The sequence below is a fragment of the Streptomyces sp. NPDC096311 genome, assembly GCF_044763085.1.
GTDB lineage: Bacteria > Actinomycetota > Actinomycetes > Streptomycetales > Streptomycetaceae > Streptomyces.
Window position 1 is genome coordinate 658,653 of record NZ_JBIWFN010000002.1, and the last position, 46,490, is coordinate 705,142.

Consider the following 46,490-nt stretch of genomic DNA (forward strand, 5'->3'; position numbering starts at 1 on the left):
GCATGCGCACCGGCACGACGAGCACGAGGACGACGATCCGCACGGGCAGGCGGATCGCGACCGTGAGGCACCCCTCGGCCGGCACTGCGGGTCGCTCAGCAGGCGACTTTTCCAGATCCATACCGACGTAGACGCGTCGGGGCGCCATCTGGATGCACGCCCGGAGGTCGGTTGCGCTCCGCTCGGAAATTCCGTCGGCCGTGTCGCTCCGCCCGGTCCACCGTGCGGCGGCCGACCGGTGGACGCACACCTGCACGCGTAGGGCCGGCCGATCTCCGCCCGCTGGGCCTCCGCCCGCCGCTGGTACTCCCCCTGGTGGCCCGCCAGTTGCTGCCGTCGACGGGCCTCCGCCGCCTGCGCGGCTCCCAGCCAGGCTCGAAGCGGGCCCGCGTGTCCGCCCGCGCCTGGGCGCACCGGTCGGCGCCGAGCCCCCGACCGCCCTGAGCCTGGCAGTGGTTCGGGTCAGGCATGGGCGCCGAACGCGCCGGCGGCCCCTGGGCGAAGGGCTCGACCCGCTGGGAACGGGTGAGCGTGGCGGCCCGGAAGGCGGGCGCCCGGCATCCGGCGCCGGCAAGCCCCGCAAGGAGGGCGACCCGGGCCTCCGGCTTCTCGGTCCGCCGCCGCGTTTCCGCCTCCCGCGGCTGCCGACAGGCCGCCCGCTGCTCCCGTCGGCCGCGTGCCAAATCCCCCTGGAACGCGCGCTGTTGTCGCCCCTGATCCCGTCGCCGTCTGGACTGCGCCGCCAACCGGTGCTACTGCTGACGGCACCATGTGTCCCCTTGTCCGCTTATGAAGGGACCCCTAGCGAGGGAACTCCTCAAGCTCCATGCACACTTTGCCTGTCGCAGTCCCGTCTCCAAGAGGATGATCCACGCATGATTACGCTCACCAAAGAAGACGGCCCGGCGGATCTGGACGGAGTCACGCATCTGTCCATCGGAGTGTCCTGGGATCCCACCGCAGGCAGCAGCGGTGGAGTGATGGGCGTGCTCCGCCGCAAGACCGGCACCGATCTGGATCTGATCGCCATCGCGATGCAGGGCATGGATCCGGTACGCCTGGCAGGCCTCGACTCGCTCGACCCCATGGGCAACGGTTCCCTGGTCCACAGCGGTGACAACCAGACCGGGCGCGGGGAGGGCGACGACGAGACGTTGACGGTCGAGTTCGCCCGGATACCGTCCAACATCACGTCGATCGTGTTCATCGCCGCCGCCTTCAAGAAGGGCAGCTCCTTCCAGAAGGCCCGCAACATCAGCTTCAAGGTGTACGACGCGACCGGCGGCACCACTCAGCAGGTCGCCGACATCTGGCCGAGCATGCTCACCCAGGACAACGGGTGCGCCGTGGCCAAGGCCGTTCGTGTCGACAACGGCTGGAAGCTCGAGGTCATCAATGTGACGGGGAAGATCAAGCAGGGTGACGAGCACGCCCTGATGCGCTTCGCCGTCAGCAAGTAGTCCGCCATCAGCGGGTAGAACGAGGCCCGCTCCACCGCGCTGGGTCTGGGCCGAGGCCCGGGCCCGGCCCGGACGCCGAAGGCGTTGAGGAACTGGGCGAAGAGCCGGGCGCCGGTCTGGCGAACACCGCCGTCAGCAGGACCAGGCCGACCGCGGCACCGTCCGGTTGCACGGCGACGAACGGGGCGACGGAGGCGGGAGCGATCCCCGCGAACGTGTCGCTGAAGGGCCGGCCGACCGTCACCGCCGGGTTCACGAACGACGTGGAGAACGTGAACCAGTACGCGGCCCCGATGCGGGACGCCACCGCGAACGGCGCCGGAGGGGTGCGACCCGCCTGGTTCAGGCCGAGGACCAGCAGGACCAGCCCGGCCGTGGCCACGGCCTCGCCCAGCCACAGGTGACCGGGGAAACGCTCGTGCGTGGACCACTTCACCAACGGTTCGGCGAACGCCGACGATGTGACGGAGACCGGCGTCGGCTTCACGATGCCGGAACTGACGCGTGACTGCTACGACTTCGAGGTGCGCCACGGCCCCGTCGTCCACTGGCGCCCGACGATGGTGTCGACCCGCCTCCCCTGGCGGTACGCCGGTGTGGTCCGGTTGCGGGCAGATGGCCATGCACAGCCGCCCCGGCCGAAAGAAGCATCGCGGCGCCGCGCTGCCCGTGTTCCCGAAGTCACCTGTCGCACGCCGACGCCAGGGCGCTCACCGATCGGCGTACAGCGCCTCCAGCGCCCCCGAGAGCGCGGCACGTACGTGCCGGGTGGCCTCGTCGACCAGCACTTCGGGTTCGTCGGCGAGCAGCGCTGCCATGGTCTTCTCGGCCACGTCACTCGCAAGGATCTTCGGGGCGTCGATATCCGCCGCCAGGTCGGTGTCCACATAGCCGGCATGCACGCCGACCACCAGCGTGCCCTGCTCCCGCAGCGCCAGTCGGAAAGCGTTCGTCAACGACCATTGAGCGGACTTGGAGGCCGCGTAGCTCGGAAACCGTCTGTTGGCCACCCATGACGCGACGGACAGCATGGTGACCAGCGCTCCCCCACCGTTGGCGGCCAGAACGGGCGCGAACGCGCGCGAGACAGCCCAGGTACCGAAGTAGTTGACCTCCATCTCGCGCCTGGCACCCTCGAATGACCCCTCAAGGAGGGACGGACCACCGGAGACCCCGGCGTTGTTGATGACGATGCCGACGTCGGCGGCGGCATGTGCGGCCGCAGCGACCTGCTCCTCGTCCGTGACGTCCAGTCGCAGCGGGGTGAGCCCCGGGTCCCGGACGGTCTCCGGCTCCCGGACACCCGCGTACACCTTGGCGGCGCCGTGTGCGAGCAATGCCTGGGCGAAGGCCAGTCCGATGCCGCGGTTGGCTCCCGTGACAAGGGCTGCCGAACCCTTGATGTCCATGATCATCCTCCCTGCGAGCGGATGCGGAGGACTGCCTTCCTCCGACGCTAGACCCCGGACAGCGGCTGATCCACTCGTCACCCGACTGCGAGGGACCACGGACACCCGCCTCCTGTCGACCGCGCCAGCCACGACGTACCCCCTGGCGGGGGCTACCGGCCGTCCGCCGACGGCAGGTCCTGCTCGGTCCAGATCGTCTTGCCGGTGGGTGTGTAGCGCGTGCCCCAGTGATGGGTCATCTGGGCGATGATGAACAGACCCCGGCCTCCCTCGTCGTCGTTCGCGGCGTGCCGCAGATTGGGCGTGGTGTGGCCGGTGTCGGAGACTTCGCAGATCAGGGTCCGGTCGCGGATCAGGCGTACCTGGATCGGGCCGCCGACGTAGCGGATGGCGTTGGTGACCAGTTCGCTGACGATGAGCTCGCTGGCGAACGTCAGATCGTCCAGCCCCCAGTCGCGGAGCTGCTTGCTGACGGCGGTGCGGATGGTGGCCACCGCCGCCGGGTCCGGGGGCAGCTCCCACTGGGTGAACTGGTTCCGGTCGAGCAGGCGTGTGCGGGCGATGAGCAGCGTCGCGTCCTCGTCCACCGGCCCCGGCAGCAGGGTGGTCACCGCGCGGTCGCACAGCTCCTCCAGGGACGCTCGGCCGCCGGCGAGGACCTGGGACAACTGCGCGAGCCCGTCGTCACGGTCGTCGGCCGCCTGGAGGAGGCCACCCGTGAAGAGGGCGACGAGACTGCCCGGCGGGAGCTCCAGATCCGCGCTCTGGTAGGGCAGGCCACCGACCCCCAGCGGCGGTCCGGGGGGCAGTTCCGGATGGTCGACGACACCCGTGTGCGGTTCGACGACCATCAGCACCGACTCCCCGGCCCGCGCCAGACTGCACTTCCCCGAGACGGGGTCGTACACCGCGTACAGGCAGGTCACCCCCAGTGCCTCGTCGGCCCGCGGCGTCCGGTGGCCGGGGCCCTGACCGGCTCCCCGCTCGTGCGCGGTCTGCTCGACCAGGTCGTCCAGGCGGGACAGAAGCTCGTCCGGGCTCAGGTCCAGCCGGGCCAGGACGCGCACACCCGTGCGCAGGCGGCCCATGGTGGCCGCGGCGCGCAGGCCGTGACCGAGCACGTCCCCGACGACCAGGCCCACCCGGGTGCCCGACAGGGGGATGACGTCGTACCAGTCGCCCCCCACCCCGGACCCGCTGTCGGCGGGCTGGTAGCGGCTCGCCGCGTCAACGGCGGCGTGCGGCGGCAGGCGGCCCGGAAGGAGGCTCCGCTGGAGTTTGAGGGCCACGGCGTGGCCACGGGTGACCAACGGCATCAGCAGGAAACCGAGGAGCAGGGCGCCCAGACCCAGGACGGTGACCCCGCCCGTCCTGCCGATCAGTGGCAGGTCGACGCTGGTCGTGCCGTATCTGGGGTCCGCGTAGACGACGAAGGTGGCGTAGAGGAACAGCAGGAGCATGATCAGCCCGCCGAGCCCCGGCAGCACGCCCTTGAAGATCAGGTCCCTGGTGCTGCGGGTGAGGACCTTGCGGTGGTACCAGACGCAGGCGAAGCCGGTCAGTCCGTACTGGAACGCGATCGCGAGACCGACCGAGTCGATCGAGTCGGCCAGGATGTTCTGGCTGAACGACGTCAGCAGGACCAGCAGGGCGATCGACACCGCGCCCATGCCGACGGTTCCCCAGGTCGGGGTGAGAAACCTGCGGTGGACCCGGGCGAACCGGGCGGGGACGGCCTTGTGGACCGCCATGGAGAAGACGGTCCGGGCCAGGGGCAGGATGGTGGTCTCCGCGGAGGCCAACGCCGAGGTCAGCACCATCAGGATCAGCAGCCTCGACAGGAGCAGCCCCGTGTCGTCGCTCCCGAACACGGCCTCACCCAGTCCGAAGAACACGTCGCCCGAGTTCTGCGTGTTGCCGAGCCCGATGCCCGAGGCGCCGACTCCCGCGAACGCCTGCGCCGAAGTGGACACCAGCCCGTACATGATCACGAGCAGCACGGTGGACATGACCGCGGCGCGCCCGGGGACGCACTTGCTGTCGACGGTCTCCTCGTTGACCGAGAACGCGGTGTCCCAGCCCCAGTAGATGAAGACCCCCGCGAGGATGCCCGAGGTCAGCCCTGTTGCCGAGGGCACCTCGAAGGGATTGAACCAGGACGCGGACACGTGGATCGCCGTCGGGGGTGGGGCGGTGTAGACCTTGACCAGTGCGGCGACGGCGAACAGGAGCAGCATCACCACTTCCAGGCACAGCAGCCAGCGCTGGACAGCCGCCGAGAACTCGATGCCGACGTAGCAGATCGCGGTCAGCACGGCGATCCACGCGATGCCCGCCAGGGTGGTCCACAGCCGGTTCTCCGCCAGTCCGTCCAGGCCCACCAACCGGAAGCCGTAGCCGGCGGCGATCTCGGCGAGGCTCGCCATGACGATGACGTTGGCGACGATGAGGCCCCAGCCGCCCATCCAGCCCGTGCGCGGTCCGAAGGCGCGGGTGGCCCAGGTGAAGGTGGTGCCGCAGTCGGCGTTGCTCGCGTTGAGCTCCCGGAAGGCGTACGCGACCAGCAGCATCGGGATGAACGCCAGCATGGTGACGATCGGGGCCTGCAGTCCCACCCCGGCCACGATGATGCCCAGCGTGGCGGCCAGGCTGTACGCCGGGCCGGTGGAGGCCAGGCCCATGGTCACCGAGGAGAACAAGCCCAGGGCGTCGCTCTTGAGCCCTTTCCGACCGGCCCCCGTCCCGGGAGCGGGGCGGTCGGCGGACTCGACGTCGCCAAAGTGCCTCACACTTGATTCCAACGCCGGGCGACGCCCCTCCGCAACAGCGCAGGATCAGCGGTGCAGATCCGAGGCGCCTCCGGGCTCCCCGAGGGCCTCGATCACCCGATCGAGGCCCTCGCCCACCTCAGTGCGCGTGACCGCTTCCAGCGGCGGCCCGTGGGGTGTTCTTGACCGTCAGCGGCAGGAGCCGCTCTTGCGGCGGTGGTGAGGCAGCGGGCCCTTGTCGCACCCCGGGTCGCAGCCTTTGCCGTGCGGACGACCTTTCCGATCGCCTGGGCTACGACCTTCTGATCCGTAGCTCTGGCCGGAACGGTCGGCGACGGCCATACCGGCCGCTACGAGGCCCCACAGGGGCGTTACCGGAGGTCGCGTCCGCGGGAGTGGTGTGTCGACGGCCACTCGGCGATCTCGTTTTGAGGCTGTGCGGTGAGTTCGGTGAGCAGGGCGGTCCCGTCGGTTTCTGGCTCGACCGGGTGGAGGCGGGCCTTGGTCAGCAGGTCGAGTCCCATGTAGCGGCGGGCCTCGGTCCACTCGTCGTTCTGCTCGGCAGCACCGCGCCGACCAGACGGATCAACGCGGTGCGGTCGGGGAAGATCCCGACCACGTCGGTGCGACGGCAGCTTGTCCCGCAAGGAGCTCCGTTGCTCGTGCGGAAACGCTGACTACCCGGCCTTGGGGAAATTTCGGAACCTGCCGAGGACCTTCGATGGACGCCATTGATGTCGATCGGCCACCGGGCTCACGGCTGTCTGGGTGAGTCTTTCCTGTGGAGTGTTGTTCGCGGCCTCGCAAGGCGGTACGAGTCGTTCGGGGCGCCGCGGTCTGTGTGCGTGATGCCTGCGCTCCGTCCGGAGGGCGTCCAGAACGAGGGGAGTGAGCGGGCATGGTCCTGGCAGCACGGCTGGTGTTGGCTGCGGTCTTCGGGGTCGCGGGGATCGCCAAACTCATGGACCGCGAGGGACTGCCTCGCGCCATCGCAAGTTTTGGCCTGCCAGCTCGAACGGGGAAGCCGCTTGGATACCTTCTCGTCTCCTACGAGTTCGTCACAGCCCTGGCCCTTATCGTCAGCCCATGGGCCAGAATCGGTGCGCTTGGAGCGCTCGGGCTGTTGCTGACGTTCTGCCTGGCCATCGTGGTGAGCATCGCACGCGGCCGGACCCCGGATTGCCACTGCTTCGGAGGGCTACGCGCCACGCCGGTCGGGTGGGCCACGCTCGCACGCAACGGTCTCCTCGCAGCTACGGCGGGATTCGTCGCAACCGACGGGCGTGCCCCCTGGTTCTTCACGGGCCTAGGGATCATCGCAGCGACGTGTTGGGTGGTGCTGGGACTCAAGCGATCCGGGAAAGTGCGACCGGGCATGGTCACACCGGGCTTTTCACTGCCTGACGCAACGGGACAAGTATGGACTCTCGACAAACTGTTTGCCGCTGCGCATCAGCCACTCCTGCTTGTCTTCACTGATCACGCGTGCAGCGCGTGCGACGCACTGCTGCCACAGGTGGCCCGGTGGCAGCAGGCTCATGCAGAACGGCTGACCATCGCAATCGTGAACGGCGGTCCCTCCGCAGACAGCGTTGCCTTCGCACGTGAGCACGGGCTGCGGAACCTGCTGGTGGACGAAGACCGAATGCTGCTCACCACTTACGGTCTGAGCGCCACACCCAGCGCAATGCTGATCGACACCGACCGGATCCTCGCCGCCGCGCCAGCAGCTGGGTCAGCAGAGATCGCCGACCTGGTGACCAGGGCGCTCCCACCGCGTGCTAGATCAACGATCGCACGACGCGCGCTGTTGTTCGCCTCGGCCGCGATGGCACCCGCCGTCATCTCCACCCGCGCGATGGCCCGCGGCGTCACCGGGGCGAACTGGTGCCCAAAGCAAGTGAAGTTCGCTGGGGGATGGCTCTGCAAACAGCGCTACGCGCTGTGTACTAAAGCCGCCTGCAAACCCTCACCGAGCGACCCGAACGTCCTCATCTGCCGCTGCGTAGTGGAATACGGCTACTCCTACGGCTATAAGTCGTGTGCAGAACGAGCACCGGTCGACAACAGATTGGTATCGACGTTCTCGACACAGAACACGAACCACCATACCCGCACCATGACCTGCACACCTCGAGCACAATGGGCAAACTGTCTGGACGTGGTCTGCGAAATCGACCCGCGCAACCCGAGACACGCTGTGTGCCGCTGCAAGTCCGTGGAGAGCGGCGACTTTTTCACCTTCGGGGGAAACTGCGACACCAGCACCTGCACCTCCGTCATTTGGTCAGCGGCAACACCACCCGGAGTCCCCTTCCAAGCCGCGATGGAGAGCATCGGCCTATCAGTCACACTCCCCAAAGCATGCCCGACAGGCACGGACGACGATGACCTTCCGCCTAGCGGGCTGGAGCTGCTTTGAGGCGAGTGATCATGGCCCCGTAAGCTCATGGCGAGTCGGGCAGTGTGTGGACCTGCCCGTTAAAGCACGACGTCGGGGCCATGATCTTCGAGGCTCGCCCCAATGTGGCCGGCCGAAGTCGTGGAGCCGACCGCCCCAACCCAGGGCGCGCGTCGGCGCAGCGCGGGCGGAGCAGGCCGAAGGCAAGACGCCCGGCGCGGAGCCGGGAGCACGCCCGGCGGAGCGGAGCACCGCCGGGCCTTGACGACGTAGGGCAACTCGTAACTCAGCCACGTAAGGCACCCCACAACTCCAAGCCCATGGACTCCCGCGCCGACGAAAGCCAGCGAGCCCCCTTCCCTGTCAGGAAAGGGGGCTCGCGGCCACACAGTCGCGCACAAGGCGATCCGGACCTCAGGCCCCCTCCGCCTCGGAAACGATGTGCGGCGAAGTCTCAGGGCCCGGCAGCGGCGTCCGAAAGAGCGCCGCCGACGCCGACGGACGAGGTACCGAAACACCGGCCGCAGCCAGCGCGGCCGCCACCTCGTCCTCGCTCACCCACGCCAGCGCCTCAATCGCCCGATCGAGTGCCTCGCTCACCTCAGTGCGCGTGACCGCTCGGCGCCGGCGCCGCGTTCTTGACCGTCAGAGGCAGCAGCTTCTTGCCGGTCGGGCCGATTTGAATGGCCGTATCCATCTGCGGGCAGACGCCGCAGTCGAAGCACGGGGTCCAGCGGCAGTCCTCGACCTCCGTCTCGTCGAGGGCGTCCTGCCAGTCCTCCCAGAGCCAGTCCTTGTCGAGGCCGGAGTCGAGGTGGTCCCAGGGGAGGACCTCCTCGTAGGTGCGCTCGCGGGTGGTGTACCAGTCGACATCCACGCCGAAGGCGGGGAGGGTCTTCTCTGCGCAGGCCATCCAGCGGTCGTACGAGAAGTGCTCGCGCCAGCCGTCGAAGCGGCCGCCGTCCTCGTAGACCGCGCGGATCACGGCGCCGATGCGGCGGTCACCACGGGAGAGCAGGCCCTCGACGATGCCGGGCTTGCCGTCGTGGTAGCGGAAGCCGATGGAGCGGCCGTACTTCTTGTCGCCGCGGATCCTGTCGCGGAGCTTCTCCAGACGGGCGTCCGTCTCCTCGGCGGAGAGCTGGGGCGCCCACTGGAACGGAGTGTGCGGCTTGGGGACGAAGCCGCCGATCGACACCGTGCAGCGGATGTCGTTCTGGCCGGAGACCTTGCGGCCCTCGGCGATCACGTTCATCGCCATGTCGGCGATCTGCAGGACGTCCTCGTCGGTCTCCGTCGGCAGGCCGCACATGAAGTACAGCTTCACCTGGCGCCAGCCGTTGCCGTACGCCGTGGAGACGGTCCGGATGAGGTCCTCCTCCGAGACCATCTTGTTGATGACCTTGCGCATGCGCTCGGAGCCGCCCTCCGGCGCGAAGGTCAGACCGGAGCGACGGCCGTTCCTCGTCAGCTCGTTCGCCAGGTCGACGTTGAAGGCGTCCACGCGGGTGGAGGGGAGGGACAGGCCGATCTTGTCCTCCTCGTAGCGGTCCGCCAGGCCCTTGGCGATGTCACCGATCTCCGAGTGGTCGGCGGAGGAGAGGGACAGCAGGCCGACCTCCTCGAAGCCCGTCGCCTTCAGGCCCTTCTCGACCATCTCGCCGATGCCCGTGATCGAGCGCTCGCGCACCGGGCGGGTGATCATGCCCGCCTGGCAGAAGCGGCAGCCGCGTGTACAGCCGCGGAAGATCTCCACCGACATCCGCTCGTGGACCGTCTCGGCGAGGGGGACCAGCGGCTGCTTGGGGTACGGCCACTCGTCGAGGTCCATGACCGTGTGCTTGGACACACGCCACGGGACACCCGACTTATTGGGCACGACACGGGCGATACGGCCGTCGGAGAGGTACTCGACGTCGTAGAACGCCGGGATGTAGACGTTGCCCGTCTTCGCCAGACGGAAGAGGACCTCCTCGCGGCCGCCCGGGCGGCCCTCCGCCTTCCAGGCCCGGATGATCTCGGTCATGTCGAGCACGGCCTGCTCGCCGTCACCGATGATCGCCGCGTCGATGAAGTCCGCGATCGGCTCGGGGTTGAACGCCGCGTGGCCGCCGGCCAGGACGATCGGGTCGTCGAGCGTACGGTCCTTGGACTCCAGCGGGATCCCGGCCAGGTCCAGGGCCGTCAGCATGTTCGTGTAGCCCAGCTCCGTGGAGAAGGACAGGCCGAAGACGTCGAAGGCCTTCACCGGGCGGTGGCTGTCCACCGTGAACTGGGGGACCCGGTGCTCGCGCATCAGCTCTTCCAGGTCCGGCCAGACACTGTACGTGCGCTCGGCGAGGACGCCCTCGCGCTCGTTCAGTACCTCGTAGAGGATCATGACGCCCTGGTTGGGCAGTCCGACCTCGTACGCGTCCGGGTACATCAACGCCCAGCGGACGTCACAGGCGTCCCAGGCCTTGACCGTGGAGTTGAGCTCTCCGCCGACGTACTGGATCGGCTTCTGCACATGCGGGAGCAGAGCTTCGAGCTGTGGAAACACCGACACAGCGGCTTCGGCAGGCATCTCGCGAACCTTCGTGAGCTGGGAGGTACTGACAGGGGTGACCATCCAGACTAACGCGGCCGGGGCCGGCCCCCGTACGCCTCAGACGTCACCCTTGTCCTCCATCGCCTCCCACTCCCCCGGCAGCGCCGCCTCCACCGCCGCCGCCCGCTGCTCCGCGCGGCCGTACAGCACCCCGTACGTGAACGCGTTCTCGCCCGCCCCGTGCGCCTCGGTCGCCAGCTCCCGCAGGGCCTCGCGGACCATCACGCTGTCCTGGTGGTCGCCCAGCAGCGTCTGCAGGGACTTCATCGACCTGACCAGGTCGGCGGCGGGGCCGCCGAGGGCGGGGGTGGCCGCCTCGGCCGCGTAGCGCGTGCGCTTGGCCTTCTTACGGGCGTTGTGCATCGCGAGGTCACGCTCGGTGCCGGGCGGCAGCTCCAGGGCCTCACCGACCAGGCCGGCGACCTTCTTGAAGTCCTTCCGTACGGCCTTGGCGATCACCTTCTCGGGCTTCTTCGAGGCCGCCTCCAGCAGGGGCGGCCCTGCCACCAGGGTGTCCAGCGTCGTCAGCAGGTCCAGGTAGCGCTTGCCGTCCAGTACGGCGATCAGGCGTTGCCGGGAGCCGGAGCGGCGGGCCCCCGACCAGGTGTGCAGACGGGCCTGTACGGGGCCCGTGACCAGGTCGGACGGGAGGTCGTCGAGCGCCGCCGTCAGGTGCTCGGCGAGGACCTCCTGGTCGCGGTCGACGCCCAGCTCGGCGGCGAGCCACTTCAGCTCGTCGCCGATCGGATCGGTGGCGGTGCGGTCGAGAACCTTGCCGTACGAGCGGAAGGTGCTGCGGAGGCGGCGGGTGGCGACGCGCATACGGTGCACGGAGTCGGGCACGTCGCGACGGACGGCGGGGTCCAGCTCGACGATCGCGTCGCGCTGGGCGCGGACGTAGGCGAGGACGTGGTCGCCGGCGGTGTGCGGGGCCGGATCGCGGGGTTCGGGCTTCGCGGCCGCCGTCGTCGCCTTGGACGCGTCAGCGGCCTTCTCGATCGCCCCCGCCTTGTCGGCCTTCCGCTCCTTTCCTGTCTTCTCCGCCGTGCCTGTCTTCCCAGCCGTGCCTGTCTTCTCCGGCTTCGGTGACTTCGGTGACTTCGGTGACTTCGGTGACTTCGCGGACTTCCGGGGGGCCGTGTCGTCGAGTGCCCTGGCCAGTTTGGACGCGGACGCGGAGCGTGTGAGGCCCGCCTTGCGGAGCTTCTTCTCGACCTTGTCGAGGAAGGCCGGATCGCCGTCGTCGGCGAGTTCCACCTCGATCTCGGTCCATTCCGCGCTGCCCGCACCGCCGCTGAGGCGCTGCGCGCGGACGCGGTCGACGCTGACCTCCGCGAGGAGGGTGCCGGAGGCGTCGACGAGGTGGCGGACGTCGCGGGCCGACAGAAGACGTACGACGGGGACCAGTTCGGCCTCGCGGATGCGGGAGCGGACGAGGGCGGTCAGGTCTTCGGGGACGGTGTCGGAGAGGGGGGCGCGGATTTCGTCGCGGACGCCCTCGGAGACGGGGAGTTTGAGGTGCCAGCCCGCGTCGTCGCCGCCGGTGCGGCGACGGAGGGTGAGGGAGGCGGTGGCGAGCCGCTGGTCGGCCGTGTCGTAGTAGGTGGCGTCCAGTTCGGCTACGCCCTTGTCGATGACGCCCGAGACTCCGGGGACGTCGGTCAGGTCCGGGAGTGGCGCGTCGCCGCCGGCCGGGGGACCCTCGTACTTTCGCTCGATTTCGCGCTTGGTGTCCGCCATGAACTGAATCTAGTGGCTGTCGGGCAGGGATGGCAGTACCAGCCCCTTCCCGAACCTCCGGGAACGACCGGATCTCGCCCCCGCCGCCCCTACCCGTCCCCTCCCCAGGGGCTCCGCCCCCGGACCCCCACATCGCCCGAAAGGCTCGTCCTCAAACGCCGGACAGGCTGAAGGTGCGGGCCTGGGGCGGGGTAGGTGGGGTGGGTGGGTAGGGCAACGGCCCCCGCGCTCACCCTCAAACGCCGAAGGGGCTGAGGAACACCGGCCAGGGGTGGTGGGTGGACAAGGGGGTGGGGGGACGAGGGGGTGGGTGGGGCAACGGCCCCCGGCCGCGTCCTCGAACGCCGGACGGGCTGGATGGCGCGGGCCGGGGTGGGCGGCGTCCGGGCCTCGGTCTCGAGCGCCGGACGCCCCAGGACTTATAGGGGCGCGGGGAACCGCGCGACCAGCCCCCACCGACCGGCAGCCGAGGCACTACATGTGGGCGAGGTTAAGGGGCGCAGCCCCGCCCCAGGGGCGCGGGGAACCGCGCGAGCAACCCCCACCCACCCGCAGCCGAAGAACCCGCCGACAACGCACCCCCCTCCCGCCCAACCGCCGGAGGCCTACGCCGACATGGGGCGCTGGACTCTGATCGACTGCAACAACCCCACCGCCACCCACACCGCGAACATCGACGAACCGCCGTAGGAGACGAAGGGCAGGGGAAGGCCCGCGACCGGCATGATGCCCAGCGTCATGCCGATGTTCTCGAAGGCCTGGAAGGCGAACCAGGCGATGATGCCGGCGGCGACGATCGTGCCGTACAGCTCGGTGGTCTCGCGGGCGATGCGGCAGGCCCGCCACAGGACGACGCCCAGCAGGAGCAGGATCAGGCCGGCGCCCACGAAGCCCAGTTCCTCGCCCGCGACCGTGAAGACGAAGTCTGTCTGCTGTTCCGGGACGAACTGGCCCGTGGTCTGGGAGCCGTGGCCCAGGCCCGTGCCGAAGAGGCCGCCGGAGCCGATGGCGATACGGGCCTGGTTGGTGTTGTAGCCGACGCCAGCCGGGTCGAGGTCGGGGTTGGCGAAGGCGGCGAAGCGGTTGATCTGGTACTCGTCGAGGATCTTGAGCTGCCAGATCGCCACCGCGCCCAGCGTACCGGCACCGAGCAGACCGAACACCCAGCGGTTGGAGGCGCCGGAGGCGAGCAGCACACCGAGCACGATGATGACCGCGACCATGATCGTGCCCAGGTCGGGCATGAGCAGCACGACCATCATCGGGACGGCCGCGAGGCCCAGCGCCTGCACCACCGTGCGGTGGTCGGGGTACTGCTTGTCGCCCGCGTCCACCCGGGTGGCCAGCAGCATCGCCATGCCCAGAATGATCGTGATCTTGATGAACTCGGCGGGCTGGAGGGACAGACCACCCACGACGAGCCAGTTGCGCTGGCCGTTGATCGTCGCACCGATCGGGGTCAGCACCAGCAGGATCATGAAGACCGAGACGCCGTACAGGATCGGGACCGCCGTGCGCAGGGTGCGGTGGCCCAGCCAGATCGTGCCGACCATCAGGCCGAAGCCGATGCCGGTGTTCATGAGGTGGCGGATGAGGAAGTAGTACGGGTCGCCCTGGTTGATCTCGGTGCGGTTGCGGGTCGCCGAGTAGACGAGGGCCGAGCCGATCAGGGAGAGCGCGAGGGCCGAGAGCAGTATCGGCCAGTCGAGGCGGCGGGCCAGGGAGTCACGGGCGAAGAGCCGTGACATCCCGCCGCGGGCGGGGCCGTAGCCGGAGACGGAGAAGTTGTTCGCTCCGGTCATGTCAGGATCCTCGTCCCCCGCCGCTTCTTCGGGCGGTCCGTACGCCTTCGGGTGTTCCGGTTACTGGCTGTCGGGGACGGCGTGGTGCCCGCGGGCAGCTGCTGGTCGGTGGCCCCTGGCGAGGGCGACTCGCTGGCCTGGAGGTCCTTGACCGGGTCCTTGGAGATGTCCGGGGTGTCGATCGAACCGTCGGTCTGGATCTTCGGGAGGCCCTTTTGGGGGGTGGGGAGGAGCGCCTTCGAGTTGTCGATGGAACCGTCGGCCTGGACGCCGTACAGCGCGTTGTAGATGTTGCGCACGGCCTCACCGGAGGCGCCGGAACCCGTACCGGCCTGAGCGATCGTCATGACGACCGTGTAGTCCTTGCTGTACGTGGAGAACCACGACGTGGTCTGCTTGCCGTAGACCTCGGCGGTACCGGTCTTGGCGTGCAGCGGGATCTTGTCCTGCGGCCAGCCGCCGAACTTCCAGGCGGCGGTACCACGGGTGACGACGCCCTCGAGGGCGTCGTCCATGCCCTTGATCGTGGCCTTGTTGATCGGCAGCTTGCCGCTGACCTTGGGCTTGATCTCCTGGACGCTCTTGCCGTCGGCGCTGACGATCGCCTTGCCGATGGTCGGCGTGTGGATGGTGCCGCCGTTGGCGATCGCCCCGTAGATCATGGCCTCCTGGATCGGCGTGACGAGGGTGTCGCCCTGGCCGATGGAGTAGTTGATCGAGTCACCCTCGCGCATCTTGTTGCCCTCGAGGCAGTTCTCGTACGCGATCCTCTGGACGTAGTCGCCGTCCTTCTTGCCGCTCTTGCACCAGGCGTCCTTGTTGGCCTTCCAGTAGTCCAGCTTCCACTGGCGGTCGGGGACGCGGCCGGTGACCTCGTTGGGCAGGTCGACGCCGGTCTGCTTGCCGAGGCCGAACTGGTGGGCGGCCTTGTAGAAGTAGTCCTTCGGCTCCCCCTTCTTGGGGTTGATGCCGCCGTCCTTCTTCCACTCGTTGTCCGCGAGGCCGTAGAAGACGGTGTCGCAGGAGACCTCGAGGGCCCGGCCGAGCGAGATGGGGCCGAAGTTCTCGCCCTCGAAGTTCTTGAAGACCTGGCCGCCCACCGAGTAGGAGCTGGTGCAGGGGTAGCCGCCGTCCCACTCGTAGCCGGCCTCGACCGCGGCGGCCGTGGAGACCACCTTGAAGGTCGAACCGGGCGCGGACTGACCCTGTATGGCCCTGTTGAGCAGCGGGTAGTCGGAGTTCTTCCCGGTGAGTGCCTTGTAGTCCTTGGCGGAGATACCGCCGACCCAGGCGTTCGGGTCGTACGTCGGGGCGGACGCCATGGCGACGATCCGGCCGGTCTTGGCCTCCATCACGACGACGGCGCCCGAGTCGGCCTTGTAGTTCTCACCGGTGATCTTGTCGAACTGCTGGCGGGCGGTCTTCATCGCCGTGTCCAACTCGTACTCGGCGACCCGCTGGACGCGGGAGTCGATGCTGGTGACGAGGCTCGAGCCGGACTGGGCCGCGTCGCTCTTGGCCTTGCCGATCACGCGGCCGAGGTTGTCGACCTCGTAACGGGTGACGCCGGCCTTGCCCCGCAACTCCTTGTCGTACTGGCGCTCGAGGCCGGAGCGGCCGACCTGGTCGGAGCGGAGGTAGGGCGAGCTGCTGTCCTTGGCCTGGGTGATCTCGGCGTCCGTGACGGGCGAGAGATAGCCGAGGACCTGAGCGGTGTTGGCCTTGCCGGGGGCGGCGTAGCGGCGTACGGCCTCGGGCTCGGCGCTGATGCCGGGGAAGTCCTCGGAGCGCTCACGGATCTGCAGGGCCTGCTTGGCGGTGGCCTCGTCGGTGATGGGGATGGGCTGGTACGGGGAGCCGTTCCAGCAGGGCTGCGGCGTCTTCGCGTCACACAGCCGGACCTTCTGGATGACGTCCTCGGGCTTCATGTCCAGCACGTCGGCCAGCTTCGTCAGCACCGCCTTGCCGTCGTCCTTCATCTTCAGCAGGTCGGTGCGCGAGGCGGAGACCACGAGCCGGGTCTCGTTGTCGGCGATCGGCACCCCACGCGCGTCGAGGATCGAGCCGCGTACGGCGGGCTGGACGACCTGCTGGACGTGGTTGCCGGAGGCTTCCTTGGCGTACTCCTGGCCGTTGCGGATCTGGAGGTACCAGAGGCGGCCGCCGAGGGTGCCGAGGAGGGAGAGGACGAGGATCTGGATGACGACGAGTCGGATCTGTACCCGTGGGGTCCTGCCGGTCTCGGGAATGTTGGTCACTGGTGCTGCCTCCCCCTCTCAGAGTGGGTACGGGACACGGGCGCGCGAGCCGTGTGCGTACGGGGCGCCACATGCGTACGAGTCATACGAGTACACGGCGAACCTGGGGGCCTTGACCCCGGGGTGGGTCAACTGAGGTGTGCTCACAGACGCTTGACCCCCTTGATGCGCCCGGCGCGGGCGACGCGCGCGCGGGCGGCCTTGACCCGGTGGCCGCGCTGGCTGCCGATGCGCAGGCCGGTGCCGGAGGCCAGCCAGCCCGAGGAGACGTCGGCGGCCTTGGCGCTGTTGGAATCGGCGAGCGGATTGTTCTCGGAGCGCCGGGCCAGAGCCATCAGCCCCGGGACCACGAACGGCGCGAGCAGCAGGTCGTACAGGGCGGCCGTGAACAGCAGGCTGCCCAGGCCCACATGGCGGGCGGCGGTGTCACCGACGAGGGCGCCGACACCGGCGTACAGCAGGGTGGAGCCGACCGCGGCGGCGACGACCACGGCCATCGGGCCGGTCGCCGACTTGAGCTGGCCGTTCTCCGGCTTCGCCAGCCCCGCGAGATAGCCGATGACGCACAGCACGAGGGCGTAGCGCCCGGCGGCGTGGTCGGCGGGCGGGGCGAGGTCGGCGAGCAGGCCGGCGGCGAAGCCGATGAGGGCGCCGCCGACATGGCCGTAGACCATGGCGAGGGCCAGCACGGTGAGCAGGACGAGGTCCGGGACGGCACCCGGGAGATGGAGACGGGCGAGGACGCTCACCTGGATCACCAGGGCGACCACCACCAGAGTGGCGGAGAGCAGCATCCGATTGAAACGCATGGGGGTTCAGCTCCTACGGCGTCTGGCCGGTGACGGGCTCGGACGCCGAGGGGGTGACCGTCACGGTCACGGTCGGCGTGGGCGTCGGTTTGGGCTTGGCCGGCAGCACCGTGTCACGTGGGTCCTTGCGGGGGGCCTCTACGACGACACCGACGATGTCGAGCTTCGAGAACGCGACGTACGGCGTGACGTAGATCGTGCGGGTCAGGTCGCCGCCCGACGGGTCGACGCGGGAGACCACGCCGACCGGGACGCCGGGCACGAAGGGCTTGTCGGCCTGCGAGCCGAAGGTGACCAGCCGGTCCCCCTTCTTGATCTTCGCCTTGCCGTTGAGCATCTCCACCCGCAGCGGGCGGTCGCCCTGACCGGAGGCGAAGCCGAGCTCGTCGCTGGCCTCCATCCGCGTACCGACGGTGAAATCGGGGTCGTTGGCGAGCAGCACCGTGGCGGTGTCCGGACCGACGGTGGTCACGCGGCCGACGAGCCCGTCGCCGTTCAGGACCGTCATGTCGCGCTGGATGCCGTCGTTGCTGCCGACGTCGATGGTCACGGTCCAGGAGAAGCCCTGGGCGGCTCCTATGGCGATGACCTCGGCGCCCTTGATGCCGTACTGCCCGGCGCCGGCCGTCTTCAGCATCTTGTCGAGCTGGTTCAGACGGCTGCGATTGCGGTCGTCACTGCCGAGCTTGGCCTTCAGCGCCGTGTTGTCGTGCTCGAGTTGGGCGATGCGATCGTGCCGGCTGTCCGAGTCACGGACCGCGGCGATCGCGTTGCCGACGGGGTCGACCGCGGAGGACACCCCGTTCTCGATCGGGCCGAAGACCGTCGCGGCGGCCTGGCGGGCACCCTGGACCGGTGAGTCCTGTCCACCACGGATGTCCACCGTGATCAAAGCGAACGCGATGGCGATCAGCAGCACCAGGAGCAGCCGGCTCTCTCGTGTGTCCCTCACGTGCGGCGGCCGTGCCTTCCTCGTCGGTGTCAACAGGAACGCACCCCGAGCGAGTGCTGACGCCCAAGGGTGTTATGGGGGAGCTTATGCCTCGATATCAACGATCCGCCGTACGAGAAGCGATCATCCCGTACGGCGGAATCGAAGAGTTACCTCATCTGCGCGGCTGGGCGTCGAGAACCTGCTGGAGCGCCTCGAATTCCTCGACGCACTTGCCGGAGCCGAGCGCCACGCTGTCCAGCGGATCCTCGGCGATGTGGATCGGCATACCGGTCTCGCGGCGCAGACGCTCGTCGAGCCCGCGCAGCAGCGCCCCGCCGCCCGTCAGAACGATTCCGCGGTCCATCACGTCACCCGACAGCTCCGGCGGGCACTTGTCGAGCGTCGTCTTCACGGCGTCGACGATGGCGTTGACCGGTTCCTCGATCGCCTTGCGGACCTCGGCCGCGGAGATGACCACGGTCTTGGGCAGCCCGGAGACGAGGTCCCGGCCGCGGATTTCGGTGTGTTCGTCGTTGTCCAGGTCGTACGCCGAACCGATCGTGATCTTGATCTGTTCGGCGGTGCGCTCACCGAGGAGGAGGCTGTACTCCTTCTTGATGTGCTGGATGATCGCGTTGTCCAACTCGTCGCCCGCGACGCGGATCGACTGGGCGGTGACGATGCCGCCGAGCGAGATGACCGCGACCTCCGTGGTGCCGCCGCCGATGTCCACCACCATGTTGCCCGTGGCCTCGTGGACCGGCAGGCCGGAGCCGATGGCCGCGGCCATGGGCTCCTCGATGATGTGCACCTGGCGGGCGCCGGCCTGGGACGACGCCTCGATGACGGCACGGCGCTCGACACCCGTGATGCCCGAGGGCACGCAGACGACGACACGGGGACGGGCGAGATAGCGCCGCTTGTGGATCTTCAGGATGAAGTAGCGGAGCATGCGCTCGGTGATCTCGAAGTCGGCGATGACACCGTCCTTCAGCGGGCGCACGGCAACGATGTTGCCGGGGGTCCGCCCGATCATCTTCTTCGCCTCCGCGCCGACCGCGAGGATGCCACCGGTGTTGGTGTTGATCGCGACGACGGACGGCTCGTTGAGTACGATCCCGCGACCCCTGACGTACACCAGCGTGTTGGCGGTCCCGAGGTCGACAGCCATGTCACGGCCGATGAACGACATTGAGTTCCCCATCAGGATTCGTCTGGCCTTCCCAAGCGGAGCTTTGACGGCTTTTTAGGAACGGCGAGGTGGGTGCAGTGACGTGAAGGTCTCCATCGTAGACGCGCCTGCACGAACACTGCGCGAGGGTCTTCGCCATTGTCAGCATGCGTGGCGCCGCCTCGCTTGTGGAGACGACCCAACGGGGGCACGCGTTCCCCCGATCGGCACGCATATGCCGCGGGACGGCCGGAATTTCCACGGCCGTCCCTGGTCGGACATCAGGCTGGGGACGCAAGTCCTTTACAAGCCTTTACAAGCCGTTACAAGAACATCTTGGAATCGTGATGTCTGTGCGGGTCTGCCGCCACCTGGACGCGACTTCGGCCTGACTTGGACCTGGCTTGAAGGCGACTTGGAAGCGACTCGGCGGCGACTGGGGCGCAGCTCGGACGCGGCTACGAGGAAGGGTCAGACGCGGCCGGGGAAGAAGATCTTCAGCTCGCGCTCGGCGGACTCCTCGGAGTCGGAGGCGTGGATCAGGTTCTCGCGGACGATCACACCGTAGTCGCCGCGGATGGAACCGGGGGCGGCGGCGATGGGGTCGGTGGGGCCGGCGAGCGCGCGCACGCCCTCGATGACCCGCTCGCCCTCGACGACCAGCGCCACGACCGGGCCGGACGCCATGAACTCCACCAGCGGCTCGTAGAACGGCTTGCCCTTGTGCTCGCCGTAGTGCTGTTCCAGCGTGTCCTGGTCCAGCGTGCGCAGCTCCAGCGCGGTGATCTGCCAGCCGGCCTTGCGCTCGATACGGCTGATGATCTCGCCGGTCAGGCCGCGACGGACGGCGTCGGGCTTGAGGAGGACGAGGGTGCGCTGGCTCACGGTGGTGGCTCCTTCGGGTCACAAGTGTGCGGGTGACCGAGGCTACAGGGCGTGTCTGGTTGGGTGTTACGCAGAGTCAGGTGGGCGGGGGCGTTCGGGGCTGTTCGGGGCCGTTCGACCAGGGGCGGGGCCCCGGCCACGGGTGGGACGGGGGAGCCCCGGCCACGGGTGGGACGGGGAGCCCCGGCCACGGGTGGACGGGCAGGGCGGCGGGGGCGAAACGCCTATGCCGGGTTCCCGCCCGCCTCCGCCTGCGCAGCGAACCTCGCCTTGGCCTCGTCGATCTTCCGCCCGTAGTGCACCGAGGCCCACCACAGCGCGGCGAAGATCGCCCCCAGGAAGAACATCGACCCCACGAAGAACCCGCTGGCGATCAGCGCGATCTGCAGGGCCCAGCCGAGCTGGACACCCCCGGGCCGGGTGATCATCCCGCAGAGCAGCACACTCACCGCCATGAAGATCCCGCTGACCGTCCACACCGTGGTCATGGACAGATCGGGATTCTTCATGGCGACGAGCCCGGCGAAGCCGATGACGAAGAACTCGCCGATCAGAGTGGAAGCACAGAGCGTACGCACAGCGGTCAGCCCCTCCTCAGGAGCAGTCGGGCCTCGCCGACGGTGATGACGGAGCCGGTCACGAGCACGCCGCCGCCCGCGTACTCGCCCTCCTCCTCGGCCAGCGTGATCGCCGCCTCGATCGCGTCGTCGAGCCGCGGCTCCACCTGCACCCGCTCGTCGCCGAAGATCTCGACGGCGATCCCGGCGAGCTCGTCGGCGTCCATCGCGCGATGGCTGGAGTTCTGGGTGATCACGACCTCGGCGAAGATCGGCTCGAAGGCCTCGAGCAGCCCCTGTACGTTCTTGTCGCCGCTCGCGCCGACGACCCCGATCAGCCGGCTGAAGTCGAAGGCCTCGCCCACGGCCTCGGCGGTGGCACGGGCGCCCGCCGGGTTGTGCGCGGCGTCCAGGACGACGGTCGGCGAGCGCCGTACGACCTCGAGGCGGCCCGGCGAGGTGACGGAGGCGAAGGCCTTCCGCACGGTGTCGATGTCGAGCCGCTGGGCGTGCGCCGCGCCGACGCCGAAGAACGCCTCGACCGTGGCGAGCGCCACGGCGGCGTTGTGCGCCTGGTAGGGGCCGTGCAGCGGCAGGAAGATCTCCTCGTACTCCCCGCCGAGCCCGCGCAGCGTGATGAGCTGCCCGCCGACGGCGACCTGCCGGGCGACGACCCCGAACTCCAGGCCCTCCCGGGCCACGGTCGCGTCGACTTCCACGGCCTTCTTCAGCAGCACCTGAGCGGCGTCCACCGGCTGCTGCGCCAGGACCACCGTCGCGTCCTGCTTGATGATGCCGGCCTTCTCGGTGGCGATCTCGCCGGGCGTCTCGCCGAGCCGGTCGGTGTGGTCGAGGTCGATGGGGGTGACGACGGCGACGCCCCCGTCGATCACGTTGGTGGCGTCCCAGCTGCCGCCCATGCCGACCTCGACGACGGCGACGTCGACGGGGCTGTCCGCGAAGGCGGCGTACGCCATGCCGGTGAGCACCTCGAAGAACGACAGCCGGTACTCCTGCTGGCCGTCGACCATCTCGATGTACGGCCTGATGTCGTTGTACGTCTCGATGAACCGCTCGGCGGAGATCGGGGCGCCGTCGAGGCTGATCCGCTCGGTGATCGACTGGACGTGAGGGCTGGTGTACCGGCCGGTGCGCAGGTCGAAGGCACCGAGGAGGGCCTCGATCATGCGGGCGGTGGAGGTCTTGCCGTTCGTGCCCGTGATGTGGATCGAGGGGTACGCGCGCTGGGGCTCACCCAGGACGTCCATCAGCGCGGCGATCCGGCTGACGGACGGCTCCAGCTTGGTCTCGCCCCAGCGGCTGGCGAGCTCGGCCTCCACCTCGCGCAGCGCCTTGTCGACCTCGGGGTCGGCCGGGCGCGCGGGCACGTCGGCCTGCCGGCCCGCCTCGGCGCCCTGGGCGCGCAGGGTGCGGCTGCCGGCCTCGATCACGGCGAGGTCGGGGTCGCGGTCGGTCTCGGCCGCGATGATCTCGTCGAAGAGACCGTGCGGGTCGCTGGGGTCCGGCTCGTCCGGCTCGCTGCTGTCGTGCGGGGGGAGCTCACTCACGCTGCCAGTCTACGGAGCCGAGCCCACCCCGGGTCTCTCGCCCCCGCCGCCCCTACCCGTCCCGTCCCGGGGGCTGCGCCCCCGGGACCCCCGGGGTGGGTGCTTCGACTGCGGGCGAGTGAGGGCCGGTCGCGCAGTTCCCCGCGCCCCTGGGCACGGGGCTGCGCCCCGGCGCCCAGGCATTTGGGGCCGCGGGAATCTGCGCGCCAAGCCCCCACCCACCCACGGCCAAACGAATCCGGGCAGACGGGAAACGCGGGGCGAAGCCCCCGCCCCAGGGGCGCGGGGAACTGCGCGCCAAGCCCCCACCGGCCCGCGGCCAAACGAATCCGGGTGGCCGGGAGATGTGGGGCGCAGCCTCGCCCTGGGGGCGCGGGGAACTGCGCGACCAGCCCACACCCACCCGCGGCCGAACAACTCCGCGCAACCAGGGGATCGGGGGATCGGGGCTCAGCCGAGGGACGTCGAAGGCCCCCGGGACCAGTGAGGTCCCGGGGGCCTTCGTTCACCTACGGCAGAGCCGTTACGCCTCCGGGAGGCGTTCCAGTTGGGCCTGGATGCGGGCGATGTCCTCGTCCGCCTTGGCGAGCCGCGTACGGATCTTGTCCACGACCTGGTCCGGCGCCTTGGCGAGGAACGCCTCGTTGCCGAGCTTGGCGTTCGCCTGGGCCTTCTCCTTCTCCGCGGCGGCGAGGTCCTTGGCGAGCCGCTTGCGCTCGGCCACGACATCGATCGTGCCGGAGAGGTCGAGCGCCACCGTGGCCCCGGCGACGGGAAGCGTCGCCGTGGCCGCGAAGGCCTCGCCCTCCGGCTGCAGCCGCAGCAGCTGGCGGATGGCCGCCTCGTGCGGGGCGAGGGCGGTGCCGTCCAGCGTGAGGCGGGCCGGAACGCGCTGGCCGGGCTGGAGACCCTGGTCGGCACGGAAGCGGCGGACCTCGGTGATGACCTGCTGAAGCGTCTCGATCTCGCGCTCGGCACCCGCGTCGCGGAAACCGGAGTCGGTCGGCCACTCGGCGATGACGACCGACTCGCCGCCGGTCAGCGTCGTCCACAGCGTCTCGGTGACGAAGGGGACGATCGGGTGCAGGAGGCGCAGGGTGACATCGAGGACCTCGCCCAGGACCCGCCCGGAGACCTTCGCCGGCTCGCCGCCCGCCATGAACGTCGTCTTGGACAGCTCGACGTACCAGTCGAAGACCTCGTCCCACGCGAAGTGGTAGAGGGCGTCGGACAGCTTGGCGAACTGGAAGTCGTCGTAGAACGCGTCGACTTCGGCCACCGTCTTGTTCAGCCGGGAGAGGATCCAGCGGTCCGTCGCCGTCATCTCGGACGGGTCCGGCAGCGGGCCCTCCACCGTCGCGCCGTTCATCAGCGCGAAACGGGTGGCGTTCCAGATCTTGTTGGCGAAGTTCCGGGACGCCTGGACCCAGTCCTCACCGATCGGCACGTCCGTACCGGGGTTGGCACCTCGGGCGAGGGTGAAGCGGACGGCGTCGGAGCCGTACGCGTTCATCCAGTCGAGCGGGTCGACGGCCGTGCCCGAGGACTTCGACATCTTCTTGCCGAACTGGTCACGGACGAGTCCGGTGAGGGCGATGGTCTTGAAGGGCACCTCGCCGTCCATCGCGTACAGGCCGAACATCATCATCCGGGCGACCCAGAAGAAGATGATGTCGTGACCGGTGAGCAGAACGTCGGTGGAGTAGAACTTCTCGAGATCCGGGGTCCGTTCGGGCCAGCCGAGGGTCGAGAAGGGCCACAGGCCCGAGGAGAACCACGTGTCCAGGACGTCGGGGTCCTGCTTCCAGCCGTCGGCTTCGGTGCCCGGGGGCTCCTCGTCGGGGCCGACGCAGACGACTTCGCCCTCGGGGCCGTACCAGACGGGGATGCGGTGGCCCCACCACAGCTGGCGCGAGATGCACCAGTCGTGCATGTTGTCGACCCAGTCGAAGTAGCGCTTCGACATGTCGGCCGGGTGGATGCTGACCCGGCCGTCCCGGACGGCGTCGCCGGCGGCCTCGGCCAGCGGGCCGACCTTGACCCACCACTGCATGGACAGACGCGGCTCCAGCGTCGTCTTGCAGCGCGAGCAGTGGCCCACCGAGTGGACGTACGGGCGCTTCTCGGCGACGATGCGGCCCTCCGCGCGCAGCGCGGCGACGATCGCGGAGCGAGCCTCGAAGCGGTCGAGGCCCTCGAACGGGCCATGCACGGTGATGACGCCGCGCTCGTCCATGACGGTCAGCGATTCCAGGTCGTGGCGCTGGCCGATGGCGAAGTCGTTCGGGTCGTGGGCCGGGGTCACCTTGACGGCGCCGGTGCCGAACTCCGGGTCGACGTGGGTGTCCGCGACGACGGGGATGGTGCGGTTGGTCAGCGGCAGCTTGATGCGCCGGCCGACGAGGTGCCGGTAGCGCTCGTCGTCGGGGTGAACGGCGACGGCGGTGTCACCGAGCATGGTCTCGGCACGGGTGGTGGCGACGACGATCGTGTCGTCTCCCTCCCCGTACTTCATGGAGACCAGCTCGCCGTCGTCGTCCTGGTACTCGACCTCGATGTCCGAGATCGCCGTGAGGCAGCGCGGGCACCAGTTGATGATGCGCTCGGCGCGGTAGATCAGCTCGTCGTCGTACAGCTTCTTGAAGATGGTCTGGACGGCCTGTGAGAGCCCTTCGTCCATGGTGAACCGCTCACGGGACCAGTCCACGCCGTCGCCGAGCCGGCGCATCTGGCCGAGGATCTTGCCGCCGTACTCTTCCTTCCACTGCCACACGCGCTCGACGAACGCCTCACGGCCCAGGTCGTGGCGGGACTTGCCCTCCTTGCCGAGCTCCCGCTCGACGACGTTCTGGGTCGCGATACCGGCGTGGTCCATGCCCGGCAGCCACAGCGACTCGTAGCCCTGCATGCGCTTGCGGCGCGTCAGGGCGTCCATGAGCGTGTGCTGGAAGGCGTGGCCCAGATGCAGCGACCCGGTGACGTTCGGCGGCGGGATGACGATGGTGTACGCGGGCTTGTCGCTCTTCGCGTCGGCCGCGAAGTAACCCCGTTCCACCCAGCGCTCGTACAGCGCCCCCTCTACCTCGGCCGGCGCGTACTGGGTCGGCAGTTCGGGAGTGGGCTCTGATTGCGGCTGCTGAGAGTTCTCGGTCACGGGGTCAGTTTAGAGGTGCCGCGCCCGTGTCCCGAAACGCGATTCTTTCTTGACATCCTCCCCGCAGTGACCTGCTGGGACTCCTTGTAGCCCTCGATATCCACTGGAAGGCGGGCCGTCCCGGATGAGGGGTTCAGGGGTTCACGCGTGCGCCCGGCACGGGTGCGGGGCATCGCAGGCCGGGCATGGCCTGCGGGTGCGTGCTGTTCACCGCAATGTCCTGCGGCACTGGTGGTGCCCGCCGGACCACGAAGGGCACGACGGAGAATGACGACCGAGGCATTGTGATCCGCGTCGTCGGTGTGCCCGCACCCGGCACAGATGAACCTGTCGCGGCTGACGCGCGACGCAGGGTCCCAAAGGTGGCAGACACCGCATGTCTGCGAGGTCCTCGCAGGGTGCACCAGAGAGAGGTCGGATCCGTAGGCCGGGCATTTGTAGACGAGCTGGCGGCGCCGCTCCCCCGGCAGATTGTCGAGGATGGCCCGGTTCAGAGCGGCTTTCTGAGAAACGTGCACGCCGGGTGCAGCGCGCGTACCGCTCGCGCTCCGCGTCATCTGCTTCACACGAAGATCTTCGATGGCGACCAGGCCGTGGTTCTTGGCCAAGTCTGTAGTGAGCTTATGTGTGAAGTCCAGGCGTCGACGAGCCTGTCGGGCCTTGAGTTCCGCGATGGCGCGGAGCGTCCTTCGTAAGCGGTTGCTGTATCTGCCTCCTCGATGCTTCTTGGCTTGCACGATCTGCCGCTCCTTGCGGCGTTGGAGTCCGGTCAGCCTCTGCTTCTCGCCCTCGGTCAGCGTCTGGGGCATGAGCCGTGGCTCCGTCTCGTCCGACAGGTACGCCGTTTGCTTCACCCCGAAGTCCACTCCAACCGGCGGATGCCCATTCGGTGGCGTTGCCGTCCTCCCGAGGTGCACGCCGAAGCTGACGTACCAGCGGCCCGAGCTGTCTGTACGGATCGATGCGTTTTTGATCCGACCACCGAGCGGGCGCGTCAACCTGAACTTGACGTCCCCGAGCTTGGGGACGCGAACGCAGGCCCACTTGCGGTTCAGCAATCGTCACGCGCACGGCCTGCCCGGGGAGCGGGATCGCCAAGCGCGCCGTGCGCTTCTTGAATCGGGGGAATCCTGCCGGATGCCCCGCATCCCAGAAATTGTCGTAAGCCCGGTCGAGATGCTTGAGGACCTGCTGCGGCGCCTGGGAAGGCAGGTCTCCGATCCACGGCAGGTCGTGCCGCGCCCTGGTGAGGTAGCGGCACTGCTCGTCGGCCCGGAGGCGGATGCGCCGTTGCCTGTATACGTAGATCCGTTGTTCCAGGGCCACGTTCCAGACCGTGCGACAGGTATGCCCCCACTCGCTGAGCCGCTGAGCCTGTTGAGGTGTTGGGTAGAGGCGGTATTTGCGCCCGGCGTCAGCAGGATCCTTGACCGACCTGCCCGCCGCCTCGGCCTTGCTCTTCACCGTCACGCACTCCCCCATCACGGCTCGACTCGCCTCGCCTCGGCTGGAGGGACGGAGGGGCGGTCAGCGCATTCACCGTATGACAGACAAGGTGAACTTGTCTGTCATACGGTGAACCTCGTGATGGATCGTCGACTGACGCCAGTACAGGCCGCCGAGCATCTCGGCATATCGCCAGAGGCGATTTACGTCCTCAACTCCCGGAAGGGGAATGGCTTTCCGCAACCCGTGTACACAGGCCGGACTCCCACGTGGACACCGGCGGAGCTGGGCGCTTGGCGAGCGGCTCACCCCTCGAAGCGACCCGCACGGAAGCGTGAAGATCCCGGACAAGGCACGATCCGGGAGTCGCACGAGCTCCGCGTGCACCTGGCGTTGACCACGATGCGACGCCGGCCCGTTCTCACCAGCGAGCTGCTATCGCTCACCGAACACACGATGCGTGAGGCGGCGCGGCAACTCGACGCGGAGGTCGAGGAGTTTCACGGCCAGGCCGACCATATCCACGTAACCGTCAGCTATCCGGCCTGCGTTTCCGTGGCAAACCTGGCCAAGCAACTCAAAGGAGCTACAGCTAGGGCCGTACGACGTTCACGCGGCACAACAGAAGCTGTGTGGTCGAAGACGTACTACGCCGCTTCCGCCGACGCGCACTCGTCCGCCAAGTTCGACCAGTACGTCGAACATCTGGCACAGCCTGTCAACAACTAGGCATCAATAGACCCCACGTGCCCCGCACTCTTCGGCCTTCCCTCAAGATGTCAGGAACACATAAGCATCTGGAGGGGAACCCAGAGATGAGCTACAACCAGCCGGGCCCGTACGGCGGGCAGCCGCAGCAGCCGGGCCCGTACGGCGGGCAGCCGCAGCAGCCCGGCCCGTACGGCGGGTCGCCCCAGCAGCCCGGCCCGTACGGTCAGCCGGGGCAGCAGGGCCCGTACGGCCAGCCGCCGCAGGCCCCCCAGCCCGGTTACGGCTACCCGCAGCAGGCTCCTCCGCAGCCCGGTTACGGCTACCCCCAGCAGGCTCCCCAGGGTGTCCCGCCGCAGACTCCCCCGTACGGTCAGCAGCCCGCGTACGGCCAGCAGCCCCCTTACGGGCAGCAGCCTCCCTACGGCCAGCAGCCCTACAACGTCCCGCAGCCGCCCGCGCCCGGCGGTGGCAAGAAGAAGACAGCGCTCATCATCGGCTCGGTCGCGGTCGTCGCCGCGATCGCCGTGGGGGCGTATCTCGTCATCGGTGGTGGCAGCGGCAGCGGTTCGGTCGCGGACGACGGTCCGCACAAGCTGACGACGCCCGCCACGGTCATCAACGACACCTACAAGAAGTCCGACAGCTCCAGCGACTCCCCCACGATGTCCGACAGCGACATCAAGGACTTCGAGAAGTGGGGCGTGAAGAACGCCAAGGGCGTCGGCGCGGGCTACGCGAACGGCACGGGCCTGACCGCGAAGAACCTGTCCTTCAGCGGCGTGTACGGCACGATCGACGACCCGGAGGCCGTCGTCGACGCCATGTTCGCCAAGCTGAAGACGGAGTCCGAGAAGGACCAGAGCAAGGACAAGACCAAGGGCAAACTGCTCGGCAGCCCACAGGAGTTCAAGCCCTCCGGCTTCAGCAACGGCATCCTGAAGTGCCAGGCGGCCGAGATCACGAACACCGACTCGTCGACCTCGACGGCCGGCGCTCCCAAGACCGTGAAGGTGCCCCTGTGCGTCTGGGGCGACCACAGCACGGTCGCCTCCGTCACCTCGGTCGACATCGCCGCCTTCCTCACCGGCAAGAGCGGCTCGCTGGACGACGCGGCCGCCACCGCCGCCAAGCTCCGCAACGACGTCCGCGTCAAGATCTGACCGCACGCGTCCACCGCGAGCACAGCAACAACAAAGGGGCCCCGGTCGGTTGACCGGGGCCCCTTCGCCGTACGTCCGTGCGGTGGCGGTTACGCCGTCTTCTGCTCGCCCGGGCCGCGCCCGCGGGCGTCGCGCGGGATCAGCGTCGGGTTGACGTTGGACAGGACGACGTCCGCCGTGATGACGACCCTCGCCACGTCCTTCCGCGAGGGAACCTCGTACATCACCGCCTGGAGGACCTCCTCCATGATGGCGCGCAGGCCCCGCGCGCCCGTCTGGCGGAGGATCGCCTGGTCGGCGATGGCTTCCAGGGCCTCGCGCTCGAAGTCCAGCTCCACGCCGTCGAGTTCGAACAGGCGCTGGTACTGCTTCACGAGCGCGTTGCGCGGCTCCACGAGGATCTGGAGGAGCGCCGGCCGGTCGAGGTTGTGGACCGAGGTGATGACGGGCAGCCGGCCGATGAACTCGGGGATCATGCCGAACTTCACCAGGTCCTCGGGCATGACGGCCTCGAACTGGTCCTTGGACTCGAGCTCGCGCTTGGAGCGGATCGTCGCGCCGAAGCCGATGCCCTTGGCACCCGCCCTCGACTCGATGAGCTTCTCCAGGCCCGCGAAGGCGCCGCCCACGATGAACAGGACGTTCGTCGTGTCGATCTGGATGAACTCCTGGTGGGGGTGCTTGCGTCCGCCCTGGGGCGGAACGGAGGCCGTCGTGCCCTCCAGGATCTTGAGCAGCGCCTGCTGGACGCCCTCGCCGGACACGTCTCGCGTGATCGACGGGTTTTCGCTCTTACGGGCCACCTTGTCGATCTCGTCGATGTAGATGATGCCCGTCTCGGCCTTCTTGACGTCGTAGTCGGCCGCCTGGATGAGCTTCAGCAGGATGTTCTCGACGTCCTCGCCGACGTACCCCGCCTCCGTCAGCGCCGTCGCGTCGGCGATGGCGAACGGGACGTTGAGCATGCGCGCGAGCGTCTGGGCGAGCAGAGTCTTGCCGGAGCCCGTGGGGCCCAGCAGGAGGATGTTGGACTTCGCCAACTCAATGGCGTCGTCCCGGTTCTGACCGCCGCCGTTCTCACCGGCCTGGACCCGCTTGTAGTGGTTGTACACCGCGACCGAGAGGGCTTTCTTGGCCGACTCCTGGCCGACCACGTACCCCTCGAGGAACTCGTAGATCTCGCGGGGCTTCGGGAGCTCCTCCCAGCGGACCTCGCTCGTTTCCGCGAGTTCTTCTTCGATGATCTCGTTGCAGAGATCGATGCACTCGTCGCAGATGTACACACCGGGGCCTGCGATGAGCTTCTTGACCTGCTTCTGGCTCTTGCCACAGAACGAGCACTTGAGCAGATCGCCGCCGTCACCGATGCGTGCCACGGTGTGCTTCCCCTTCGCCTGGGAGACGCCTAGGTCCAGCGGCTCCTGGTGCTGCCTTATGTCCGACGGTACCTTGCCGAGCCCCCCGTTCGGGCCCCCCTTGGCGCGGTTCACTTTGTCGTGAACCGCGCCAACGGGCGACAGACGAGCGGCAGACGATACAGCGATACGTCAGACGATCGCGGAACTGTTCATCTTGCGGGTGGAGATGATCTGGTCGATCAGGCCGTACGCGAGCGCGTCCTCAGCGGTGAGGATCTTGTCGCGCTCGATGTCCTCGCGGATCTTCTCGATCGGCGTGGTCGAGTGCTTGGCCAGCATGTCTTCCAGCTGCGCGCGCATCCGGAGGATCTCGTTCGCCGCGATTTCGAGGTCCGAGACCTGGCCGCGGCCGGTCTCGCTGTACGGCTGGTGGATCAGCACGCGGGCGTTCGGGAGCGCCATGCGCTTGCCCGGCGTGCCGGCGGCCAGCAGGATCGCGGCGGCCGAGGCCGCCTGCCCCATGCAGACCGTCTGGATGTCGGGCTTCACGAACTGCATCGTGTCGTAAATGGCCGTGAGGGCCGTAAACGAGCCACCGGGGCTGTTGATGTAGACCGAGATGTCACGGTCGGGGTCCATCGACTCCAGGCACAGCAGCTGCGCCATGACGTCGTTGGCTGAGGCGTCGTCGATCTGCACGCCGAGGAAGATCACACGCTCCTCGAACAGCTTCGCGTACGGGTCGTACTCACGCACGCCCTGCGAGGTGCGCTCGACGAAGCGCGGGATGACGTAGCGGGACTCCGCACGAGGACCGGTGTACTCGGCCTGCGTGCGGGCGTAGAGGCCGCTGCCGGGGAAGTCGTTCACTGTGTCTCCTGAAGAGCCTGTAAGAGCCTGGGGCGGTCGGCTGGGGGCGCTGGAGGGCCGTCTGCGCCGCTCCGGGGCACAGGGGGTGCCCGGAGAGCGGCAGAGGGCCACACGCCGCCCTGGGGGGCGCTGAGGGGCTTACGCCGCCCCGGTGCCGCCACCGCCCGGCATACCGGCAGCGGTGGGCATGATGTCGTCGATGAGGCCGTACTCCTTGGCCTCGATCGGGTCGAACCAACGGTCGCGGTCCGAGTCACGAGTGATCTGCTCGACCGTCTGACCGGTGTGGAAGGAGGTCAGCTCGGCCATCCGCTTCTTGGTGTGCAGCAGCCGCTCGGCGTGGATCTTGATGTCCGACGCGGAGCCCGCGAGGCCGGCCGAGGGCTGGTGGATCAGGATCTCGGCGTTCGGCAGGGCGAAGCGCTTGCCGGGGGTGCCCGCGCTGAGCAGGAACTGACCCATCGAGGCCGCCATGCCCATGGCGATCGTCACCACGTCGTTCTTGATGTACTGCATGGTGTCGTAGATCGCCATACCGGCCGTGATCGATCCGCCGGGGCTGTTGATGTAGAGGTAGATGTCCTTGTCCGGGTCGGAGGCAAGGAGCAGCAGCTGCGCCGTGATCTTGTTGGCGATGTCATCGTCGACCGCCTGGCCGAGGAAGATGATCCGCTCGCCGAGCAGTCGGTTGTAGACCTGGTCGCCGAGGCCACCACCGAAGGGTTCGCCGGCAGCTGTGGGCATCAGATTCGTCACGTATCCACCTGCTCGTCTTACGACGGCGCCGGGCCGTCTCACGTCTTCTGCTGGGGGCGTGGGACCCCGGTGCGACAACCGCCCGGGGCGGCTTCGGGGACTCCCCTGCCCTCGTATTCATGGACCCTAACGCGCGGGTCCCTCCGGGGAATCCCGCAGAAGGAACTGTTCGCTGTGAGCGCATGCGCTCCGCTGGGTTGGACAGGGGGTTTGGCGGGGCCGCGCCCTTGCAGGGGCGCGGGGAACTGCGCGAGCGACCCACCACAAGCCGCACCCGCCGATGGACCGTCCGTGGCAGACGCGCCTGCGGCTCTGTGGGGGCTGAGCGCGCAGTTCCCCGCGCCCCTGAAGGCCGACGGCCCCCGAGGACACAAGTGTCCTCGGGGGCCGTCGTACAGCTGCTGAAGCGCCGCTGGCTTACGCCTCGGGCTTCTCCTCGGAGGCCTCGGTGGAGGCCTCGTCACCGTCGGTGACCTCGGCGACGACCTCGGTGGCCGACTCGGTCTCGTCCTCCTCGTCGTCGAGGTCGACGACCTCGCCGTTGGTGTCCTTGACCGTGGCGGCCTCGACGACGACCGCGAGGGCCTTGCCGCGGGCGACCTCGCCGACCAGCATCGGGACCTGGCCGCCTTCGACGACCGCCTGGGCGAACTGGTCGGGGGACATGCCGGAGGAGGCCGCACGCCGCATGAGGTGCTCGGTGAGCTCCTCCTGGTTGACGTTCAGCTTCTCCTTGTTGACGAGCTCGTCAAGGACGAACTGGGTCTTGATGCCCTTGATCGCCGCTTCCTTGGTCTCGGCGTCGAACTCCTCCTCGGTCTTGCCCTGGATCTCCAGGTACTTCTCGAGGTCGAGGCCCATCTGGCCGAGCTGGTGGTGCTCGAGGTTGTGCTTACGGGTGTTGATCTCGTCCTCGAGCAGCTTCTCGGGGACCGGGACCTCGACCAGCTCGAGCAGCTTCTCCAGGACACGCTCCTGGGCCTGCGTGGCCTGGTCGTACTGCTTCATGTTCTCGAGGCGCTTGCGGCTGTCCGCCTTGAGCTCGTCGAGGGTGTCGAACTCGGAGGCGAGCTGGGCGAAGTCGTCGTCGAGCTCGGGCAGTTCGCGCGCGGCGACCTGGGTGACCTTGACGGTGACCTCGGCCTCCTTGCCGGTCGCCGAGCCGCCCTTGAGCTCGGAGGCGAAGGTGGCCTCGCCACCGGCCTCCAGGCCCTTCACGGCCTCGTCGATGCCGTCCAGCAGCTCGCCGGAGCCGATGGTGTAGGACACGTCGGAGGCGACGCCGTCCTCCAGCACCTCTCCGTCGACCTTGGCCTCCAGGTCGATCGTGACGACGTCGCCGTCCTGGGCGGCGCGCTCGACCGGCGAGGTGGACGCGAAGCGCTCACGGAGCTCCTCGACGGCCTTCTCGATGTCCTCGTCGGCGACCTCGACTGCGTCGACCTCGACCTCGATGCCGGAGTAGTCCGGGATCTCGATGGTCGGGCGGATGTCGACCTCGGCGGTGAAGTTCAGCGTTTCGCCGTCCTTCAGCTCCGTGATGTCGACCTCGGGCTGGCCGAGGACGTTCAGCTCAGCCTCGTTGACCGCTTCGGTGTAGAACTTCGGGAGCGCGTCGTTGACGGCCTCTTCGAGCACGGCGCCGCGACCGAACCGCTGGTCGATGACGCGCGCCGGGATCTTGCCCTTCCGGAAGCCCTTCACCGTGACCTGCTGGTTGATCTTCTTGTACGCCGCGTCGAGGCTGTCCTTGAGCTCCTCGAAGGGCACCTCAACAGTGAGCCGAACCCGAGTCGGGTTCAGGTTCTCCACGGCGCTCTTCACGGTTCGGTCTCCTTGTGGCTGACTTCTTGGGGGTACTGCTGCGGGGTTCTGCTGTGTGTTTCTGCCGAGATCAGGCAGAGCCTCAGCGGATTCGCGGCCCTTGAGAGACGTAACAGTGCAGACACACGGGCGCGCAACCTGCATAGTAACCGCAGGCGGTACACGCCCCAAAAGGCGATCTTGCGATCCCGGCCATCGACTGTCGGGCATCTGTTCTCTCGCCTGATCCGTCGCCTGACGTGTCGCCGGAACCGGCTGGTGGTCGGGGTGGCGGGATTTGAACCCACGGCCTTCCGCTCCCAAAGCGGACGCGCTACCAAGCTGCGCCACACCCCGTCGGTGCGACACGTAGGGTACATGCACGGAGACAGCGCGGCTGCCGCATTTCACGAGCGCCCGTGGGGTCGCGGAACGGGGTGTGCGGGGACGGGGTGCGACCCGCTACGATGCCTCCTGTGCCGGGGTCACTGACCTGCGGTGCTCTCTGTGCGGGCGTAGCTCAATGGTAGAGCCCTAGTCTTCCAAACTAGCTACGCGGGTTCGATTCCCGTCGCCCGCTCCATACGGCTCAGGGCCGGGCCGGAGGATCACTCCTCCGGCCCGGCCCTGATCGTTTTCCGGGCGGGTCGGATCGCCGGTCGGTTTGCCCACCGGTCGGATCACCGATCGTTTCGCCGGTCGTTTTGCCGACCGATCGGATCGCCGGGGGATTTCCCGGTCGGTCGGATCGCTGATCGAGCCGGCATGGAGAGCGCGGTCGGCCCGGGGCGCGGCCGTCGCGTCCGCGTCCACGAATGGGGGCGGTGAAGGCGTCGGCCCGTCCCGCCCGGAGATCAGAACCAGGGATCAGAAACTGATCGAGTTGATCGTCTGCGCTATCGAGTCCAGGAACCGCTGGATGGACGGAGCCATTCCGGTCGATGCGAGGAAGAAGCCGAAGAGCACCGCGACGATGGCGGGCCCCGCCTTGATCGACCCCCCTCGGATCAGCACCACGAGGATGATCGCCAACAGCAGTACCACTGACAGCGAAATGGCCACAACTGATCACACCCTACGGTCGGTCCGCTCTCCCGGCCCGGGGGTGCAGCCCCGCACACCCCCGCCAGAACCATCGTGCCACCAACGCGGCCCCCGTATGCCGCAGGTGACACATCGTCGGTCGGGGCCGTCCGGGAACCGCACTCCCCCACCCTCCCGTGACGGACCAACTGTGCGACCCCGTACGGTAATTCGACCGTGCGCCCGCAGGGGAAATTCCGAGGGATCGTTGCCGTGTCCACACATCCCGTTCGCAGGAATTTCCAATTGTTGCCACAGGCGCGGCGAAGAAACCCCAGAGGGCGCCCGGAAGATGACCTCGAAGACACCGAAGACTGGACATTTCACCAGAGTCGCCCGCGAGTGTTATGCCCCAATTAGTCGTGACGAATACGGACAGAACGACGCCACAACTGTCGCACGCGGTAAGGGGAAATCCTCAAATCCGGGGTACTCGAAACGTTACTCACGGACGAACTCACACGTGATAAGCAGGAATAACGCCAGGAGTTTTACGAAGACACACAGACAACGCTAGGGTGCCTCAGATGTTCCACGCCGCCTCGTCCCCCGCAAGAGCAGCAAGGTCCTGGATCGTCTCCTCCGCTCCCTCCGCTCCCCGCGGTTTCTGGTGGGAGGCTTCGTGACGAACTCGCTCCACCCGAACGGTCCCCGCCGAACGCCGCTCCCCCCGGCAGAGCGGCCGGTGGAGGGGGTGCCGACCGCGCGCTCGGCCCCGAGCCTGCCGTCCGACCGGACTTCGAAGCCGGCCGGCGCCACGGCCGCCACCGCCCCCACGGCCGCCACCGCCACCCAGCCCGGCACACCGCGTGACGCCTTCTTCGACAACGCCAAGTACCTGGCGATCGTGCTCGTGGCCATGGGCCATGCCTGGGAGCCCCTGAAGGGTCAAAGCCGCGTCCTCGAAGCCGCGTACATGGTCGTGTACGCCTTCCACATGCCGGCCTTCATCATCATCTCCGGCTACTTCTCCCGCAGTTTCGACATGCGCGCCGACCGGCTGAAGCGCCTGGTCACCGGCGTCGCCGTGCCGTACGTCGTCTTCGAAGTGGCGTACGTCCTCTTCAAGCGCTGGGCCGACGACGATCCCTCGCTGCCGGTCAGCCTGCTCGACCCCTGGTTCCTCACCTGGTTCCTGTGCGCGCTGTTCATCTGGCGGCTGACGACGCCGCTGTGGAAGCTGGTCCGCTGGCCGTTTCCGCTCGCGCTCCTCGTGGCCATGCTGGCGACCACCTCACCGTCCATCGGTGACGACCTGGATCTGCAGCGGACCCTCCAGTTCCTGCCGTTCTTCGTGCTGGGCCTGTGCATGAAGCCCGAGCACTTCCAGCTGGTGCGCCGCCGCGAGGTGCGCATCCTGTCGGTGCCGGTGTTCGCCACCGCGCTGGTCGTGAGCTGGTGGGCGGTGCCGCGGATGAACCCCGGCTGGTTCTACCACCGCGACAGCGCCCAGGAGCTGGGTGTCCCCTGGTGGGTCGGCCCCGTGATGGTGCTCGCTCTCCTCGGCTGCTCGCTGGTGCTCACCGCGTGCTTCTTCGCCTGGGTGCCGCGCCGCAGGACGTGGTTCACCGCGCTCGGCGCGGGCACGCTGTACGGCTATCTGCTGCACGGTTTCCTGGTCAAGGGCGGCGACTACTGGGGCTGGTTCGACCACAAGTGGCTGCATCGGCCGCTCGGCGAGATCTTCGTGACCCTCGTCGCGGGCGTGGCCGTCACCCTGCTGTGCACGGCGCCGGTCCGGCGGGTCTTCCGCTTCGCGATGGAGCCCAGCATGGAGTGGGCGTTCAAGCGGGACGCCACGGAGCTGGCCCGAGAACGAGCCAGGACCCCGGCGTAGCCACCGTCGACCCGGTACGGCCGCTGTCAGCCCGGCGGCAGTCCCAGCAGCGCCCGCATCGCGGCGTACTTCTTGGTCAGCCGCGCGCGGGTGTGCTCGTCGAGGACCGCGAGCCGGGCCGGATCGGCGTTGTGCGCCAGGTCCGAGGCCTTGACCACGAGAGCTCCCGGAGTCGTACGAATGCGTTTCGCGTACGACTCCGGGAGCTCTCCCTCGCGTTTGGTCAGCGCGAGCACGATGTCCTTCGTCCGCCCGGTCAGCGCGGCCTCGCGCAGCCAGTCCTCGGAGAGCACGTCGTCCTCGACGGCGTCGTGCAGCCAGGCCGCCGCGATCTGCTCGTCGTCGCCCCCGCGCTCACGGACCCCGTCCGCGACGGCCTGCAGGTGCTCGGTGTACGGCCGCCCCGCCTTGTCGGTCTGGGCGGCATGCGCCGTACGGGCGAGGGCCTCTATTTCGGCCAGGGTCAGGAGAGTCTGCGTCACCCCTCCAGTGTCTCCCGCCGCAGCGCCGCGCGGGCGGGGACGGTGACCGCCGTCAGACCGAGCATGACAACCGCCCCGGCGAAGGACCCGTACAAAAGGGGCGGGATGTACGGTCCCTGCCCGGTCAGCCCCTTCATCATCGGCACCAGCGTGGCGAGCGCGATGGCCGTGCCGAGGACGATGCCGGCCAGGGCGACCAGCAGGGCCTCCCAGCGGATCATGCGCAGCACCTGGCGGCGGGTGGAGCCGATCAGCCGGAGCGTGCCGAGTTCGTCGCGCCGGTCGAGAACCGTCATCACGAGGGTGTTGGCGGCGGCGACGGCCGCGAATCCGCCGAGCACCGCCGCCATCACGGTGTTCGCCCACGCGTTGAGCGCACGGTCCCGGGACTCGGCGATGGTGTGCTCGGCGCGGTCGAGGACCGTGCCGAGCCCGGAGAGACCGGCCGCCGTGCCGCCCTTCGTCCAGATCTCGCTGTCGAAGGAGTCGGTCACGTGACGCGCCAGGTCGGCCCGCGCGAACGTGACCTGGGACAGCCCCAGGCCCCGGCCGTACGTCGCCACGAGCCTCGGGGACACCCTGGTGCCGTCGGGCAGGCGGAGCGTGAGCCGGTCGCCCACCCCGGCGTGGGCGCTGTCCGCGAGCGAGGCGTCCATCGCGACCTCGCCCGGCTTCAGGGAGAGGGTGCCGTGCCGGACGTCGAGGTCCTGGACGGCGGCGAGTTCCCGCACGGATCCGGTGACCCCCTGGGCGGTGGCCGACTCCAGTGAGCCGCTCACCGGCACCAGTACCGCCGTCTTCAACAGGCCCACGGCCGAGGTGACGCCGGGCGTGCGGGCGGCCCGTGCCACCGCGTCCGGGGCGAGGCCGGTGTCCGAGGTGACGATGTGATCGGCGACGATCCCGCGGCGCTGCTGCTCCTGGGTGGCCCGCTCCTCGCTCGTGTGCATGAACACGAGCACCGAGGAGAAGGCCATGGCGAGCACGATCGGGGTGATCGCGGAGGCCAGCCGGCGAGCGTTCGTACGGGAGTTGGCGGCGGCCAGCACGGCGGAGGCGCCCGCGCCGCGCAGCGGCAGCCCGAACAGTGCGGCGCAGACACGCGCCACCAGCGGCCCGAGCAACGCACCGCCAGCATGAAGAGCATGACCACGCCGAGCGCCGCGTTGGCCGCGTCCTCCCCGGTCAGCGAGGCGGCGAGGCCCGCGCAGACAAAGCCGCCGGCCGCCGCCGCGAGCCCCAGCGGCGTACGGATCCAGCCCGGCCGCAGCCGTTCCACGGATGCTTCGCCGAGCGCGAGCCCCGGTTTGATCCGCGAGGAACGGCGGGCCGCCATGTAGCCCGCGAACAGCGCGGTGAGCAGCACGGTGCCCACGGCGGTGAGCAGCGGGATGTACGAGACGGACAGTTCGACGGCCTCCGGGACCGCGCCCTTGTCCTTCAGCTGTCCGAACCACCAGTGGGCGAGGCCGATACCGGGGAGGCAGCCGACCACTCCCGCCGCGGGGGCGACGAGCAGGGCCTCGGTGGCGATCGTGCGGCGGATCTGCCGCGGGGTCGTGCCGATGGCGCGCAGCAGCGCGAACTCACGGCGGCGCTGGCCCACCGAGAGGGCGACGGTACCGGCCGCGGTGAAGACGGCGACCACGGTGGCGACGCCCCCGAAGGAGCCGCCGAGCCCGGTGAGCAGTTCCCTTGCCTCGGCGAGCGAGGCGTTCTCGACGGCGCCCCGGTCGTCGCCGGTGTGCACCCGCGCGTCCGAGGAGGCGCCGAGGACCCGCGCCACCTCGGACTTCAGCGTCTCGGCGCGGACGCCGTCCTTGGGGAGGACGGCGATGGCGTCGACCCGGCCCGGGTACGTGGAGAGGCGTACGGCCTCGGCGTCGGTGAACCAGACGGTGGGCGTGGGCTGTGGGGCGGTCGTGCCGGAGACACGGAAGGTGTGGGGTCCGTCGGCGGTGGTGAGCGTGACGCGGTCGCCGACGGCCCTGCCCCGGGCGTCGGAAAGGACGACCTCACCGGGGCCTGGGGCGCGGCCGGCCACGACCTTCTCGCCGGTGAAGGCCGTGGAACCCCAGCCATGAGCGGTACGGGCCTCGTGTGCGGTACCGGTCTTGTGCGCGGTACCGGTCTCGTGCGCGTCGGCCTGGACGGGGAAGGTCACATCGGCGATCGCCGTACGCGCTCCCGGTACCGAAGCGGCCTTCGCCACGAGGGAGTTGTCGAGGCGGGCCCGGTCCGGGACCTGGGTGGTCTCGTCCTCGCGGTCCTCCCCGTGGCCGCTGACGAGATGGGCCCGCTGGTCGGCGGCGACGACGACCGGGGCGTGGGCGTAGCGCTGGGGCGGCACGGATGCCCGTACGCCCGTCTCCAGGAGGATGCCGCAGGCCGCGACGACGAGTGCGGCCATCGCGAGCGCGACGAACGTGCCCACGAAACCGGCGGGCCTGAAGCGGAGGGCGGCGCGGGCGAGACCGTTGGGGAGGCGTGCGGACCTGGTCATCAGGCTGCCGCTCGGGCGTACGCGGGGGTGGTGAGCGATGTCATGCGGGCGGCGATGTGCTGGGCCGAGGCGCGTTCGAGGTGGTCGGCGATCGAGCCGTCGGCGAGGAACAGGACGCGGTCCGCCCAGGCGGCGGCCGCCGGGTCGTGGGTGACCATGACGACCGTCGAGCCGAGGCCGTCGACGGCTCCCCTGAGCAGGCCGAGGATCTCGGCGGCCGTGGTCGTGTCCAGGGCTCCCGTCGGCTCGTCCGCGAACACCACGTCCGGGCGGGTGACCAGGGCGCGGGCGATCGCGACGCGTTGCTGCTGGCCGCCGGAGAGCTGGCCGGGGCGGCGGCGGGCCTTGTCGGCGAGACCGACCTGGGCGAGGACCTCGGCGGCGCGGTGGCGGTCGGGGCGGTGGCCCGCCAGGCGGGTGGGGAGGACGACGTTCTGTTCGACCGTGAGGGAGGGGAGGAGGTTGAAGGCCTGGAAGACGAAGCCGAGGCGGGTGCGGCGCAGGGCGGTCAGCTTGTTCTCGCTCATGCCGGTGATGTCCGTGCCGCCGAGGTGGACGGTGCCGGCAGTGGGGCGGTCGAGGCCGGCCGCGCACTGAAGGAACGTGGACTTTCCGGAGCCCGAGGGGCCCATGATCGCGGTGAAGCTGCCGCGGGGGAGGGCGAGGTCGAGGCCGCGCAGGGCGTGGACGGTGTTGCCGCCACGGCCGTACTGGCGTCGGACGCCGCGGAGCTCCACGGCCCAGTCGGTGGTCGGGCCCGGGCCGGCCGCGACCGCGTTCGCGTGTTCGTGGCGCTTCTTCCGCAGGCCCATGGTGGGTCCGTCCTTCCGCCGCATTCGTCTGTTCGCTCGGGTGATGTCTCGAACGTACGGATGTGGAGGGGGGTGGGACCATGAGGCGGACCGCCGACTCAGGGTGGGGAGAACCCCACCCGCCCGCGGGCGGGACGCGGAGTCGTCAGCGGGTTGCCGTGGCGCCGTCCCGGCAGATCAGGAGGAGGGCTCGGTCGTCGTTGACGTCCTTGGCGACCGCCTCGATGAGGTGCCACGCGGCGCCGTGGAAACCGCCCGCGACATAGCGGTCGGCCTCGCCGGTGAGTCGGTCGATGCCCTCGACGATGTCACGGTCGGAGGTTTCCACCAGACCGTCCGTGAAGAGCATCAGGACGTCCCCGGGCCGCAGGGAACCCTTGACGGGGTCGAACTGGGCACCGTCGTACACCCCGAGGAGCGGACCCTCCGCGGCCTTCTCCTCCCAGCGCCCGCTGCCCGCGCTGAGCTGAAGGCCCGGCGGGTGCCCGGCGGAGAAGAGTTCGTAGTCGCCGGAGTCCAGGTCCAGGACCAGGTGGATCGACGTGGCGAAGCCCTCGTCCCAGTCCTGGCGCAGGAGGTAGCCGTTCGCGGCGGGCAGGAAGGCGTGGGGTGGGAGCGATCCCAACAAGCCGCCGAATGCTCCGGAGAGGAGCAGGGCACGCGACCCCGCATCCATCCCTTTTCCGGACACGTCGGTCAGAACGACTTCGAGCGTTCGGCCGCTGTTCGTACGTGCGGCCACGACGAAGTCCCCCGAGAACGACTGACCGCCCGCCGGGCGCAACGCCATCTCCCGGTGCCAGCCCAGCGGCAGGCCCGGCAGCTTGCTCTGCACCCGGATGCGTTCGCGCAGGTCGAAGAGCATGGTGCCGCCGCGCCGCCAGGGCACGCCGACCCGGCTGCGGAACTGGGCGATCAGGAGGCCGAAGAAGCCGCAGGCCGCGACCACCAGGACCACGCCCGGGGTGACCCGGGAGGGGCCCTCGGTGTACGGGCCCAGCTTCACCGACTCCACTATGAGCGCGGTGGCGGCGGCCGCGTACAGACCGAGCAGGCTGGCGGGGCGCAGCAGAAGGCCGCCCGCGACGATCGGCAGGACCAGCGCGGCCGGGGAGCACCAGACCGAGTTCATCAGCGTCGTGGCCGCGATCACGGGGATGGTCAGCAGCAGACCGGCCAGTGCGATCCAGTCCGAACCGTCGCCGCGGAAGTAGTCGACGGCGGATCTGCGCACGCCGGTGCGGGCCCGGTGCCACTGCTTCTTCAACCGGGCCGTGAACGTCTCGGCTTCCGCGCGCCGCTCTCGTCCTGCTGCCATTAGTTCGGGACCCTATCCATCGGACCAGGTGCTTGGCACGGGAGGTCCCACTTGTCCCCCGTCCGAGCGCTCAACATCACAGTGAACGCCGCCTCCGGAGGTGGGGGAAATTCCCTCGCTCGTACCGCATTGCCCTGGTAGTCATGGCGTATGACGACTGACTTGCGGGTGTTGCGGCAGCCCGAGTGGGACACGTGGTACGACAACCTGGTCCGCGCGTTCGGGGGCGTACCGGAGTCGTCCGAGGAGCGCGAGGTGATGAACGCGCTCACAGAGTACGACCGTTTCCTGGGGATCTGGGACGGCGACCAGTGTGTGGGCACCGCGGGGGCGTTCTCCTTCCGGGTCACCGTCCCCGGCGGCACCTCCGTACCGGCCGCGGGCATCACGATGGTGAGCGTCGCGGCCACCCACCGGCGGCGCGGGCTGCTCAGGTCGATGATGCGGCGGCAGCTGGACGACATCCGCTCGTGGGGCGAACCGCTGGCCGTGCTGACCGCGTCGGAGCCGGTGATCTACGGCCGGTTCGGCTACGGCATCGCGACCCACCAGTACAACGTCGAGATCGACACGACCCGGGTACGTCTGTCCGTACCGCCCGGCACCGATGACGTACGTCTGCGGTACGCCGCGCCTGCCGATGTGCTCGACGCCTGCGAGGCGGTGTACGCGCGGCTGGTCCCGGGCCGGCCCGGGATGCTGGCGCGGCGGCCCGACTGGGACCGGGCGATGCTGCTCGACCCGGAGAGCGAGCGGGACGGGGCGTCGCCGTTGCAGTGCGTGGTGGCCGAGCGGGACGGCGAGGTCGTGGGCTACGCCCGGTACCGGATCAAGCAGGACGGCGACCACCGCGGGGCCGGGTTCACCGTCCGCCTCGACCAACTGGAGGCGCTCGACCCGGCAACGCACGCGGCGCTGTGGCGGTTCCTCTTCGAGATCGACCTGACGTCCACGCTGCACGCGTATGGTCGCCCCGTCGACGAGGCGTGGCAGTACATGGTGTCCGACATCCGCCGCTGCGCGGTGCGGATGCGGGACGCGCTGCATGTGCGGCTCGTGGACGTCGGTGCCGCGCTGGAGGCGCGGACGTATCAGGCGCCGGTGGACGTGGTGTTCGAGGTGGCGGACGTGTTCTGCCCCTGGAACGAGGGGCGTTGGCGGCTCACCGGGGACACCAAGGGCGCGACCTGCGTGCGTACGTCGGACGCCGCCGATCTCGCGCTGTCCGTACGGGAGTTGGGGGCGGCGTATCTCGGCGGGGTGTCCCTGGCCTCGCTCGCGGCGGCGGGGCGGGTGCGGGAGTTGCGGCAGGGCGCGCTCGCGGAGGCCTCGGTGGGCTTCTTGTCGGCCGTCGCGCCCTGGCTGCCCCACGGGTTCTAGGGCCCAGGGGGCAGTCCCGGTTCAGCTGTTCTGGCAGGTCGGGCACCAGAAGAGATTGCGGGCGGCGAGACCGGCGGTGCGGATCTCGCCGCCACAGATATGGCAGGGCAGGTTGGCCCTGCGGTACACGTACACCTCGCCGCCGTGGTCGTCCACGCGTGGTGGGCGGCCCATGGCCTCCGGGGTGTGTTCCGGGCGGACGGTGTCGATGCGATTGTTACGGACGCCCTCGCGCATGAGTGCCACCAGGTCCGTCCAGATCGCGTCCCACTGCGTCGGGGTGATGTCCTTCCCCGTGCGGTACGGATCGATGCCGTGCCGGAAGAGGACTTCTGCGCGGTAGACGTTCCCGACGCCCGCGATGATCTTCTGGTCCATGAGGAGGGCGGCGATCGTCGTACGGCTGCGGGAGACGCGGTGGTACGCCGCCGACGGGTCCGCGTCGGCGCGGAGGGGGTCCGGGCCGAGGCGGGCGTGTATCGCCTGCTTCTCGTCGTCCGTGATCAGGGCGCAGGTGGTGGGGCCGCGGAGGTCGACGTACGACGTGGCGTTCGCGAGGCGGAGGCGGACCGTGTCGGTGGGGGGTGGGGCGGGGGCGTCGCCGAAGTTCACCTTGCCGAAGAGGCCGAGGTGGATGTGGATCCAGTCGGCGGCGCGGAAGGCGAGGAAGAGGTGTTTGCCGTGGGCGTCGGCGTGTTCGAGGGGGGTGCCGTCGAGGAGGGCGGCGGCGTCGGTGAACTTGCCCTGGGGGCTGGTGACGCGGGTGGGCCCGCCTGCGAATCTGGCCTCGTAGTCCTCGGCCAGCCGGTGAATCGTGTGCCCCTCGGGCACGGGGTCCTCCTCGTGCGGCAGTGTCTTCCACGGCGTCGACGGCTCGGGGGTCGCTTCGCCCCCTCCGCCCCTACCCGTCCCATCCCCAGGGGCTCCGCTTGGAGATGCGGGCCAGGGTGGGTGGGCTTGCCCTCAAGGGACGGGCCGGGGTGAGGGCTTTCAGGGGCGCGGGGAACTGCGCGTCCAGCCCCCACCGGCCCGCGGCCGAAGAACGAAGGGCGGCCGGGGGATCCCGGGCGCAGCCCCGATCCCCTAGGGGCGCGGGGAACTGCGCGGGCAACCCCCGCCCGCCCGCGGCCGAAGGCTCAGGCCTGCTGGGGGTGGTGGGGCGGGACGGGCGGGAGGTCGCCGGTCTTTTCGTAGGCCGACAGCATGTCAATGCGGCGAATGTGGCGTTCGTCACCGGAGAACGGCGTGGAGAGGAAGACCTCCACGAACTTCGTCGCCTCCTCCTGCGAGTGCATCCGCGCACCCACCGCCACCACGTTGGCGTCGTTGTGCTGCCGCCCCAGCGACGCAGTCTCCTCGCTCCAGGCGAGCGCGGCACGAACCCCGTCCACCTTGTTCGCCGCGATCTGCTCCCCGTTTCCGGAGCCGCCGATCACGATGCCGAGCGCCTCGGAATCGGCCGCCGTACGCTCCGCCGCGCGGAGGCAGAACGGCGGGTAGTCGTCCTGGGCGTCGTAGATGAGGGGCCCGCAGTCGACGGGCTCATGCCCGGCAGCCTTGAGCCACTCGACGAGGTGGTTCTTGAGTTCGAAACCGGCATGATCAGAGCCGAGATACACGCGCATGGTCCGAGTGTGACACGGCCGTTTCGGATCGACCTTGCCGGGTGCCGCCAGCGAAAACTGTGAGCAACACTACAAACCTCAAGGAAACCTCAAGTAACGATCCGGATTCAAAGGTTCACGAATCTCTTTGCCTCCGATTCACTGGACCGGCTCGTTACAGGGTCCCTACAAGGACCCGCTCGGGCCCGTACACCGCTCGTACGGGAATCTGCTCACCCGGCGCAAAGGAATCCCCCCTCATGACCTCGCAGCCGACCCCCACAAAGGCCGCAAGCGGCCCCGGAGGCCCCGGAGAACCCGGTTCGGGCCTCCAGGCCGGCCTCAAGAACCGTCATCTGACCATGATCGCCATTGGTGGCGTCATCGGAGCCGGCCTCTTCGTGGGCTCCAGCTCCGGTATCGCCACCGCGGGCCCCGGAATCCTCCTCTCCTACGCCCTCGTCGGCACGCTCGTGGTGCTGGTGATGCGGATGCTCGGCGAGATGTCCGCCGCGAACCCGACCTCCGGTTCGTTCTCCGCGCACGCGGACCGCGCGCTCGGACGCTGGGCCGGTTTCTCGATCGGCTGGCTGTACTGGTTCTTCTGGGTGGTCGTGCTGGCCGTCGAGGCGACCGCGGGAGCCAAGATCCTCGAAGGGTGGATGCCCGGCGTACCGCAGTGGGGCTGGGCGCTCATCGTGATGGTCGTACTCACCGCGACCAACCTGGTCTCCGTCGGCTCGTACGGCGAGTTCGAGTTCTGGTTCGCCGGGATCAAGGTCGTCGCGATCGGCGCGTTCATCATCGTCGGAGGGCTCGCGATCTTCGGCGTGCTGCCGGGTGTCGACGCCCCGAAGGCCGGCCTGGGGAATCTGAGCGAGCACGGCGGCTTCCTGCCGCACGGGCCCGGCGCGATCCTCACCGGTGTGCTCCTGGTCGTCTTCTCCTTCATGGGCAGCGAGATCGCGACCCTCGCCGCCGGTGAGTCCGAGGACCCGCAGCGGGCCGTCACCAAGTCCACCAACAGCATCATCTGGCGCATCGGCGTCTTCTACCTGGGCTCGATCCTCGTCGTCGTGTCCCTGCTGCCGTGGAACGACCCCTCCATCAAGGACAAGGGCTCCTACGTCGCCGCCCTCGACTCCCTCGGCATCGCGCACGCCGGTCAGATCATGAACTTCATCGTGCTGACCTCCGTGCTGTCCTGCCTGAACTCCGGGCTCTACACGGCCTCCCGGATGGCGTTCTCGCTCGGCGAGCGCGGCGACGCGCCCAAGGTGTTCGCGAAGACCACCTCGCGCGGTGTCCCGATGGCCGCGATCGTCGTCTCGGTCGTCTTCGGCTTCGTCGCCGTCTTCTTCAACTACAAGTTCCCGGACTCGGTCTTCCTCTTCCTCGTCAACTCCTCCGGCGCGGTCGCCCTGTTCGTCTGGCTGGTCATCTGCTTCTCGCAGCTGCGGATGCGGAAGATCATCCAGCGCGAGGCGCCGGAGAAGCTGGTCGTGAAGATGTGGCTGTACCCCTACCTGACCTGGGCGACGGCCGCGCTGATCGTCTTCGTCCTCGGCTACATGCTGACCGACACGGAACACGACGGACGCGAGACCGTACTGCTGTCGCTGCTCGTCGCCGCGATCGTGCTCGCGATCGCCTTCGTGAAGCAGAAGCTCGGCGGCTCCGCGGCGACCGAGCCCGCGGGCGACGGCGCGCCGGTGGGCGCCAAGGAGCCGGTCGACGCCGCGTCGGAGGCCTGAGCAGGCGGACGCGGATTCCGGCGGAATCGGTAACGGGGAGGGGCCCGGCGGCCCCGGGCCCCGGGCCCCCCCCCCGTCACCCCGGGGGGGCGCGGGTGTGTTCCCCC

Annotated in this window: 33 protein-coding genes, 2 tRNA genes and 3 pseudogenes (1 of these 38 only partly in view); 8 read left to right on the top strand and 30 right to left on the bottom strand. The window is 69.1% G+C overall.

Annotated features, from left to right (window positions below; genetic code table 11):
- On the bottom strand, positions 1-121 hold the 5' end (the start) of the coding sequence (locus tag ACIRA5_RS07570; protein WP_403688641.1) for a hypothetical protein. 1,076 nt of this gene lie to the left of the window's left edge; the window shows 121 of its 1,197 coding nt (coding positions 1-121); it begins with the start codon at positions 119-121; its stop codon lies beyond the left edge, outside the window.
- 754 nt (positions 122-875) lie between these two features.
- Between ACIRA5_RS07570 and ACIRA5_RS07575 the strand changes: the two genes are divergently transcribed.
- A complete protein-coding gene (locus ACIRA5_RS07575) occupies positions 876-1,460 on the top strand; it encodes a TerD family protein (protein WP_403688316.1) in 585 nt (194 codons plus the stop codon).
- Between the two features lie 7 nt (positions 1,461-1,467).
- On the opposite strand, the gene ACIRA5_RS07580 is transcribed toward ACIRA5_RS07575, so the two are convergent.
- From ACIRA5_RS07580 to ACIRA5_RS07595, 4 genes and pseudogenes are all read right to left on the bottom strand, one after another.
- Positions 1,468-1,947: a hypothetical protein gene (locus tag ACIRA5_RS07580; protein ID WP_403688319.1), complete on the bottom strand. Its 480-nt coding sequence runs from the start codon at positions 1,945-1,947 to the stop codon at positions 1,468-1,470.
- Positions 1,948-2,170: 223 nt separating this feature from the next.
- Entirely contained in the window at positions 2,171-2,869 is a 699-nt protein-coding gene (locus ACIRA5_RS07585) for an SDR family oxidoreductase (RefSeq protein WP_403688322.1), read from the bottom strand.
- Between the two features lie 152 nt (positions 2,870-3,021).
- Positions 3,022-5,658, bottom strand: coding sequence for an amino acid permease (locus ACIRA5_RS07590; protein ID WP_403688323.1), 2,637 nt, complete (start codon positions 5,656-5,658; stop codon positions 3,022-3,024).
- A gap of 350 nt (positions 5,659-6,008) precedes the next feature.
- A pseudogene (locus ACIRA5_RS07595) lies at positions 6,009-6,268 on the bottom strand (transposase); the annotation flags it as partial.
- Positions 6,269-6,535: 267 nt separating this feature from the next.
- On the opposite strand from ACIRA5_RS07595, the gene ACIRA5_RS07600 reads away from it, so the two are divergent.
- On the top strand, positions 6,536-8,059 hold the full coding sequence (locus tag ACIRA5_RS07600; RefSeq protein ID WP_403688325.1) for a MauE/DoxX family redox-associated membrane protein: 1,524 nt from the start codon (positions 6,536-6,538) through the stop codon (positions 8,057-8,059).
- A gap of 580 nt (positions 8,060-8,639) precedes the next feature.
- Here ACIRA5_RS07600 and ACIRA5_RS07605 read toward each other — a convergent pair.
- The 13 genes and pseudogenes from ACIRA5_RS07605 to ACIRA5_RS07665 form a co-directional block, all read right to left on the bottom strand.
- Positions 8,640-10,604 (bottom strand): TIGR03960 family B12-binding radical SAM protein, encoded by a 1,965-nt coding sequence (locus ACIRA5_RS07605; RefSeq protein WP_403688328.1) that lies wholly within the window; start codon positions 10,602-10,604, stop codon positions 8,640-8,642.
- 81 nt (positions 10,605-10,685) lie between these two features.
- Positions 10,686-12,368, bottom strand: coding sequence for a CHAD domain-containing protein (locus ACIRA5_RS07610; protein WP_403688329.1), 1,683 nt, complete (start codon positions 12,366-12,368; stop codon positions 10,686-10,688).
- Positions 12,369-12,973: 605 nt separating this feature from the next.
- Positions 12,974-14,170 (bottom strand): rod shape-determining protein RodA, encoded by a 1,197-nt coding sequence (gene rodA / locus ACIRA5_RS07615; RefSeq protein ID WP_403688331.1) that lies wholly within the window; start codon positions 14,168-14,170, stop codon positions 12,974-12,976.
- Entirely contained in the window at positions 14,167-16,428 is a 2,262-nt protein-coding gene (mrdA, locus tag ACIRA5_RS07620; RefSeq protein WP_403688333.1) for a penicillin-binding protein 2, read from the bottom strand. The genes rodA and mrdA overlap by 4 nt, the downstream gene beginning before the upstream one ends.
- A gap of 143 nt (positions 16,429-16,571) precedes the next feature.
- Entirely contained in the window at positions 16,572-17,237 is a 666-nt protein-coding gene (gene mreD, locus ACIRA5_RS07625) for a rod shape-determining protein MreD (RefSeq protein ID WP_382191639.1), read from the bottom strand.
- A 13-nt stretch (positions 17,238-17,250) separates the two neighbouring features.
- Positions 17,251-18,189, bottom strand: coding sequence for a rod shape-determining protein MreC (mreC, locus tag ACIRA5_RS07630; RefSeq protein WP_067370104.1), 939 nt, complete (start codon positions 18,187-18,189; stop codon positions 17,251-17,253).
- Positions 18,190-18,343: 154 nt separating this feature from the next.
- On the bottom strand, positions 18,344-19,363 hold the full coding sequence (locus tag ACIRA5_RS07635; RefSeq protein ID WP_037747701.1) for a rod shape-determining protein: 1,020 nt from the start codon (positions 19,361-19,363) through the stop codon (positions 18,344-18,346).
- Positions 19,364-19,813: 450 nt separating this feature from the next.
- Positions 19,814-20,227: a nucleoside-diphosphate kinase gene (gene ndk, locus ACIRA5_RS07640; RefSeq protein ID WP_054231901.1), complete on the bottom strand. Its 414-nt coding sequence runs from the start codon at positions 20,225-20,227 to the stop codon at positions 19,814-19,816.
- A gap of 224 nt (positions 20,228-20,451) precedes the next feature.
- Positions 20,452-20,805, bottom strand: a complete 354-nt coding sequence (locus ACIRA5_RS07645; RefSeq protein WP_352046230.1) for a DUF4233 domain-containing protein — start codon at positions 20,803-20,805, stop codon at positions 20,452-20,454.
- A 5-nt stretch (positions 20,806-20,810) separates the two neighbouring features.
- On the bottom strand, positions 20,811-22,352 hold the full coding sequence (locus tag ACIRA5_RS07650; protein WP_403688337.1) for a bifunctional folylpolyglutamate synthase/dihydrofolate synthase: 1,542 nt from the start codon (positions 22,350-22,352) through the stop codon (positions 20,811-20,813).
- A 523-nt stretch (positions 22,353-22,875) separates the two neighbouring features.
- Complete coding sequence (locus tag ACIRA5_RS07655; protein ID WP_403688340.1) at positions 22,876-25,506, bottom strand: valine--tRNA ligase; 2,631 nt, start codon at positions 25,504-25,506, stop codon at positions 22,876-22,878.
- Positions 25,503-26,564 (bottom strand): RNA-guided endonuclease InsQ/TnpB family protein, encoded by a 1,062-nt coding sequence (locus ACIRA5_RS07660; protein ID WP_403688342.1) that lies wholly within the window; start codon positions 26,562-26,564, stop codon positions 25,503-25,505. The genes ACIRA5_RS07655 and ACIRA5_RS07660 overlap by 4 nt, the downstream gene beginning before the upstream one ends.
- A gap of 286 nt (positions 26,565-26,850) precedes the next feature.
- Positions 26,851-26,988: pseudogene (locus ACIRA5_RS07665) on the bottom strand (helix-turn-helix domain-containing protein); the annotation flags it as partial.
- A 345-nt stretch (positions 26,989-27,333) separates the two neighbouring features.
- Between ACIRA5_RS07665 and tnpA the strand changes: the two are divergent.
- Positions 27,334-27,681 (top strand): IS200/IS605 family transposase, encoded by a 348-nt coding sequence (gene tnpA, locus ACIRA5_RS07670; protein ID WP_358227580.1) that lies wholly within the window; start codon positions 27,334-27,336, stop codon positions 27,679-27,681.
- An 86-nt stretch (positions 27,682-27,767) separates the two neighbouring features.
- Complete coding sequence (locus ACIRA5_RS07675; protein ID WP_403688345.1) at positions 27,768-28,823, top strand: hypothetical protein; 1,056 nt, start codon at positions 27,768-27,770, stop codon at positions 28,821-28,823.
- 89 nt (positions 28,824-28,912) lie between these two features.
- Here ACIRA5_RS07675 and clpX read toward each other — a convergent pair whose 3' ends face one another.
- From clpX to ACIRA5_RS07700, 5 genes are all read right to left on the bottom strand, one after another.
- The gene (gene clpX / locus ACIRA5_RS07680) at positions 28,913-30,199 is read right to left on the bottom strand and encodes an ATP-dependent Clp protease ATP-binding subunit ClpX (protein ID WP_054231969.1); all 1,287 of its coding nucleotides are present in this window, start codon (positions 30,197-30,199) and stop codon (positions 28,913-28,915) included.
- 171 nt (positions 30,200-30,370) lie between these two features.
- Complete coding sequence (locus ACIRA5_RS07685; protein WP_054231896.1) at positions 30,371-31,051, bottom strand: ATP-dependent Clp protease proteolytic subunit; 681 nt, start codon at positions 31,049-31,051, stop codon at positions 30,371-30,373.
- Positions 31,052-31,189: 138 nt separating this feature from the next.
- Positions 31,190-31,795, bottom strand: coding sequence for an ATP-dependent Clp protease proteolytic subunit (locus ACIRA5_RS07690; protein WP_266421778.1), 606 nt, complete (start codon positions 31,793-31,795; stop codon positions 31,190-31,192).
- 429 nt (positions 31,796-32,224) lie between these two features.
- On the bottom strand, positions 32,225-33,631 hold the full coding sequence (gene tig, locus ACIRA5_RS07695; RefSeq protein ID WP_403688348.1) for a trigger factor: 1,407 nt from the start codon (positions 33,629-33,631) through the stop codon (positions 32,225-32,227).
- A gap of 259 nt (positions 33,632-33,890) precedes the next feature.
- Positions 33,891-33,967 (bottom strand) — tRNA-Pro (locus ACIRA5_RS07700).
- 152 nt (positions 33,968-34,119) lie between these two features.
- Between ACIRA5_RS07700 and ACIRA5_RS07705 the strand changes: the two genes are divergently transcribed.
- A tRNA-Gly gene (locus tag ACIRA5_RS07705) sits at positions 34,120-34,193 on the top strand.
- A gap of 284 nt (positions 34,194-34,477) precedes the next feature.
- Here ACIRA5_RS07705 and ACIRA5_RS07710 read toward each other — a convergent pair.
- Positions 34,478-34,672 (bottom strand): hypothetical protein, encoded by a 195-nt coding sequence (locus tag ACIRA5_RS07710; protein ID WP_054231893.1) that lies wholly within the window; start codon positions 34,670-34,672, stop codon positions 34,478-34,480.
- Between the two features lie 643 nt (positions 34,673-35,315).
- Between ACIRA5_RS07710 and ACIRA5_RS07715 the strand changes: the two genes are divergently transcribed.
- The gene (locus tag ACIRA5_RS07715; protein WP_403688350.1) at positions 35,316-36,530 is read left to right on the top strand and encodes an acyltransferase family protein; all 1,215 of its coding nucleotides are present in this window, start codon (positions 35,316-35,318) and stop codon (positions 36,528-36,530) included.
- Between the two features lie 26 nt (positions 36,531-36,556).
- On the opposite strand, the gene ACIRA5_RS07720 is transcribed toward ACIRA5_RS07715, so the two are convergent.
- The 4 genes and pseudogenes from ACIRA5_RS07720 to ACIRA5_RS07735 all read right to left on the bottom strand — a co-directional run bounded on the left by ACIRA5_RS07720 (position 36,557) and on the right by ACIRA5_RS07735 (position 41,645).
- A complete protein-coding gene (locus tag ACIRA5_RS07720; RefSeq protein ID WP_403688352.1) occupies positions 36,557-37,012 on the bottom strand; it encodes an HD domain-containing protein in 456 nt (151 codons plus the stop codon).
- A pseudogene (locus tag ACIRA5_RS07725) lies at positions 37,009-39,515 on the bottom strand (ABC transporter permease). Before ACIRA5_RS07725 ends, ACIRA5_RS07720 begins: the two are co-directional and overlap by 4 nt.
- Positions 39,515-40,327: an ABC transporter ATP-binding protein gene (locus ACIRA5_RS07730; protein WP_403688354.1), complete on the bottom strand. Its 813-nt coding sequence runs from the start codon at positions 40,325-40,327 to the stop codon at positions 39,515-39,517. Before ACIRA5_RS07730 ends, ACIRA5_RS07725 begins: the two are co-directional and overlap by 1 nt.
- Before the next feature lie 145 nt (positions 40,328-40,472).
- Positions 40,473-41,645, bottom strand: a complete 1,173-nt coding sequence (locus tag ACIRA5_RS07735) for a PP2C family protein-serine/threonine phosphatase (protein WP_095854682.1) — start codon at positions 41,643-41,645, stop codon at positions 40,473-40,475.
- 150 nt (positions 41,646-41,795) lie between these two features.
- Here ACIRA5_RS07735 and ACIRA5_RS07740 point away from each other — a divergent pair, with 150 nt between their 5' ends.
- Positions 41,796-43,025, top strand: a complete 1,230-nt coding sequence (locus ACIRA5_RS07740; protein ID WP_403688357.1) for a GNAT family N-acetyltransferase — start codon at positions 41,796-41,798, stop codon at positions 43,023-43,025.
- A gap of 21 nt (positions 43,026-43,046) precedes the next feature.
- Here the strand turns inward: ACIRA5_RS07740 and ACIRA5_RS07745 are convergent, their stop codons facing one another.
- Together ACIRA5_RS07745 and ACIRA5_RS07750 are read right to left on the bottom strand one after the other, a co-directional pair.
- Positions 43,047-43,856: an Fpg/Nei family DNA glycosylase gene (locus ACIRA5_RS07745; protein ID WP_403688360.1), complete on the bottom strand. Its 810-nt coding sequence runs from the start codon at positions 43,854-43,856 to the stop codon at positions 43,047-43,049.
- Positions 43,857-44,161: 305 nt separating this feature from the next.
- Complete coding sequence (locus tag ACIRA5_RS07750) at positions 44,162-44,650, bottom strand: ribose-5-phosphate isomerase (RefSeq protein WP_352046242.1); 489 nt, start codon at positions 44,648-44,650, stop codon at positions 44,162-44,164.
- A 239-nt stretch (positions 44,651-44,889) separates the two neighbouring features.
- Here ACIRA5_RS07750 and ACIRA5_RS07755 point away from each other — a divergent pair, with 239 nt between their 5' ends.
- The gene (locus ACIRA5_RS07755) at positions 44,890-46,383 is read left to right on the top strand and encodes an amino acid permease (RefSeq protein ID WP_403688363.1); all 1,494 of its coding nucleotides are present in this window, start codon (positions 44,890-44,892) and stop codon (positions 46,381-46,383) included.
- The last annotated feature ends 107 nt before the right edge of the window (positions 46,384-46,490 follow it).

Bases quoted from the DNA above. Each gene is read 5' to 3' on its own strand.
- ACIRA5_RS07575 (WP_403688316.1), top strand. From the start codon at position 876: ATGATTACGCTCACCAAAGAAGACGGCCCGGCGGATCTGGACGGAGTC.
- ACIRA5_RS07585 (WP_403688322.1), bottom strand. From the start codon at position 2,869: ATGGACATCAAGGGTTCGGCAGCCCTTGTCACGGGAGCCAACCGCGGC.
- ACIRA5_RS07600 (WP_403688325.1), top strand. From the start codon at position 6,536: ATGGTCCTGGCAGCACGGCTGGTGTTGGCTGCGGTCTTCGGGGTCGCG.
- ACIRA5_RS07605 (WP_403688328.1), bottom strand. From the start codon at position 10,604: ATGCCTGCCGAAGCCGCTGTGTCGGTGTTTCCACAGCTCGAAGCTCTG.
- ACIRA5_RS07610 (WP_403688329.1), bottom strand. From the start codon at position 12,368: ATGGCGGACACCAAGCGCGAAATCGAGCGAAAGTACGAGGGTCCCCCG.
- rodA (WP_403688331.1), bottom strand. From the start codon at position 14,170: ATGACCGGAGCGAACAACTTCTCCGTCTCCGGCTACGGCCCCGCCCGC.
- mreD (WP_382191639.1), bottom strand. From the start codon at position 17,237: ATGCGTTTCAATCGGATGCTGCTCTCCGCCACTCTGGTGGTGGTCGCC.
- ACIRA5_RS07635 (WP_037747701.1), bottom strand. From the start codon at position 19,363: ATGTCGTTCATCGGCCGTGACATGGCTGTCGACCTCGGGACCGCCAAC.
- ACIRA5_RS07675 (WP_403688345.1), top strand. From the start codon at position 27,768: ATGAGCTACAACCAGCCGGGCCCGTACGGCGGGCAGCCGCAGCAGCCG.
- ACIRA5_RS07690 (WP_266421778.1), bottom strand. From the start codon at position 31,795: ATGCCCACAGCTGCCGGCGAACCCTTCGGTGGTGGCCTCGGCGACCAG.
- ACIRA5_RS07730 (WP_403688354.1), bottom strand. From the start codon at position 40,327: ATGGGCCTGCGGAAGAAGCGCCACGAACACGCGAACGCGGTCGCGGCC.
- ACIRA5_RS07735 (WP_095854682.1), bottom strand. From the start codon at position 41,645: ATGGCAGCAGGACGAGAGCGGCGCGCGGAAGCCGAGACGTTCACGGCC.
- ACIRA5_RS07740 (WP_403688357.1), top strand. From the start codon at position 41,796: ATGACGACTGACTTGCGGGTGTTGCGGCAGCCCGAGTGGGACACGTGG.
- ACIRA5_RS07750 (WP_352046242.1), bottom strand. From the start codon at position 44,650: ATGCGCGTGTATCTCGGCTCTGATCATGCCGGTTTCGAACTCAAGAAC.
- ACIRA5_RS07755 (WP_403688363.1), top strand. From the start codon at position 44,890: ATGACCTCGCAGCCGACCCCCACAAAGGCCGCAAGCGGCCCCGGAGGC.